The sequence below is a fragment of the Caulobacter sp. GW821-FHT09A05 genome, from assembly GCF_059418465.1.
In genome coordinates this window covers 1-52,480 of record NZ_JBWKPX010000032.1, presented here as the reverse complement: position 1 = coordinate 52,480, position 52,480 = coordinate 1, and the positions used below count along the sequence as shown (strand labels likewise).

Here is a 52,480-nt window from a genome sequence, read left to right as displayed (position 1 = left end):
GGAGTAACCCCCTCCAGCCCAGTCCCGCTCGATCGCCCCCCGCCGCCGCATCGGTCGCTGGCCATGCGCCCTTTCCCTGCGACGAGGTGGGACCAGGATAAGGGCGGTTGGAAGGGGTGAGGACAGATTGGGGTCGAGAAAGTTCAGGGCGTTGATTTTGCTGGTGTTCATCGCGGATACGCCGAGCATAAACCCCCCAAAAACTCCGCTCATCCCGGCGAACGCCGGGACCCAGATGGAATAGCGGTGTGGCTGACGCCACGAGCGCTGAGTTCCTCCAATCAGAGTCTCAGCTTTCGGATCTGGGTCCCGGCATTCGCCGGGATGAGCGGATCAGAAATCGAGGATTTCCCCCTCGCCCGGCCGGACCGCCCCCGGCGGCCAGGCCGCGCCCTGAAATCCATGGTGGCGAGCTTGCTCTGGGGTCTGACCGTGTCAAGCGACGCTCCGCGTCGCCGCGACGCGGTCGCCGGAGGCGATCCTTGACACGGTCAGACCCCAGAGCTCCCATTCCACCAAGGGTTTCAGGACGTGGCGCCATCCGCTGAGATGGCTGACAAAACGAAATTTGCAATCTTCACAGGTTGCCTGACTGCACGTTATGGTTAAGCTACGCTTCTTAGCTCTCTCTGTCGTTTGGCTATAAAATGAAAACAAGATTTGATTGGTATCTTGAGCCGAGCTCTGAGGAGATTAGGCGGGTATGGCACAAAGGCGTTTTGACCTTAGACGCAAATGTCTTACTCGACCTTTATAGATATCATACTCAAACGCGGGAAAACCTTCTTGCTGCAATTGAAGGTTTTGGGAAGAGGGTCTGGATATCTGACCAATCCGCAAGGGAATTCATTCGAAATAGAAAAAATGTCATAGCATCGGCCGAAAGAACATTTCGAGATGCATCGAAAGCTTTGGACGATCTCTACTCTCACATTGGTGGAGCGATAGGAAATTTGCGCGGATATCGTCTCGTTCCAAGATCTGGGTTGGATATTTTGAATGAAAAGATTTTGTCTGCCATATCTGAATCGAAGGAAATGGTAAATGCGGCGCAAGCGAGTCATCCAAATTACCTAAAAACGGATGATACTTTACGTAGGATATTGAAAGTATTTGATGGGCATATTGGGGAGCCATTTGGCGCGGAAGAACACGATGCGGCCGTAGTGGAGGCAAAGCGAAGAATTGTCGAGAAAATTCCTCCTGGCTATATGGATGACGGCAAGGACGCGGAGCGACCATACGGAGATTTTATTCTGTGGAGTCAAATACTTGATTTTTCGAAATCTTCATCTTCGCCAGTTGTATTTGTAACTTCGGAGAAAAAGGAAGACTGGTGGGAAATAAAATCAGGGAAAACCGTAGGGCCACGCATAGAGCTTATGGAAGAAGCTTATAGATATACAGGTCAAAGAGTAATTATATATCAGACGGATTTATTTCTCGAAGTTTCAGCTAATCAGTCCGGAAGAAAGATAGATGCTACCGCTCTCGAAGAAATTCGAGAAATAGGAAATCGACGTACACATCGGAAAATTTCTGATGCTGCGGTTCGGGTACGCCAATATGTTGAGGAGGCGGGTATTCTGGACAACAGTGGAATTCTGGAAATCGAGCTTTTAAGACCTGTACATATGATGACCGGTTCTGGCGCGTTTGATCCACATATGGATGTCATTCCTGAGCTGAGCGTACATATTATAAGTAGCCCTGCTGGTGCGCCGGAGATGCAAGTTAGAGCGGCTACCGGCACTAAATATGACTTCAATGTCCACATGCGCTCGGCAGAAAAGGATGTATACCTTCCTATTGGCCTATATCAGGTGAGATACTCTGCGAATGTATGGTCTACGACGTTGGAGGGTGCTCAGATATTGGGCGAATCAACAGAGTAGGCTAGAGATACATTCTCTTCCGCCCCACCTTTTCATCTGTTTTGGCGAAATGGGGTAGAATCCTTCGTCCCTACTCCGCCCCCTCGTACGCCGCCATCATCGCCACATTCAAAATCTTCGACACCGACGCGCTCAACGGCGCGATCCGCACCGGCTTGCTCAGCCCCAACCGCACCGACCCGATCACCGTCGCCCGGCTCCGCACCTGCCCGGCAGCGCTCAAGGCCGAGTGGATAGCCAGCATGACCATACGCCACGCTCAGGCGCGTAGACCGGCGCTACCCACGCCCCCTATCGATCCAGATCAAACGCCCCGTCGTCTGAGCGCACATCCTTGCCCGCCAGAAATGCTTCGGCGGCGGCTTCCTCGGGCGGCTTGCCGCGGAAGGGGTAGATCGGTCCGTAGCGGACGAAGAGGGCGAACAGGCCCGTGCCGACCGCTTCGAAGCCCGCGAGCGCGGCGCGCGGGCTGGGACCATGGCGGAAGGTCACGGTCCAGATGAGGAACGCGGCGATGCTGACGGCGAACCACGCCAGAGCGACGCCGCCAGCCATCAGGGCGTACCCGGTGCGCCTGAGGCGGTACCGACGGCGGACATCGTCCCGCCAACCCGGTCCTGGCGCGGCGCCGCGCGCGCGTTTCGGCATGACCTAGCCCGCCCCCCTACTCCGCCGCCGCCCCAGCCTCCCCCGCCCCCTCGTACGCCGCCATCATCGCCATGTTCAGGATCTTCGACACCGACGCGCTCAGCGGCGCGATCTGCACCGACTTGGACAGGCCCAGCAGCACAGGCCCGATCACCGTCGCCCCGCCCAGGCTCTGCACCAGCTTCGTCGCGATCGAGGCCGAGTGGATGGCCGGCATGACCAGGATGTTGGCGCTGTCGGTCAGGCGCATGAACGGGTAGTTGGCGCGCTTTTCCGGGTCGAGCGCCAGTTCGGGCGGCATCTCGCCCTCGTATTCGAAGTCGACGTCCATCTCGTCGAGCATGGCCACGGCCTCGCGCACCTTGTCGGAGCGCTCGCCCATCGGGTTGCCGAAGGTGGAATAGCTCATGAAGGCCACGCGCGGCTTGAAGCCCAGGCGCTTGACGGCGCGGGCGGCCTCGCAGGCGATCTCGACCAGTTCGTCGCTGTCGGGCAGCTCGGTGACGTTGGTGTCGGCCACGAACACGGTGCGGCCCTTGGCCAGGACCACCGACATGCCCATGATCCGGCCGCCGGGGGCCGGGTCGACGACGCGCAGCACCTCCTCCAGGGCCTGGTCGAAGCTGCGGGTGACGCCGGTGACCATGCCGTCGGCCTCGCCCAGGGTGACCATCGAGGCGGCGAAGCTGTTGCGGTCCTGGTTGATCAGCCGCTGGACGTCGCGCTTCAGATAGCCCTGGCGCTGCAGGCGCTTGTAGAGCGCGTCGACATAGTCGGGATTGCGGTCGCTGAGGCGGGCGTTGTGGATCTCCAGGTCGACGGTGTCGGGGTCCAGCCCGACGACGCGCATGTTCTCCTGCACCAGGTTCTCGCGGCCGCACAGGATGGCCTTGCCGTAGCCGCCGGTCTGGAAGGCGTAGGCGGCGCGGATCACCGACGGGTCCTCGCCCTCGGCGAACACGATGGTCTTGGGATTGGCCAGCACGGCGCCGCTGATCTTCTGCAGGAAGCCGGCGGTGGGGTCCAGGCGCTGGGCCAGGCTGGCGCGGTAGGCGTCCATGTCGGCGATCGGCCGGCGGGCCACGCCGGTGTCCATGGCCGCCTGGGCCACGAACGGCGGCACGTACCAGATCAGCCGCGGGTCGAAGGCCGACGGGATGATGTACTGCGGGCCGAACTTCAGCTGGCGGCCGTGATAGGCGGCGGCGACCTCGTCGGGCACGTCCTCGCGGGCCAGCATGGCCAGGGCGTTGGCGCAGGCGATCTTCATCTCGTGATTGACCCGCCGGGCCCGCACGTCCAGGGCGCCGCGGAAGATGTAGGGAAAGCCCAGGACGTTGTTGACCTGGTTGGGATAGTCGCTGCGGCCGGTGCCCATGATCGCGTCCTTGCGGACCTTGTGCACCTCTTCCGGGGTGATCTCCGGATCGGGGTTGGCCATGGCGAAGATCACCGGATGGGGGGCCATGCTGGCGATCATCTCGGGCGTGAAGGCGCCCTTGGCGCTGAGGCCCAGCAGCACGTCGGCGCCCTTGACCGCCTCTTCCAGGGTGCGCAGCGGGGTGTCGACCGCGTGGGCGCTCTTCCACTGGTTCATGCCCTCGGTGCGGCCCTGGTAGAGCACGCCCTTGCTATCGACGGCGATCACGTTGTCGGGCTTGACGCCCATGGCCTTGATCAGCTCCAGCGAGGCGATGCCGGCCGCCCCGGGGCCGTTGAGCACCACCTTGACGTCCTCGATCCGCTTGCCGGTGATGTGGCAGGCGTTGATCAGGCCGGCGGCGCAGATGATCGCCGTGCCGTGCTGGTCGTCGTGGAACACCGGGATGTCGAGCAGCTCCTGCAGCTCGGTCTCGATGCGGAAGCATTCGGGGCTCTTGATGTCCTCCAGATTGATGCCGCCGAAGGTGACGCCGATGTTCTTGACCACCGTGATGATCTCGTCGGCGTCCTTGGAGCTGATCTCGATGTCGATGGAGTCGACGTCGCCGAAGCGCTTGAACAGGACGGACTTGCCCTCCATCACCGGCTTGGAGGCCAGGGCCCCCAGGTCGCCGAGGCCCAGGATCGCGGTGCCGTTGCTGATCACCGCCACCAGGTTGCCCTTGGAGGTGTAGTCGTAGGCGGCGTCCGGGTCCTTGGCGATGGCGTGGACCGGCACGGCGACGCCGGGGGAATAGGCCAGGGAAAGGTCGCGCTGGGTGGCCATCGGCTTGGTGGCGACGACGCCGATCTTCCCGGGCGTGGGATAGCGGTGGAAGTTCAGCGCTTCCTCGTCCGTGAAGGTCTTCTTTTCCGCGTCGCTCATGGCGCGTTTCCCCTGTCCTGGCGTCGGCCGTCACACGATGATGGAGGCGCCGATCGATGCGGCGCGCCCTTATGGGCGGCACCGTAGCGGCCGGAGGGAGGCGTCACAACCTCGCGCTGGGGAAGTTTCCGGCCGCAAACGCTTGTTCCGCTTGGGATTAGGCCTGTCCAGCGTTGTCATCCGGCCGCTGTTTTCCTTGACCTGAGGGGGCGGGTCGGGAGACTACCGCCCGCGTAACGCCCGGGAGATCGCCTTGAGCCAGAACGACTTAGCCGCCGCGCCCAGCGCCTCGGAAGGTACCGTTACCATTGCCCTGGCCGGCGCCCTGGGGCGGATGGGCCAGGCCCTGGCCCGGACGCTGGACGGACGGAGCGACGCGGTGGTCGTGGCGCGGTTCGACCGGCCGGGCGCGGCCGGCGAGGGCCTGGTCGAGCGCGACGCGGCGCTGAAGGCGGCCGAGGTGGCCATCGACTTCACGGTCCCCGAGGCGTCCGTGGCCCTGGCCGAGGCGGCCGCCGCCCTTCGCGAACAGGGGCGGCCCGGTCCGGCCCTGGTCATCGGCTCGACCGGCTTTTCCGCCGAGCAGGACGCCCGCATCGCCGCGGCGGCGACCCGTGTGGCGATCGTCAAGTCCGGCAACTATTCGCTGGGCGTCAACATGCTGATGGGCCTGGTCAGGCAGGCCGCCGCCGCCCTGCCCGCCGCCGACTGGGACGTCGAGGTCCACGAGGCCCACCACAGGCGCAAGGTCGACGCCCCGTCCGGCACCGCCCTGATGCTGGGCCAGGCGGCGGCCGACGGGCGCGGCGTGGGCCTGGGCCAGGCAGCCGACCGCGGCCGCGACGGCCTGACCGGTCCGCGCAAAGAGGGGGCCATCGGCTTCTCGGTGGTGCGCGGCGGCGGGATCATCGGCGAGCACAGCGTGATCTTCGCCGGCGAGGAGGAGGTGCTGACCCTGTCGCACTCGGCCACCGACCGGGGCCTGTTCGCGCGAGGGGCGGTCGCCGCCGCCCTGTGGGTCAAGGGCCGGCCACCAGGGCTCTACGACATGCAGGACGTGCTGGGCTTTCGAAACTAAGGCCTAACAATCGCCGCAGCTTGCGGCATTGTGCCCCCTGATGGCCGAGCCCCCACCGCCAGAGCCCCAAAACGACGCCAAGCCGTCCTCCCCGTCGCGGTCCCGCCGCGCGGCGCTGGTCGACGCCGGGCTGGAGGCCATGAGCCTGGCCGCCCTGGCCTTCGTGGCCATCGGCTTCTCCGCCTATGCCGGCCGCCGCGAGATCAGCCGCGAGCTGGCCCTGGCCTGGCTGAACGACCAGGGGATCGAGGCCAGCGTCGACCTGGACGACCTGGACGCCACGGGCTTCGCCGGCGCGATCCGTCTGGGACCGAAGAACGCCCCGGTGTTCTCGGCCGAGCGGATCGAGGTGGCCTACGACCTGGCCTCACCGTGGACGGGCGGCAAATTCGCGCTCAACACCCGGGCCGTGCGGCTGGTGCGGCCGCGGGTCAACGCCCGGCTGGACCAGGACGGCCTGAACTTCGGGACCCTGCAGCCGATGATCGACCGGGCGCTGAAGTCGCCGGCCGAACCGGACACGCCCGGTCCGGCGATCCTGATCGAGGACGCCCGGGTGCTGCTGCGCACCCCCGGCGGCCCGGCCCGCCTGACCGGCGACGCCAGCCTGGACGACGGCAAGCTGCTGCGGTTCGACGGCCGGCTGGCGGCCATGCGCTACGCGACGCAGGACCTGTCGTTCGAGGCCGACGGCGCCGTGCTCAAGGCCCGCAAGCGCGGCGACCGCCTGACCGTCGACGTCCAGCTGGGCCTGAAGACCTTCAGCGCCGGCCAGCTGGACCTGACCGAGGCGCAAGGGACCCTGCAGGCCGACCTGACCTATCCGGACCTGAAGCGGCTTTCGATGGTCGGCCCGGCCGAGGCGCGGCTGGCCCTGACCGCCCGGGGGGCCGAGGTGCAGGCCGCCAGCCTGGGCGGGCTGGAGGCCAACCTGGCGGTGTCGGGCCTGCTGAGCGGCGACTTCGAGCGCGGCGGCCTGACGGGCAAGGCCACCCTCCACGCGCGGGGCGAACGGCTGACGGCCGGCGGGCCCGGAGGGGGCCTGGACAGCCGCGACGTGGTCGCCGACCTGGACCTGTCGAACCTGGCCCTGACCTATGATCCGGACGGGGCGCGCGGCTCGGCCCGCACGCGGCTGGCCGCCAACGCCGACCGGGCGGTGGCCGGCGGGGCGGCCCTGTCGCGCACGGCGCTGGAGGTCCAGTCCTCGAGCCTGACCCTGGTCTCGGACAAGGCGCGAAGCTCGATCAGCGGGCCGCTGACGGTGGCGTTGGGCGGCGGCCGCGCGGCGATGGGCGGGATCGTGCTGTCCAGCCTGGCCGCCGACGGCCGGGGCCGGGTCTCGGCCGGGACCGACGGGCTCGCCCTGGCCCTGGACGCCCGGGCCGACGCCGACGGGGCCATGACCGGGCCGGACGCCGAGCGCGTGGCCCTGGCCCTGCCCAATCCGGACTACGCCAAGGCCGCCGCCCGGGCCCTGTCGCGGTTCACGGTGAGCGCCCCGGCCCTGAAGCTGGGGATCACCGGCGGCCAAACCACCCTGTCCCTGCCTCGCCCCATCGCCCTGACCGCCGCCAGCGGCGCCAAGGTCATGGTGGACGCGCCCGGCGGCCCGCTGGTCGCGGCGCGGAACGGGACGGCCGACGGCCGGGCGGTGGTCGCCCTGGGCGGTGGCGGCCTGCCCGACATCAGCCTGAAGGTCCCCCGCTGGCGGTCGGACGCCTCGGGCCTGGCCAGCGACGTGGTCGTGGCCGGCGCCGTGGACGTGCCGCCGTTCCTCGGCGTGGCGGGAACCCTGGCCGGCCGGGCCCAGCTGGCCGACGGCGGGCTGACGGTGCGCCTGAACAACTGCACGCCGATGACCGCCAAGGCCATCGCCATGGGCGAGCCGCCGATCAGCGACGTGACCTTCCGGCTGTGCCCGGCCGCCCAGCCCCTGGTCGTGGCCCATGACGGGATCTGGCGCGCCTCGGCCCTGATCCGCGACGGGGCGGCCATGGTCAATGTCGCCCAGGCGCGGCTGGAGGGCGTCGAGGCCAGCTTCGTCGGCGGCGGCCGCGGCTTCGACGTGGCCCAGGTCAAGGTCACCGGCGGCCGGGTGGTCGAGGCCTCGACCGAGGCCAAGCGCTTCGAGACGATCGCCGCCACCGGCGAGGTCGACCTGGCCCGCGGCCAGTGGACCGGCGCGCTGGACGGCAGGACCCTGTCCGGCCGCCCGCTGGGTCGGGTGACGATCCGCCACGACGTGGCCAGCGGCCGGGGCCAGGCCGACATCGACGCCTCTGGACTGGTCTTCGCCAAGGGCGGGCTGCAGCCGCTGGAGCTGACGCCCCTGGCGGTGGTCGCCCGCGACGCCGAGGGTCCGGTCGCCTTCACCGGCCAGTTCGCCTGGCATGACGAGGTGATGACCAGCCAGGGTCGGGCCTCGACCCCGGGGCTGGACTTCAAGAGCCCCCTGGGTCCCGCCCGCCGGCTGAAGGGCGAGATCGTCTTCGACAGCCTGGCCCCGCTGACCGCCCCGCCCGGCCAGGTCCTGACCATCGACACCATCGACGCCGTCGTGCCGATCCAGTCGATCCGCGCCAGCTTCGGCCTCGGCGCCGAGGCCATGCATCTCCAGGCCACCACCTTCGAGGCCTCGGAGGGCAAGATCAGCATCGAGCCGTTCGACCTGCCGCTGGACGGCAAGGGGGTGATGAAGGGCGTGGTCAATATCGCCGGCCTGGACCTGGGTCAGCTGGTTTCCGGCTCGTCCCTGGCCGACAAGGTCAAGATCGAGGCGATCGTCGATGGCCGCCTGCCGTTCGAGGCGGGTCCGGCCGGCTTCCGCTTCGTCGACGGCAAGGTCTACGCCACCGGCCCGGGCCGGCTGGCGATCGCCCGCGAGGCTCTGACCGGGGTCGAGGCCGGCCAGGGGACGGTCGATCCGGCCGACCCACTGACCGCGCCCAAGGCCGTGCCGGTCAACGCCATCCAGGACTTCGCCTACCAGGCGATGGAGAACCTGCATTTCGAGACGCTGGAGGCGGGGGTCAACAGCACCGACAAGGGTCGCCTGGGCGTGCTGTTCCACATCAAGGGCGAGCACGACCCCAAGGTCGCCGAAAAGGCCCGGATCGGCCTGATGGAGCTGTTGAACGGCAGCGCCTTCCAGCGCCGCATCCCTCTGCCCGCCAAGACGCCGGTCGACCTGACCCTGGATACGTCGCTGAACTTCGACGAGCTGATCGCGGCGGCCAAGCGCGCCTGGGAAGAGGCCCAGGCCCGCGCGGCGGCGACTCCGCCCGTCCCGGCGCCGCCTACGCCCGCCCCCACGCCTGCGGCGACCCCGCCGCCGCGTTCAGATACGGTTCAGCCTTGAACCCGCAGATTCCCCGAGAACTGGAGACACCCGCCATGAAGCGCGCCCTGATCCTTCCCCTCCTCGCGGTGGGCGCCCTCGCGGCGTGCACCCCGACGGTGCGGGTGAAGGTCGACCCGATCAACATCTACGCCAAGCTGGACGCCAATGTGCGCGTGCAACTGGACAAGGAAGTCCAGTCCGCGATCCAGCAAAACCCCAACCTGTTCTAAGAGGAGGAACCGACATGATCCGCAAGACTATGACGGTCCTGGCCCTGGCCGCCTCGATGGGCGCCGTGAGCTTCGTGGCCCTTCCCGCTCTGGCCCAGTCGGCCGCCGCCAAGGCCGCCGTCGACGCCGGCAAGGCCGCGGGAACCGTGGGCGAACAGGCCGACGGCTTCCTGGGCATCGTTTCGGGCGGCGACGCCGCCACCCGTGCCGCCGTGGCCGAGATCAACGCCGGTCGCGCGGCCGTCTACAAGGACACCGCCGCCAAGACCGGCGTCACCGCCGAGGCCGCCGGCCAGGCCACCGCCAAGCAGCTCTACGCGCGCCTGGCGCCGGGCCAGTACTGGAAGCCGCTGAACGGCGGCTGGACGAAGAAGTAGCGACCACGGACGGGGACATGCGCGTGCGCATGTCCCTTTCGTCGCCGTCGGGGCGCGAAGCCCAGCGACCCGCGCCAAACCGCGACAGGGTCGATTTCACGGACAATCGATAGACGTTCCATCGTGCTCGGCTGTCCGCTGCGCGATTTTTCCGCTACGCCATCCATGAGGGTGGAGAGGGCGACGCATGGGGATCACACGGCGCAGGATCGGTGATCTTCTCGTGGCGCGCGGCCTGGTCTCGGAACGCGACCGGGCCGCGGCCCTGACGCTGCAGCAGGAGATCGGCGGACTTCTGGGGCAGTTGCTGACCCGGATCGGCGCGCTGTCGGAGGGCGACCTGCTGCGGGCCCTGGCCGAACAACTGGACATTCCCGTGCTGCGCGGCGACGAACGGCCGACGGCCGCCGAGATCACGGCGCTGTTCGCCGAGGTCCGCGCGCCCACGGCCTGGTGGATCGATCACAGCGCCGTCGCCTGGCGCACGGGCGAGACGGTGGTCTGCGCCGCGGTCCAGCCGCTGGACCCGGCGCTGCGCGAGCGCCTGGCCCAGGCGATCGAGGGGCCGGTCGCCTATCGGCTGGCCGCGCGCGCCGAGGTCGCCGGCCTGCTGGCCGACCTGGCCCGGGGCGCGCGGGAGACGGTCGAGACCGGCGGCCCGGGCGAGGCGGCCCGGCTGCGCGAACTGGCGCAGGAAACCCCGGTGGTCGAGTTCGTCAACAGTCTGTTCGCCGAGGCCCTGGCGCGCCGGGCCTCGGACGTCCACCTTGAGCCGTTCGAGGATCGCTTCGTCGTCCGGCTGCGGATCGACGGCCTGCTGACGACCGTCCGTACGGGCGCGCGGGCCGATTTCGACGCCGTCTGTTCGCGCATCAAGCTGCTCTCGGGCATGGACATCGGCGAGCGTCGCCTGCCGCAGGACGGGCGCCAGTCGATCCGCGTGGCCGGCCAGGAGCTCGACCTGCGGGTTTCGACCCTGCCGTCGGCCTGGGGCGAGTCGGTGGTGCTGCGCTTGCTGGGCAAGTCGCACCGCCTGCCGCAGCTGGACGAACTGGGCCTGGCCGAGACGCAGGCCAACGATCTGCTGAGCTTGATCGCCAAGCCGAACGGGGTGGTGCTGGTCACCGGTCCGACCGGTTCGGGCAAGACCACGACCATCTACCGTCTGCTCAGCCATCTGAACGACGGGGTGCGCAAGATCGTCACCGTCGAGGATCCGATCGAGTTCGACCTGCCCGGCGTCGTGCAGGTGCGGGCCCGCACCGACATCGGGCTGAGCTTCGCGGCCGGCCTGCGGGCGATCCTCCGGCAGGATCCCGACGTGATCATGGTCGGCGAGATCCGCGATCCCGAAACCGCGCGCATCGCCGTCCAGGCCGCCCTGACCGGGCACCTGGTGATTTCGACGGTCCACACCAACACCGCCTTGGGCGCCGTGACCCGCCTGGCCGACCTGGGCGTCGAGGACTTCCTGCTGGCCGACGTGTTGCGCGGGCTGGTGGGCCAAAGACTGGTGCGCCGCCTTTGTCCCCATTGCGCGCGGTCCAGCACGCCGGCGGAGGCCGCCGTCCACGACCGCGAGGGCGGCGGCGCGGGGCGCGGGGCGTGGCGCGAGCCGGTGGGCTGCGAGGCCTGCGGCGGCTCGGGCTATCTGGGCCGGCTGGGCCTCTACGAGATCGTGCGTTGCGACTCCGCGCTGGAGAGGGGGATCCGGGATCGAGCGCCGCCCGAGGCGCTGGAACGGACGGCCCGGGCCAACGGATTTTGCAGCCTGCCGGAAGACGGCCGCCGCAAGGCGCGCGCCGGCTTGACGACCCTGGCCGAAGTCAGGCGGGGCGTGGGGGCGGCTGACGAGGCGGCGACGGAGCGGGAAGCGTGAGCGCGGCCGAGACGCCGGGCGAGGCCTTCCGGTACCGGGCGGTGAACCGTGAAGGCAGAACGGTCAGCGACGTCGTCCGGGCCGAGGACCCGGGCGCGGCCCTGCGCCTGCTGGCCGCCGACGGCCTGACCGTGACGGAATTGAAGGCCGCGCCGGTCGCGCTCGACGGCGCGGACCGCGACCTGCGCCTGTCCGAGCGTGTGCTGGTGATGCGGCAGCTGGCGATCATGCGCCGGGCCGGCGTGCCGCTGTTGGAGGCGCTGGAGACCGTGGCGGCGGGCCTGCGATCGGGACGGGGACGCGTCCAGTTCGCGGCGGTGGGTCAGGCCCTCAGGCAGGGCGAGCCGTTCGCCGACAGCCTGGCCGCGCAAGCGCCGGGCTTTCCGGGCTACGTCTACGCCATGGTGCGGGTCGGCGAGGCGTCGGGGCGCGGCGCGGAGGTGCTGGCCGACGCCGCCGACCAGATGGCCTATGAAGACCGGCTGCGCCGAGACGTCGTCAACGCCCTGACCTATCCCGCCTTCCTGGCCTTCGCGGGCGCGTCGGCGGTGACGTTCATCTTCGTCGAGATCGTGCCGCGCTTCGCGGTGATGATCGGGCCCGACCGGCCGGGGACGCCCTGGATTTCGAAGGCCGTGCTGGCGGTCGGCGCCTTCGTCAACGCCCATCTGGCGCTGCTGGGCGCGGGACTGGCCATGCTGGCGATCGCCGCCGTCCTGACGGCCGCGCGACCCGAAGGACGGGCGGCGCTGTACCGGGCCGCGCGGGACGCGCCGCTGATCGGCGGGGTGTTGAAGGCGCGGGAGATCAGCCTCTGGGCGCGGCTGCTGGGCCTGGCTCTGGGCAATGGGGTCGCCCTGCTGCCGGCCGCCGCCCTGGCCCGGGCCGGGGCGCCGGCCGGCCCCTTCGCCCAGGGATTGGAGAAGGCGGAGGACGACCTGCGCGCCGGCCAGTCGCTGGACGCCGCCCTGCGACGCCACACCCGCCTCACGGCCATGGACCTGAGCCTGGTGCGCGCCGGCCAGCGGTCGGGAAGCCTGCCGGCCATGTTCGGCTACATGGCCGACGCCCATGACGAGCGCCTGAGGGACGACGTCAAGCGGATCACTGCCCTGATCGAGCCCCTGGCCGTGGCGGTGATCGCCGGCGTTGTCGGCATGGTGGCCCTGGCCTTGGTCATGGCCTTGGCCAGCGTCTACGAGACCGTCTATTGAGTCCCGGCCTCGAGGCGTGGCTTTCCGTGGGCGCCCTGCTGTTGGCGGCGATGGTCTCGGGCCTGGTTCCCGGACGCCTGATGCGCCAGGCGCTCGACGGCGGCTGGACCCGGGGCGACGGCTGGCGGCTGGTCGGGACGGCCTTCGTCGTGGGGCTCCTGGTGTGGACGGGCCTGACCGAGGCGGCCGCCGGACTCGACGGGGCGACGGTCAGGGCCCTGGCCGTCTGCGGCGTGGTGCTGACCGGGGTGCTGGTTCTCGACGCCAAGGCCCTGGTGGTGGCGGACCTGCATGTCGTCGGCCTGCTGCTGCTGGCCCTGGTCGGGCCCCTGGCCCCGCCCTGGCCCATGGCCTTGGCGGGCGCGGCGGTCGGGGGCGGATTGCTCTGGGCCGTGCGCTGGGCTTTTCGCCGGGCGCGCGGCGTCGAGGGTCTGGGCCTGGGCGACGTCAAGCTGATGGCCGCCCTGGGCGCCCTGACCGGGCCCGAGCGCGTGTTGTGGATCATCGTGGCCGGCGCCGTGCTGGGCCTGGTGTGGGGTCTGGTCCGAAACCGCCTTGGCGACGCCCGCCAGGCGGGCGAGGGCGGCGGGGCGGTCGTCGCGCCCCTGGCCGCGGCCGCGGCCCTGCCGGCCCTGGCCGTGCTGTTGCTGGGCGCGCCGCGGTCGTGAGCGCGCGACCCGACAAGACGGGCTTCAGCCTGGTGGAGGCGCTGGTCGCCCTGATCGTGGCCGCCCTGGTGCTGATGGCGATCTTCGAGCTGCAGCGCCAGCTGTCCCGCGACCAGGCCCGCTACGAGCAGGCCCTGGCCGCGGCCGACCGCCGCCGGAACGCCCTGGTTCTGCTGCGCCAGGTCAACCCCACCGACCGGCCGGCCGGGGCGCTGCCGCTGAGCGGCGGCCGCCGGGTGCGCTGGATCGCGACGCCGCTCACGCCCGCAAGGCCCAATCTCGACTATCCGACAGGGCGGGGATCCTACGAGATGCGCCTGTGGCGGCTCGACGTCCGGATCGAGACCGTCCGGGGCGACGCGATCGACACCTTCCAGCTGGATCGGCTGGGCTGGAGGGCTGTCAGCGGCCCGAGTCCGGACGCGCCTTCGACAGGTCCAGCCCGCCCTTGAACGGGGTGAGGGTGTAGGACCAGCCGCGTCCCACCCGGAAGGCCGCGTCCATCTCGCCGCCGTAGCGGCCGGCCCAGCGGTTCATCTCGTCGGCGTCGTGCAGGATGTAGGGCGTGACCAGCATGACGAGCTCGGTCTTGCCGCCGTTCAGGGTGTCGGCGCGGAACGCCGAGCCTAGCACCGGGATGTCCTTGAGGAACGGCACGCCGGTGTTGCCCTTGGTGTAGCTGTCGTCGATCAGGCCGCCCAGCACCGCCGTGGCCCCTTCGGCCAGCGACAGCTGGGTGGTGATGTTGCGGTTCAGGATCAGCGGGCTGCCGATCGCGGCGTTGGGGTTGGCCTGCTGGCTGGAAACCTCCTGGCTGATCTCCAGGTCGACCCGGTCGTCGCCGTAGACGATCGGCCGGATCTGCAGGATCACGCCCGTCTGACGGTACTGGATGGTCTGCAGGATGTCGGTGCTGCCGCCGGTCTGGGTGGAGCTGTTGGCGCGCGAGGTGATGATCGGCACGTCGGTGCCGACCTGGATCCTGGCCTCGCCGCCGCTGCGGGCCACCAGCCGGGGCCGCGACAGGATGTTGACCTTGTTGTTCGAGGCGAAGGCGTTGAACGCCGCGCGCACGTCCGTGCCGACGAAGTTCAGGCTGAGACCGCCGGTCGACAGACCCAGGTTGCCCAGCGTGCCGCCGCTGGTGGTCCCGTTCGAGCCGGAATGGGTGAAGAACCATTCCAGCCCCAGGCGGGTCTCATCCGTCAGCGTCACCTCGGCGATCGTCACCTCGACCAGCACCTCCCGGGCGGGCGTGTCGAGGCTGGCCAGCAAGCCGCGGAGCTGGGTGAACTCGTCGGCCTGCCCCGTGAACAGGATGCGGTTGCCGCCCTGGTCGACGATGATCCGACCGTTCATGAACGCCGCGCCGCTTCCGCTTCCAGCCAGGAGGGCGGCGCTGGGCCTCCCGACGTTGTTCAGGGCCGAGGTCATCGCCGGCGGCGCCCCCGGTGCGCCGGGCGGGGCGGGGTTGAGGACGGCGGCGGGTCCGGCGCTGCTGGTTCCGACCATGGCGGCCAGGGACTGGGCGTCGGTGTTGCGGACCTGGTAGATGAAGGTCGAGGGGCGGTCGCCGACCGCCGTGGGCTGGTCCAGCTTGGCGGCCCAGACCCGCGCCCGCTCCAGCACGGCCGGATCGCGAGCGAAGACCAGGACCGTGTTGGCGCCGCCAAACGGCGCGACGAGCATCGAGCGAGGCGCGCCGGGCGCGTTGGCGCCGGCGGCGAAGCCCTCGCCTTCCAGGCTGTCCGACAGCGATCGCGCCAGGCTTTCGGCCGACCAATAGACGGGCTCGACGCGGAACACGCCGACGCCGGCGAAACGCGGCTGGTCGAGCTGGCGCAGGGTTTCCTGCACGGCCGCCACGTCACGCGCCCCGCCGTTCAGGGTCACCGTGTTGGCGGCCGGATCGGTGGCGAACTGCACGCGCCGGGCCTCGGGCAGAACCGCCTGGGTCAGGGTCATCAGCGCGTCGACGGCGATCGATCGCACCGCCACGAACTGCGTGACCGGCCGGGCCGATTCGGGCGTTTCGGGCATGGATCGCGCGCGAAGGGCCATGGCGGGCGACCCCGTCCCCACCACGGGCCGGGCGTTCACCACGCCCTGGCGTAGCTCCAGCTGCACGCCGTAGGTCTTCAGGGCCGACTCGGTCAGGCGGAAGAAATCCCGGCGGCTCATGCCCGGCGCGCCGCGCAGGGTGACGAGGTCGGTCCGGCTCGCAACCTCCGGCGCCATCACGAAGGGCAGGCCCAGCAGGTCGCCGAGCGCCGTGTTGATCAGTTGCGGCAGGGGTTGGGGCGGCAGCGAGACATTGATCGCCCCGGGCGACACCAGGCTGGCCAGGGCCTCGTCCGTCACCGCCCCGGCCGCCGGGGCGGCCCCAGTAGCGGCCTCAGTGGCGGTCTCGGCCGAAAGCGGCAGGTTCAGGCCGCGCGGCGCGGCGACGGACGTCCCGCCGCCCGCCGCCGCCTGGCGAGCGGCGTCGCCCTGCAGCACCGTCCGCATCGATCCATAGGAGGCGCAAGACGCCAGCAGCACCGAGATCGCCGCGACGCCCAATCCCCGGGCGGCCTTCTCGGTCGTCGTGGTCGACAAGATGTTCAAAGCTCCGCCGCGCTCCCCGCCGCGCCATAGAAGGTCACGCGCCGCATCCGGCGTCCATCCCGCAGGACGGCTTCGCTCGAGGTCAGCGCCTCCAGCCGCCAACGACCCTCGAAAATGTCGCCGGGGCGCACCAGTCGCGTCGCCCGCGCCTCCTGCGACGGATCCAGGACCAGGGCGGCCAGGCCCGCCGGCCCCTGATCGACGATCGCGGCCAGCCGGTGGCGGAAGACGAGTGCGATGTCGGGCGGCGGCGGCGGCGGCGGCGGAGCGGTCGGCGGCTCGGGCGGCGGAAGCGGGTCGCCCTGCGCCTCGACCGGATTGAGATCGGGCCCGACGCTCCCGTGCGGGACAAGATCGACCTCGAAATCGTTCAGGGCCGCGAGCGTGGTTTCGTTGGGGCGGACCAGCAGGCGCGAGGCGGCGTGCGGAAACCGGCTCAGGCCCAGCGGCTCGGCCGGGACGCCGGGCGCGCGGTAGCCCACCAGGAAGGCGGTCAGGACAGCGAACGCCAGGGCCAGCGCGGCGGGGCTGGTCACGAGGGCCGCTCCGTCCCGACATCGACGGGGAACAGCAGCGACAGGCGGTAGCGCGCCGCGTCGGTGTCGCCGATTTCCAGCCGCTGGACGACCATCGCGTGGGGATCGTCGGCCAGGTTGCGCAGCAGGGCGGCGAAGGAAGCGGCGACATAGGGCCCGCTGACATCGGCGCGGACCAGGGGGAGGGCGGGATCGCCCTCCAGGTCCTCGGCGACCTGGATCTCGGGATCGGGAGCGCCGGCCTGGGCCGCGGCCTCGGCGACGGCCTGCTCGAGCCGGATCCGCGCCAGCCAGATGTTGCGGTCGCGGGTGCTCCAGTCGGACACCGACGCCAGCTGAACGCGCTGGGCGCGGTCGAGGCCTCCCCGGGCGGTGTGGCGCAGCTGGCGAGCCAACATCAGGTCGGCCTGGGCCGCGGCGTAGCGTTCGCGCTGGTCCTGGCTCCAGCTCAGGGCGGAGAAGGCCGCCACCGCCAGGGCCAGCAGGGCCGCCAGCGTGGCCAGCAGCCGTTCACGGGCGGTCAGGCGGCCCCAGGCGGTCTGGACGCGGGCAGGCAGATCCGCGCCGGGAAAATCGGTCGGGGCAGCGATTTTGCCCTCTGACCCCAAACGTCAATCTCCCGCCAGAGTGGTCGTACGAGTGTTCCGCTAGAGTGCTCGTATGAGTGTATAGTCTCTCCAGGCCCGCGAGCGAGCCAGAATTGCGTGAACACCGCAGGCCAGGACGAGGGAGCGAACGTGAGGACGATGCAGCGGAAGCCTCGGCGGCGCGGCGCCCCCCACGCCAAGTCCGGATACAGCCTGCTGGAGATCCTGATCGTCCTGACGATCATCGCGCTGATCGCCGCCTTGGTCGGACCCAGGCTGTTCGCCCAGCTGGACCGCTCCAAGGTGACGACCGCCCGGGTGCAGGTCCGGGCCCTGGAAACCGCCTTGGCGACCATGCGGCTGGATCTCGGCCGCGATCCCACCCAGGCCGAGGGGCTGGATCTGCTGGTCAAGGCCGACCGCGGGACGGTGGCCGGATGGTCGGGGCCCTATCTCAGCGGCGGCCTGCCATTGGACCCGTGGGGTCACCCGTACGTCTATCAGGCGCCGGTCGATGACCAGCATCCGGCCAGGGTGATCAGCCTGGGGTCGGACGGGAAGACAGGTGGAGCCGGCAATGCGGCCGATATCCAGAACCAGGCCGGAGTCTAGCGCCCCGGGCCTGCGGTCGCGGGCGGGCTATTCCGTGCTGGAGATGCTGGTGGTGCTGGCGATCATGGCCTTGGCGGCGACGCTGGTCATGCCCAGGGCCACGCTGATGATCGATCGGATGACGGCCCACGCCGTGTTCTTCGATTTCCAGCGACGGGTGCTGGACCTGCGCCGCCAGGCCTATGCCGAACAGACGCCCATAGTGCTGTACGACGACGCGGCGGCGGCTGGGCGCGATCCTCTGGGGCGGTTTCTGGCCCTGCGCGCGCAATGGACCTATCGCCTGCGGCGGCCCGTGCGGATCAGCGAGGGCGGCGCCTGCCAGGCCGACGAGATCGAGATCCTGAAAGCGGACCGGCGGGTGATGCGGTTGGCGCCGGGCGAGGGGCAGTGTCGTTTCATCCGTCTGGATTGAGCGCCGCCTGGGCCGTGTCCGGCCGACCGGTCAGGCGCATGCGCAGGCGGATGGTGCGGTCGGAAGCGTTGGTGACGGGGCGGACGTCGGTGAACATGCCGCTGGCCTCCATGTCGCGGGCGATCCGGTCGACGCCGTTGAGCGCGGAATAGGGCAGGGTCAGGTCCATCCGATCGTCCTGGGCGTCGACCGCCTCGATCCCTACGCCGTACAGCCGCAGAATCCGGGTCGCCACGCCCAGCGCCGCCACGAGATTGGGACGGCTGGACAAGGCCGAGAACGCCGCCAGGCGCCGGGCCGCGGTGTCGGCGCCGGGGACGGTGGGCGGCGCCGACAGCCGTTCCGCGGCGGCGACGCGGGCCAGTTCGCGCGCCTCGAGCCGTAGCTTGAGGCCCTGGCCCAGCCAGAAGGCGGCGGCCGTCAGCAGCAACACGGCCGCGGCGGCCGGCGCGGCTCGCAACACCTGGTCGGGCGACAGGACCGGCCCGCCGGCGCTCCGTCGAGGGAAGGGCGCGCGAACGCCGGCGACGGCGGCCGGCGGATCGGCCGGCGCGTCGGCGTCGGCGGGCTGGACGCGCGTGAAGGCTTGCCAGTCCGCCCGGTTGAACGGCGCGCGTCGCCAGAGCGAGCCGACCAGGCCGCCGTCGCGCCAGAATTGGGCCTCGAAGCCGTCGTCCAGCCGCAGCACGCGCCAGGCGCCGCCCGCCGGCGGCTGGAAGCGTTCCGGAGCCACGGCGGGCGGCGGATGGCCGAATCGTTCGACGAGGGCCGGCTCGACGCGATCGTGATCCCACCACCAGATGGAAAAGCCGCCGCCGCTGCGCTCGACCAGTGAGCCGGCCGAGACGAAGGGGGCCGCCGATCGGGCGTAAAGCCGCGCCGCCGCCCACGCGGCTGCGCCCCGCGCGGCGCCGGGATCGAAGAACCGGTGGGCGCACATCGCCCGGGCCAGCCATACGTCGGGCCGTTCCGGGGCCAGGGCGCCGCCGGCCTCAACCGTCTCGAAGCGGCCGTCCGGGGTCAGCAACACCTGGCGCGGGGTCAGGAAAGAGAGGCGCATCCGTGTGCCGTTCCGCCCTCTGGTCGATTGGCGAGAGAGACAGGGCTGGCGCCTCGATCCAGACCGGACGCTCGCGGTCGCGCGGCGTCAGCCTGATCCGGGCGCGATAGTCCAGGCCCGCCCCAAGAGCGGTGATCTTTAGGGCAAATCGTCCGTTGGGGAAGCCGTAAAGCCGTTCGGCGTCGCCGCTCAGACGGAGGCCGGCGGCCCGGCCCAGATCCTCGAGTCCGGCGAAGGACGCGCTTCGTCGGCGATCCAGCGCCGCGGCGACCTGGTCGTCGGTCAGGCCGTACATCACCTTCAGGGCGGTCGGCGTGGCGGTGTTGACGTTGATCGCGGTCGAGGCGGGGTCGGCCGTCAGGTCGTCGCGCAGCGCGCGCCAGCGCTCGCGCGGCACGGACGCCTTCCAGTCCAGCACGCCCAGGACCTGGTCGACCGTTCGCAGCGGAGCGTTCGGCGGCGGCGGCAGCCGTCGGTCGCGATAGGCCGGGGCCTCGGCGCCGTCGATGCGGGCGAGGTCGTCGATGTCGACGTAGTCGCCGAAGCGGTCGACCAGGGCGGCGCGTCGGTCGATGGGCGCGCCCAGCGCCGCCAGCAGTCGCGCGGTCGCCGGGGCGGGCAGGTTGTCGAGATTGACCAGCCCGGCCTCGTCCTGCAGCGACAGCCGCAGCGGCGAGGCGCTTGGCGTCGAATAGGGCGTTCCGTCGATGCGCAGCCGGGCGTCGACCCGCGGGTCGAGGTCGCGGACGAGCACCGCGTCGGCCGTTGGCGCGCCCACCGCCACGATGTAGGCGGCGTGGGCTTCCAGGCTCAGGGCCTGGGTCTCGAACCGACTGGTTTCGACCGCCCGGCGCGTTTGCTGGACGAGGCTGTCGAGCGCCAGGATGGCGACCAGGAACACCAGGGTGACGATGGCGGTCACGGCCAGCACCGCCGGCAGGGCGAAGCCCTGTTTCCCAGCCGGCGCGCTCATAGTTCGGGCGCCCTGGCCGACGCGTCGCGCGGTGCGGCCGGCGACGGATCGGGTCGACCCGATGTCGCGTGTTCGATCACCTCGATCTTGCCGTCGTCGGCGGCCAGGCGCACGTAGACGCCTTGTTCGCGCGGCGCGCGCGCACGATCCGCCAGGCGAGGCGTCGCGCGCCAGGACTCCCGCCAGCGCACGCCATCTTCGGAATAGCTGAACCGAGCCCGGTGCGGCCTCAGGTCGGCCAGGACGACGGCGGGGCCGTTGTCGATCCGGCAGGTGACCACGTCGCCCCCGACCTCGCCGACCAGGGACACCTCGATCCATGCCGACGGTCCGGATCCCGCGCAGGGGGTGGCGGTCGCCAGGACGGCCGGGCCGCCGAACTGGCGCGGCGTCCCCCTCGCATCGGGGGCGCCAGTCGGGGACTCGGAGCCGGTCGGCGGGATGACGAGCCCCCGGACCACCCCGCGCAGGGCGTCGGTGGAGACCTGGCGGTCGGTCAGATCGAGCGCGCGGCGGCCCAGGCGGAAAGCGATCTCGGTGGAACGAACGCCGACGGAGAAGATCAGCATCAGCGCCGCGCCGGCCACGGCGAGAACCACCAGGGCCTCGATCAGCGAAAAGCCCCGTCGTCGCGCTATGCTCGGCGGCCATCGCCCCATGTCCGCGTCCTCCTGGTACCTTGATAGCGCAAAGCGGCGGCGTCGCGACCCTGTAAGATCGCGCGGACCGACGTAGGCGGCGAAGCGGGGCGAAGCTTCCCCCATCTTGAACCCGCCCTTCCGCATCGCCATCTAGATGTCGCGTCGTCAGGCGCGATGCCGATCCCGGGTCGTGTCGGACGAACGAAGTCGCTTCAGCGAGGACTTCGCGATGACCCGGACGATCCTGTTCGACAGCCCCTTCCTGCTGGGCTTCGAACACACCCGAGACCTGATCGAGCGCGCGGCCAAGGCCGCCGCCGAAAGCTATCCGCCCTACAATGTCGAGCAGGCCGAGGACGGCGGGGTGCGCATCACCCTGGCGGTGGCCGGCTTCTCGCCCGACCAGCTGCAGGTGACCGTCGAGGGCGGCCAGCTGGTGGTGGCCGGGCGGCGCGAGGCCGAGGGCAAGCCCGAGGCCGACAAGGCCTATCTGCATCGCGGCATCGCCGCCCGCGGCTTCCTGCGGACCTTCGTGCTGGCCGACGGCATGGAGGTCACGGCCGCCACGCTCGAGCATGGCCTGCTGCATGTGGACCTGGCCCGTCCGGAGCCCGAACGACTGGTCCGCCGCATCCCGATCCGCTCGGCGGGCTGACCGGCGACAGCCAAACGAGATCCCTGGGCGCGCGGTCTGAACCGAGACGCCGCACGGGGCGTTCCCCTTTCGAAGGAGGTGGTCTTATGACACCCAACCCCGCTACCCCGTTCTTTTCCGCCGAGGCCTTCGCGGCGCTGGGCGCCCCGGACCTGGTCTATGTGCGCCCGATCAAGGCGGCGGAGATCCTGGCCGACGTGCCGGTCGGCGTGACCGACGAGGTCGAGCTGTCTCCCGACCAGACCCTGTACGCGGTGTTCCGCGCCGACGGCGCCCGCCTGGCCGTGCTGACCGACAAGGACGCGGCCGTCGCCGCCGCCCTCGCCCACGAACTGGCGCCGGTGTCGGTGCACTAGGCTGGGGTCCGGGCTCGATCGGCGCTGAATTGTAAGTTGTCATCCCGGCCGAAGGTCCGCGCAGCGGGCCGTAGAGCCGGGACCCAGGGCCGCCGCGGTGCGCCTGCCCCTGGGTCCCGGACAGCCTCTGCGAGGCTTCCGGGATGACAACGATCTGAATCGCCCGGAAATTCTCGCAACCCAAATCCAGGCCAAATCCAGGACGCGTTTCGAGGCAAATCGCGCAGTCTGCGCCAGGGTTCTGCTTCGCATGGCTTCTCCGGAAAGCCGGCGTCACGGTTCTGGGCGGTGCGCTAAGACCGCTCGATCAACGTTCCCTGGCGCGCTAAGGAGTCGCGACCACAGGCGAGGAACGGCGAGCATGAGCACCTGGATCGGACGTCGCACCCTGCTGGGAGCCGCCGGGCTCCTGGCGGTCCCCCTGCCCGTCCTGGCGGCGACGCCCAAGCCCCGCGTGGCGATCCAGACCGACCACGGGACGATCGTCGTCGAGCTGGAGAGCGGCAAGGCCCCGATCACCTCGGCCAACTTCCTGCGCTATGTCGACGCCCGCAAGTATGACGGCGGGACCTTCTATCGCGCGTCGAAGACCAAGGGCGTCAGGGGCGCCGGCTCGATCCAGGGCGGTCCGCCCGACCGGGTGCGCCGCTTCGCCCCCATCGCCCACGAGAGCACCCGCCTGACGGGGATCAGGCACCGGGCCGGGACGATCTCCATGGCCCGCAACGCCCCGGGCACGGCCACCTGCGACTTCTTCATCTGCGCCAGCCCCCAGCCCTATCTGGACGCCCATCCCGGGGCGGCGGGCGACAACCAGGGCTTCGCGGCCTTCGGCGGGGTGGTCCAGGGCCTGGACGTGGTCAAGAAGATCCTGGCCCTGAAGGCGGACGGCCCGGCGCTGTATCCGGCCATGAAGGGCCAGATGCTGAACCCGCCGGTCAGGATCATCGGCATGAGGCGGGCCTGAGCGCCGTGAACCGGACCCTGGCCCTGGTCGCGACCCTGGCGGCCCTCGCCGCGCCGTCGGCCGCCCTGGCGCACGAAAGCCTGCTGGCGCGGGCGGTGTCGTGCGGGATCGACGACGGCGCCGTCGCCACGCTGATGGCCGGTCTGGCCGCCGAGGACGCCGGGATGAAGTCGCCGGCCCAGGCCTTCGCCGCGCCGTCGGGCAATCTCTATCGCCTGGCCGCGCCGGTCAGCGCCTTGGGCGCCTCGACGGACGCGATCTATGTCGCGCCGGGCCGCATCGCCATGGTCTTGTCGGGGCAGGGGCAGGGGCAGGGGCAGGGGCAGGGGCTGGCCGCGGTCGCCGCCCGGCTGCAACTGGAGCCGGCGCCCCACGGACCCGCCGAACGGTCGATCGACGAGAGGCGCACGCTGATCGCCTATCAGCTCCACCAGGGCGAGCTGGACGGCAAGGTCCTGGTCGGCTGCGCCTATGGCGCGCCGGCCGCCCTGGCCTGGCTGGGCGACGACATGGCCGGGTTCTGATCGACGCCCGGCGCGGTCAGGCCGCGGTGGGCTTGCTCTCGTGGGCCTGGGTCAGCATCACGTGCACGGCGTCGGCCGAGCGGGCCTTGCGCAGCTGCTCGCGCAGCTCGGGCTGGCGCATCATCCGCGAGATGCGGGCCAGGGCCCGCAGGTGGCTGGAATCGGCGTCCCGGGGCGCGAACAGCGCCACCAGCAGGTCGACCGGCTTGTCGTCGACGGCGCCGAACGCCACCGGGGTCTCCAGGCGCACGAACACCGCGCGGACCCGGTCGATTTCGGACAGTCGCGCGTGCGGGATCGCCACGCCCTGGCCGACGCCGGTGGACCCGGCGCTCTCGCGCTCCATCAGGCCCTCCAGCGCCTCGCCGGCCTCGACGCCGAACGCGCGGGCGGCGACGTCGGCGATCACCCCGAGAACCTGTCGCTTGTTGGCGGCGCTGACTCTCAGGGTGACCGCGCCGGGCTCCAGTAGATCGCCGATGGTCATGGTCGGAAACTCGCTCGCAGCCGGTCGTCGCGCATCGTCGCCGCCTCGCGCCGAGACGGGGGCCTACCGAAACGCGCCGACCGATCCGAGGTTCGATCAGCTTGCGGCCGGTGCGTACCCGTTCAGCGACTTGGTGCGTTCAGGGTCGATCCAGCCGATATTTCCGTCAGGCCGCCTGTAGACCACCGACAAACCGTCGTGGGCGGCGTTCCTAAACACGATTGCCTGGGACTCGGTCAAGTCCAGTTCCATGACCGCCATGGAAACAGTCATCGTCTTCAGCGAGGCCTGGCTCTCGGCGATGATCATGGCCGACGGCGCGCCGGTCGGGTGGTCGTCCTCGGCCGTCCAGTCGTCGTCGTCGATTTCGTCGCTGTCGGGGGCCCGCAGCACGTACATGGCCGCGTTCTCGGCCTGCTTGGCGTTGGCGGCGATCGAGTGGCTCTTCAGCCGCCGCTTGTAGCGGCGGATGCGCGTCTCGATCTTGGCCAGGGCGGCGTCGAAGGCCGCATGGGCGTCGCCGCCCGATCCATGGCTGATCAGCTGCTGGCCCGAAGCCAGCTTGACCGAACAATCGACCCGGAAGGCGAAGCCCTCCTTGCTGATCACGACATCGGCGTCACCGCCGCGGTCGAAATACTTGCCGATGCTCAGGGCGATTTCGTCGGAGACTCGCGCTCGCAGAGCCTCGCCAACGTCGACATGCTTGCCGGAGATTTGGACTTGCATAGCCTATCAACGCGCCCGTCTGGGTCTGGTGTCAAGCGTCGCAAAAGCGACTTAAAACAGTCCCGGAATCATGTGCAGCAGCCGGTCGACCGCTGCCGCCACCACGCCCGCGCTGAGCACCAGCAGGCCCACGCTGACCGCCGCCATCAGGTAGCCCAGCAGGGCCAGCAGGCCGTCGCGCTGCAGCAGGGCCAGGGCCAGGACGGCCACGGTGGCGCCCGGCGCCAGGTTGCCCAGCGGGATGGGCAGCACCAGCACCAGGGCCAGCAGGGTGCAGACCACCCCGATCAGCCGCTCGCCGATCGGCGCGAACAGGATCCTCAGCCGGGGGCGGGTGACCAGCTCCATCCGCCGGACGATCGGCGTCAGCCTACGGAACAATCCCCGCAGGTCGTCGCGCTTCAGGGGGTGGTCGACCAGCTTGCGCGGCAGCCACGGGATGTCGGAACCCCAGGCGATCTGGGGGGCCAGCAGCAAGATCGGCAGGCTGAGGATCGTCGACGAACCGGGGGGCAGGGGCAGGCAGTTCAGCAGGCCGAACACCAGCAGCATGGCCCCGAAGGCGCGGCTGTCGAACTGCTCCAGCATCTGGCCGACGGTCAGGACGGGACGTTCGTCCTCACCGAATCCTTCGATCACGTCGGACAGTTTCTCGATGGTCATGAGTCGCCTTCAGCCGCCTTCACGAAACGCGGAACACGGCTGTTCGGGAGCATGGCGTCAGGCGGTTTCCTTGATCAAGCGGCGCCGTTCGACCGACGAGGGGATCCGCAGCGCCTCGCGATACTTGGCCACCGTGCGGCGGGCGATGTCGACGCCGCCTTCCTTGAGGATCTCGACGATGCGGTCGTCGGAATGGACGTCGGCCTCGGTGCGCTCGGCCTCGACCAGGCCCTTGATCTTGTGGCGCACGCTGGCGGCCGAATGGGCCTCGCCGCCCTCGGTGGCCTGGATCGCCGAGGTGAAGAAGTACTTCAGCTCGAACACCCCGCGCGGGGTGGCGATGTACTTGTTGGAGGTCACCCGGCTGACGGTCGATTCGTGCATGCCGATGGCGTCGGCGACGGTCTTCAGGTTCAGCGGCCGCAGGTGCTCGACGCCATAGGCCAGGAAGCCGTCCTGCTGGCGGACGATCTCGCTGGAGACCTTCAGGATGGTCTTGGCCCGCTGGTCGAGGCTCTTGACCAGCCAGTTGGCGGTGGCGAAGCTGTCGGAGACGAAGGTCTTTTCCTGGTCGGTCCGCGCGCCCTTGCTGATCCGGGCGTGGTAGCGCTGGTCGACCAGCACCTTGGGCAGGGTGTCGGTGTTCAGCTCCACGTGCCACAGGCCGCCGGGCGTCTCGCGCACATGGACGTCCGGCACCAGGGTCTGGGGCGGGTCCGAGTGGAAGGCCGCGCCGGGGCGAGGGGTCAGGGCGCGGATCTCGGCGACCATCTCGCGCAGGTCCTCGTCGTCGACGCCGCAGGCCTTGCGCAGGGCGTTCATGTCGCGGCGGGCCAGCAGGTCCAGATTGTCCAGCAGGGCGGCCATGCAGGGGTCGTAGCGGTTGACGTCCTTCAGCTGCAGGGCCAGGCATTCGCGCACGTCGCGGGCCATGACGCCGGCCGGCTCGAAGCCTTGCAGCACGGTCAGGACGTCCTCGACGAAGGCCAGGCCGCAGCCCAGGCGCTCGGACACCTCCTCGAGGTCGGCCCGAAGGTAGCCGGTGTCGTCGACCGCGTCGATCAGCACCCCGGCCACCACGGTCTGGGCGGGCGACAGGCCGGCCACGGCCAGCTGTTCGGTCAGGTGCTCGATCAGGGTCGGGGGGCGCGACAGGGCGCCCTCGTAATGGTCGTCGCTTTCGAAATTGCCGCCGCCGCCGGTGCGCGACCAGTCGATCTGGCCGCCGGCCTGCTCGGCGCCGTGGTCGGCCCCGTCGCCGGTGGCGCGTTCGCCGGGCGAGACGTCGTCGGGCGTGGCGTCCATCTGGCCGCTGGCGGCGCTGTCGGACACCGCGTCCAGGCCGAGGTTCTCGGTGGGGCGCTCGGCGATCTCTTCGGGGGCGCGTTCGGTCTCGGCCGGGCCGTCGTCGCGCTGGAGCAGGGGATTGCGCTCGAGCTCGGCCTCGACGAAGGCGTCGAGCTCGAGGTTCGACAGTTGCAGGAGCTTGATCGCCTGCTGAAGCTGCGGCGTGATGACAAGGCCCTGGCCTTGCCGAAGCTCCAATCTGTGGCCGAGAGCCAATGCGCCCTCCTGGGCAAATCAACGAACCTGTTGATCGCCATTGAAGGGCAGTCTGGTTAACGGGGCGCGAACGCCAGCAAAAAGCGGGCCAGTGCGACACTCCGTCCGGAGAGACGGGCGTTTTTCTCTCCGCTGCCGTGTAAGGCTTTGGAAAATTTGGACTTAAGCTGTGCTGGAGCGAGCATGAAACGGCCCGCGCGTCGGGCCGAGGGGCGCGCGGGCCGTTAAATTCTGCCGGGCATGCGGCGCCGGGCGATTAAAAACTCGCCGCCGAACGCCTCAGCGTTCGTCGAAGCTGTCGCCCAGATAGACGCGGCGCACCTCGGGATTGTCGACGATCTCCTGGGGCGAGCCTTCGAACAGCACCTCGCCGGCGTGGATGATCGAGGCCCGGTCGACCATCTGCAGGGTCTCGCGAACATTGTGGTCGGTGATCAGGATGCCGATGCCGCGGTTCTTCAGGTAGCTGACCACTTCGCGGATGTCGGAGATCGCCAGCGGGTCGATGCCGGCGAACGGCTCGTCCAGCAGCATGAACGACGGCTCGCTGGCCAGGGCGCGGGCGATCTCCACCCGCCGCCGCTCGCCGCCCGACAGGGCCACGGCCGGCGACTTGCGGATGTGGGTGATGCGCAGCTCTTCGAGGATCTGCGTCACGTGCTCGCGCGCCCTGCGCTGGTCCTTCTGGCGCATCTCGACCACGGCCATGACGTTCTGTTCGACCGTCATGCCGCGGAAGATCGAGGCTTCCTGCGGCAGGTAGCCCACGCCCATGCGGGCGCGCTGGAACATCGGCTGGCTGGTGATGTCCTCGCCGTCCAGATAGATCGAGCCGTAGTCGGCGGCGACCAGGCCGGTGATCATGTAGAAGCAGGTGGTCTTGCCGGCGCCGTTGGGGCCCAGCAGGCCCGCGACCTCGCCGCGCTTGAGGCGCAGGGAGACGCTCTTGACGACGGGGCGATCGCCGAACGACTTGCCGATGGCGTCGACGAACAGGCCTTCGGAGGCCGCGTCGCGGTTGACGCCCAGGGATTGCATCGAAAACGCCATGAGGTCCTACGGCTTGCCGGCGGGCTTTTTGTCTTTGTCGGAGGGATAGAGCACCGCCCGCACACGCGTCTTGCCGCGACCCGTGGCGTTGGATTCCATCTTCACGTCGTTGGTCTTGGTCTTGATCGTCATGCGGTCGCCGCGCGCCACGTCCTGGCCCTGGACGGCCACGACGTCGCCGGTCACCACGATGGTGTCGTTGTCATAGGTGTAGACGGCGTGGTCGCCGCGCACGGTCTGCTCGGGCGTCACGTAGAAGACGTTGCCGTCGGCCTCGACGCGGTCGACGTCGCCGCAGTCGTTGTTGCCGGTGGGCGAGGAGGTCTTGCCCGGCGTCTTGCGGCGATTGTAGACGGTCATGGTCGCCGCCCGCATGCGGGCCTTGTCCTGCAACACCTCGACCGCGCCGCGGAAGATGGTCTTGCACTGGCTGTTGATGACCTCCTGCTCGTCGGCGGAGATGTCCACCGGCGCGCTGGAATTGTTGCCGCCGGCGGCGGCCGTCTGGGCCATCGCCGCGCCCCCGAAGCCCACCAGGAGGGCCGGGCCGCTCAACAGGCTGAGGGCGATCGCCGTCGGCGCCATCCATCGATTCATCAACCAGGTCCTCATGTCTATTCGGGAGCCGTCCCTTGTTCCGGGACCGCTTGGCCCGTCTTCCGGTCGATCCGAGTCTTGACGCCGCCCCGGAAGATGATGCGGTCGCCCTTGTCATATACGGAGTAGGCGTTGGATTGCACCTGTCCAGTGGGACCTTCGCCTTGCAGCTCGGTTTCGCCGGTGGTGTTGCCGTTGCGGGTGTCGACCATGGCCTCGTCCGAGGCGAAGCGATAGCCGGCCCCGTCGTCCATGCGGACATTGCCGTAAAGCTGCAGCTTCAGGGTGTCTTCGCGATAGACGCCGCGGTCGGCGGTCGAGCGGGTGGGGGCGGGGCTGCCCACGCCCAGGGTCAGGGTCGGGGCGTCCAGGAACACCCGCTTGAGATCGTTCTCGTCGCGCACCGCCGAGCGGGCGGTGATGATGAACGGCCGCCCGTCGCTGGACTGGCCGTAGAAGCGCGGCGTGATCATCCGGATCTGCGTCTTGCCCTCGGACGGCCGGCGGTCGCCGGCGGTGAACGATCGCCAGGCCACCTGGCCGCCGACCGTCGCCAGGATGGCGACCATCGCGATCGGCAGGACCACGCGGGCCAGGCGGACGCGACGCGAGCGACGGCGCCAGCGGCGCAAGTCCCGCCTGTATCCCGCCCGATCCGCCTCCAGGGTGGTCATGCCTCCGGCCTTCAGCTGTGCGCGAAGATGTCGACGTCTTCCCAGCCGGCCAGGTCGAGGGCCGCGCGATGGGGAAGATAGTCGAAGGCGGCCCTCGCCAGGTCCATGCGGCCCTCGCGGACCAGCATGGCGTCCAGGCGCTCGCGCAGGGCATGCAGGTGCAGCACGTCGGAGGCCGCGTAGGCGACCTGTTCGGGCGACAGGGTCTGCGCGCCCCAGTCCGAGCTCTGCTGGACCTTCGACAGCTCGACGCCGACCAGTTCGCGCGTCACGTCCTTCAGGCCGTGGCGGTCGGTATAGGTGCGGGCCAGCTTGCTGGCGATCTTGGTGCAGTACACGGGCGCCGTCATGACGCCCAGATGCAACAGGAACATGGCGATATCGAAGCGGCCGAAGTGAAAAAGCTTCACCACGGTCGGATCGGTCAGCAGGCGCTTGAGGTTGGGCGCGTCGTAGGTCGAGCGGTCCAGGCGCACCACGTGGGCGTCGCCGTCGCCCGCCGACAGCTGGACCACGCACAGCGGGTCGCGGCCCAGGCGCAGGCCCATGGTCTCGGAATCGATGGCGACCGCGGTCGCGCCGGCGAAAGCGCCGTCCGGAAGGTCGCCTTCATGCAGAAAGTTGGCCAAGTCTCTTCGTCTCCGCGCCTCGGTCTCGTCGCACGGGACGTTGCGAATTCCGACACGCCTGAAAATAGGGCGCCGACACTATAGGCCGGATGAACAGGATATCTATCCGCTGGTCACGGCCATCGCCAGCCCTTGGTTGAGCTTGCCGAGCTTTCAATGTCCGGAAATTTTCGGAAGCCGGGCCGAGGCCTGGAAACTTTCGGCGCCACCCCGACCTTCTTTCGAAGGTTGGTAGGGGGTGGTGCCCAGGAGAGGACTCGAACCTCCACGACCTTTCAGTCACTGGCACCTGAAGCCAGCGCGTCTACCAATTCCGCCACCTGGGCCTGCGAAGCAATCCGTGGATCGCCGCGAGGCCGGGACGTTTATGCAAAGGTTTTGACCGCGTCAATCGCTTAGTTGCGCATTTCGTTGCGATTGGGCTCGCGGTCGTCTATCCCCCGGCTCACGGGTTTAGGACGAGGTTGATTATGCAAGGTCTGGTCACGGTGTTCGGCGGCTCCGGCTTCGTCGGCGGCCAGGTCGTACGGGCGCTCGCCAAGGCGGGCCATCGCGTGCGGGTCGCGGTGCGCAATCCCAACCTGGCCTATCGCATGCGAATGCTGGGCGACGTGGGCCAGATCGAGGTGGTGCAGGCCAATGTCCGCAACGTCCCGTCGGTGGCGCGCGCGGTCGACGGCGCCGAGGCGGTGGTCAACCTGGTCGGGGTCCTGTGGGAAAGCGGCCGGCAGACCTTCCAGACCCTGCACGTGATGGGCGCCAAGACGGTCGCCGAGCAGGCCCGGGCCGCCGGCGCCAAGCGCCTGGTCCAGGTCTCGGCCCTCGGCGCGGACCTGGAGTCGTCCTCGAAGTACCAGCGCACCAAGGCCCAGGGCGAGGCGGCCGTCCGCGCGGCCTTCCCGGGCGCGGTGGTGATCCGCCCGTCGGTCATGTTCGGGGCCGAGGACAAGTTCTTCAACAAGTTCGGCCAGATGGCCGCCCTGTTCCCCGCCCTGCCGCTGATCGGCGGCGGCGAGACGAAGTTCCAGCCGGTCTATGTCGGCGACGTGGCCCAGGTGGTGGCCAAGGCCGTCGTCAGCCCGGCCGCCGAGGGCCTGACCTACGAGCTGGGCGGCCCGGCCGTCTACAGCTTCAAGGCGCTGATGGAGCTGATCCTGCGCGAGACCGGCCGCAACCGCGTGCTGGCCCCGATCCCGTTCTTCGCGGCCGGCCTGATCGGCAAGGTCGGCGACCTGTCGCCGATCAACCCGCCGCTGACCTCCGACCAGGTCGAGACGCTGAAGACCGACAATGTCGCCGACAACGGCCTGCCGGGCCTGGCCGAGGCCGGCGTCGTCCCGACCGCGGTCGAGGCCGTGGTCCCGTCCTACCTCTACCGCTACCGGAAGGGCGGCCAGTACGCCGAGGTCCCGGCGGGGGCGTTCTGATTTCCCTTTTCCTTCTCCCCTTGCGGGAGAAGGTGGCGGCGTAGCCGCCGGATGAGGGGTCTCCCAAAAGCAAAAGCCGCGTCCGGTCTTGCGACTGGGCGCGGCTTTGTCGTTCGTCGACCCCTCACCCGACCCGCTACGCGGGCCACCCTCTCCCGCAAGGGGAGAGGGACCAGGATCAGCGCGGCATGTAGATCAGGCCCAGGCCGACCACCCCCACCACGATCCGCCACCAGGCGAACGGGGTGAAGCCGCGCTTGCCGATGAAGGCGATCATGGTCTTGACCACCACCAGGCCCGACAGGAACGAGACCACGAAGCCGACGGCGATCGTGCCGGCGTGGCTGGGGTCGATGTCCTTGTAGCTCTTGAGCAGGTCCAGGGCGAAGGCCCCGACCATGATCGGGATGGCCATGAAGAAGCTGAACTCGGCCGCGGCCTTGCGCTCGACCCCCAGCAGCATGGAGCCGACGATGGTCGAGCCCGAGCGCGACACGCCGGGCAGCAGCGACAGGCACTGGAACAGGCCGATCAGGAAGGCCGTCTTCAGGCTCAGCGCCATGCCGTCCTCCTCGCGCACCGGCAGATCGGAGCGGTCGACCCACAGCAGCAGGAACCCGCCGAGGATCAGCGACACGCAGATCACCTGCGGCAGCCAGGGGTTCTCGAAGAAGTGCTTGATCACCCCATGCAGCAGCAGGCCGGCGGCGAAGGCCGGGATGCAGCCGATGATCACGCTCAGGGCGAAGCGGCGGGCTTCCGGCTTGCTCGGCAGGTCGACCACCACCTGCCACAGGCGCTGGAAATAGACCGCGACCACGGCCAGCACCGCGCCCAGCTGGATCAGGACGATGAACGTGTCCCAGGTCGGGTCGGTCAGGCCCAGGGCGATCTTGGTCAGCAGCAGGTGCCCGGTCGAGGACACGGGAATGAACTCGGTCAGGCCCTCGACCAGGCCCAGCACGATCGCGATCAGCCAATCCGGCATCGTCAGTCCTCTCAAGGGCCGGGCCTCCGGGCGCTCGGCCGTACAAAAGCCCGGCCGGGCCGTGCGCCTGGCGGGTAAACAGCGGGTTTATCCGCGTGGCCGCGCCGCGGAACCGCGGAGACGACCCCGACGGTCCCTCAAGGCCGTCCTGCCCCGATTTCGTGTCGATCGTTCGTCCGCCCGGCCGGGCCCGCCTGAAAAGCGGGCGACGGCGGGCCCGGGGCGCGGGCGCGTCAGATTTCCTGGTTGTACTTGCCGACCCGGTCGCCCAGGCGCGGCTTGACCTCCTGGCGGAACAGGGCCCGCATGTCGTCCTCCGACCGCGTGCTCTCGACCACCACCACGATCTCGGGCTTGTTGGACGAGGCCCGGACCAGCACCCACGAGCCGTCCTCCAGGTGCACGCGCACGCCGTTGACGGTGATCACCTCGGTGATCCTGCGGCCCAGGATCGAGCCGCCGGCGGCGAACAGGTCCTCGTATTCCTTCACCACGTCGGCGACGACGCCGTACTTCACCTCGTCGCCGCAGTGTGGGCTCATGGTCAGGGAGGTGAAGGCCACGGGCAGGGCCTTGCGCATGTCCGACAGCTTCACGCCCGGATTGCGGTCCAGCATGGCCAGGACGGCCGCCGCCGCGGTCAGGCCGCAGTCGTAGCCGTAGCCCAGGTCGCCGTTCATGAAGAAGTGGCCGCTCTTCTCGAAGCCGGCCAGGGCGCCCAGCTCGGCGCTCTTGCGCTTGATGTAGCTGTGGCCGGTCTTCCAGTAGACCACCTTGCAGCCGTGGGCGGCCAGGATCGGGTCGGTGGCGTAGAGGCCGGTCGACTTGACGTCGACCACGAAGGTCGCGCCCGGGTTCAGCGGGGCCAGGTCGCGGGCCAGCATCAGGCCGATCTTGTCGGCGAAGATCTCCTCGCCCTCGTCGTCGACCACGCCGCAGCGGTCGCCGTCGCCGTCGAAGCCGAAGGCCAGGTCGGCGCCATGCTCGCGGACGGCCTTGGCCATCGCGTGCAGCATCTCGGCGTCCTCGGGGTTCGGGTTGTACTTGGGGAAGGTGTAGTCGAGGTCCGTGTCCATGCCGATGACGTCCGAGACGCCCATCCGTTGCAGGCCCTCGACGGCGAAGGCGCCGGCCGTGCCGTTGCCGCAGGCGGCGATCACCTTCAGCGGCCGGGTGATCTGGGCGCGCTTGGCGACGTCGGCGATGTAGCGCTCGGCCTGGCCCGCGACGCGGATCAGCTTGCCGCCGTCGCGCTCGACGAAGGCGCCGGAGAGCACGATCTCCTTCAGCCGGCCCATCTCGTCGGGGCCGAAGGTCAGGGGCTTCTGGGCGCCCATCTTCACCCCGGTCCAGCCGTTCTCGTTATGGCTGGCGGTGACCATGGCCACGCAGGGGACGTCCAGGTCGAACTGGGCGAAATAGGCGGTGGGCGACAGGGCCAGGCCGATGTCGTGCACCTCGCAGCCGGCGGACAGCAGGCCCAGGGTCAGGGCTTGCTTGATCGACAGCGAATAGCCGCGGAAGTCGTGGCCGACCACGATCCGCGACTGGCCCAGCTCGTGGATGTAGGTCCCCAGGCCCAGGCCCAGGGCCTGCACGCCCAGCAGGTTGATCTCCGGCCCGAACAGCCACCGCGCGTCGTACTCCCGGAAGCCCGTGGCCTTGACCAGGGGTTCGTTCTCATAGGCGGCGGTGTTGGGAACGAGATCGGCGCGGGGCTTGGAGAACATCAATCACAATTTCGGTTGTTGAGAGGGCGGGGCGGTGGCGTCGCGGCGGGCGCGGTCCGCGGGACTCGCGCCGTTTCGCCAAGAGCAAGGCTTGGACCGAAGTCCCGGCATGATTATCCGGAGCTTGTGACGATTTGCCAGGTCTCCCGGAGGGCGCGAGCGCGGGGCTCGGCCGGTGCGGCGCGAAGGCGTTGTTGTTAGAGCGGCCGCCCGCGCAAGGCAATGCGGCCGCGCGGGCCGAAGGCGTCATGGTTCCAGTCGGAGTCGCGATTTCAGGACTGTTTCCGACTATAGTCTAGAAAATAGACCAATATAAGGGCCTTCTGCGAGTCTCTCGCAATAACCCCACCTGGCTCACGGATATATTTGTCTACATTTTTGACTTATGCATTCTTCTTGCCACCAAGAATCCGTATGAGGCCCGCGCACGCAAATTTTTCCCCGGAAGCGGGGACGAGGGAAGTCGCATGGCCGAGCGCATGCTGAAATTCACGACCGTCGCCCGCACGACGCCCGAAAAGCGGGCGGCGGGCGAGCGCAATGGCGACTTCCACGAGATCTACGCCGACTTCATCGATGCGAAGGCCTCCGAGCAGGCCTCGCGTTGTTCGCAATGCGGCGTGCCGTTCTGCCAGACCCACTGTCCGCTGCACAACAACATCCCCGACTGGCTGCGGATGACCGCCGAGGGCCGGCTGGAAGAGGCCTACCAGCTGTCGCAGGCGACCAACTCCATGCCGGAGGTCTGCGGTAGAATCTGCCCCCAGGACCGGTTGTGCGAAGGCAATTGCGTCATCGAGCAGTCGGGCCACGGCACCGTGACCATCGGCTCGGTCGAGCGCTACCTGACCGACAGGGCCTGGGAGATGGGCTGGGTGAAGCCGCTGGTCGCCAAGGCCGACCGCGGCCAGTCGGTGGGGATCATCGGCGCCGGCCCGGCCGGCCTGGCCGCCGCCGAGAAGCTGCGCGAGGAAGGCTACGCCGTCACCGTCTACGACCGCCACGACCGGCCCGGCGGCCTGCTGATCTACGGCATTCCCGGCTTCAAGCTGGAAAAGGACGTGGTCGAGCGCCGCACCGGGCGCCTGGCCGACGGCGGGGTCATCTTCAAGCTGGGCTTCGAGGTCGGCCGCGACGCCACCCTGCAACAGCTGCGCGACCAGCATGACGCGGTGCTGATCGCCGTCGGCGTCTATGCCGCGCGCGACCTGGTGGCGCCGGGCGCGGGCTCACAGGGCGTGGTGCCGGCGCTGGACTACCTGATCGCCTCCAACAAGAAGACGCTGGGCGACGATGTCCCGGACTTCGACAGCGGCGTGCTGAACGCCGAGGGCAAGGACGTGGTCGTGGTCGGCGGCGGAGACACCGCCATGGACTGCGTGCGCACAGCCATCCGCCAGGGCGCCACCTCGGTCACCTGCCTCTATCGCCGCGACAAGGCCAACATGCCCGGCTCGCTGCGCGAAGTGGCCAATGCCGAGGAGGAGGGCGTCACCTTCGAATGGCTGGCCGCCCCGCGGGCCGTCATGGGCGAGGCCTCGGGCGTCACCGGCGTGCGGGCCGTCCGCATGCGCCTGGGGGCCCCGGACGCCTCGGGCCGCCAGACCCCGGAAGAGATCGAGGGGGGCGACTTCGATCGTCCGGCCCAGCTGGTGGTCAAGGCCCTGGGCTTCGAGCCCGAGAACCTGCCGGAAGCCTGGTCGGCGCCCGACCTGAAGACCACGCGCTGGGGCACGGTCAAGGCCGATGTCCGCCACCAGATGACCAATCTGGACGGCGTGTTCGCGGCCGGCGACATCGTGCGCGGCGCCTCCCTGGTGGTCTGGGCGATCAAGGACGGCCGCGACGCCGCCGACGCCATGCACCGCTACCTGATGACCAAGGCCTCCGCGATTTCGATCGCGGCCGAGTAAGTGCGGCTGATTTCCTCGTCCTTCGACAAGCTCAGGATGAGGAAATCAGACTGCCAGTGACGCTTCAGTAGCCCTCATCCTGAGCTTGTCGAAGGACGAGGGCGGACCAAAGACACCCTTCTGGGAGGCCGCCATGGCCCAAGACATCGACCTCTATCTGAAGAACCGCCAGGCCCTGATCGACGGCCACGCCTACGACCCCTCGACCGAGCGCGACGCGTGCGGCGTGGGCCTGGTCTGCGCCATCGACGGCCAGCCGCGCCGCGAGGTCGTCGAACTGGCGATCAAGGCCCTCAAGGCCCTGTGGCACCGGGGCGCGGTCGACGCCGACGGCAAGACCGGCGACGGGGCCGGCGTGCTGGTCAGCGTCCCGCAGGACTTCTTCGTCGACCAGGTGCGCCGTACCGGCCACGCCCTGCGCCAGGGTCCGGTCGCCGTCGGCCAGATCTTCCTGCCGCGCACCGACCTGGGCGCCCAGGAGGCCTGCCGCACGATCGTGGAAGCGGAAGCCCTGCGCTTCGGCTTCTACATCTATGGCTGGCGCCAGGTGCCGGTCGACACCTCGGTGATCGGCGAGAAGGCCAACGCCACGCGTCCCGAGATCGAGCAGATCATGCTGGCCGCCCCGGCCGGCCTGGAGGGCGAGGCGCTGGAGCGCGCCCTGTTCCTGTGCCGCAAGCGCATCGAAAAGCGTGTCCACGCCCAGAACATCAGCGACTTCTACATCTGCTCGTTCTCGGCCAAGTCCCTGATCTACAAGGGCATGTTCCTGGCCGAGCACATCGACGAGTTCTATCCCGACCTCAAGGACGAGCGCTTCGCCGCGGCGGTGGCGATCTTCCACCAGCGCTATTCGACCAACACCTTCCCGCAATGGCGCCTGGCCCAGCCGTTCCGGATGCTGGCCCACAATGGTGAGATCAACACCATCAAGGGCAACATCAACTGGATGAAGTCCCACGAGATCAAGATGGCGGCCGACGCCTTCGGCGAGTTCGGGGACGACGTGAAGCCGGTGATCCAGCCGGGCGGGTCGGACTCGGCCAACCTGGACAACACCTTCGAGGTGCTGGTTCGGGCCGGCCGCGACGCGCCGATGGCCAAGACCCTGCTGGTCCCCGAGGCCAACGGCCCGCACATGAAGGCCTCGCACAAGGCCCTCTACAGCTATTGCAACGCGGTGATGGAGCCGTGGGACGGCCCGGCCGCCCTGTGCGCCACCGACGGCCGCTGGGTCGTGGCCGGCAAGGACCGCTCGGGCCTGCGCCCGCTGCGCGTGGCCTATACCGACGACGGCCTGGTGATCATGGGCTCGGAAGCGGGCATGTGCGGCGTCGAGGAAAGCCGCATCACCCGCAAGCTGGCGATCTCGCCGGGCCGGATGATCGCCATCGACCTGGGCGAGGGCAAGCTCTACGGCGAGGACGCCATCATCGACGAGCTGGCCGGCCGCCACCCCTATACCGAGTGGCTGGGCAACATGGTCGATCTCGAAAAGGAGATCGGCCCCGGCCCCGAGCCGCGCAAGTACGGCCGCGAGGAGCTGATCCGCCGCCAGGCGGCCGCCGGTTTCAGCCTCGAGGACCTGGAAATGGTCCTGGCCCCGATGGTCGAGGAGGGCAAGGAAGCCGTCGGCTCGATGGGCGACGACGCGCCGCTGGCCGTGCTGTCGGAAAAGTACCGGCCGCTCAGCCACTTCTTCCGCCAGAACTTCAGCCAGGTGACCAACCCGCCGATCGACCCCCTGCGGGAGACCGGCGTGATGAGTCTGAAGACCCGGTTTAAGAACCTGGGCAACATCCTGGCCCAGGACGCCGCCCAGGCGGACGTCTACGTGCTGGAAAGCCCGGTCCTGACCACCGGCATGTACGAGCGCATCCACGGCCTTCTGGGCCAGAAGAATGTCGCCGTCATCGACTGCACCATGCCGCTGCCCGCCCCGGAAGCCCGTCCGGGCGACGCCCTGCGCGCCAATCTGGACCGCATCCGGGCCGAGGCCGAGGACGCGGTGCTGCGCGGCTGCGGCGCCATCGTCCTGACCGACGAGGGATCGCAGGCCGACCGCGTGGCCCTGCCGATGATCCTGGCCACCGGCGGCGTTCACGCCCACCTGGTCAACAAGGGCCTGCGGTCGTACGTCTCGATCATCGTCCGCTCGGCCGAGTGCCTGGACACCCACTATTTCGCGGTGCTGGTCGGGGTCGGGGCCACGGCGGTCAACGCCTACCTGGCCCAGGAAAGCTTCCAGGACCGCCTGGAGCGCGGCCTGGTCGGCGACAAGTCGCTGCGTGACGTCTGCATCAACTTCAAGACGGCCATCGAGGGCGGCCTGCTGAAGATCATCTCCAAGATGGGCATCAGCGTCATCTCCTCGTACCGCGGCGGCTACAACTTCGAAGCCGTCGGCCTGTCGCGCGCCCTGGCCGCCGAGTTCTTCCCCGGCATGCCCTCGCGCATCTCGGGCATCGGCCTGGCGGGCCTGGAGAGCAAGGCGGTCGAGCTGCACCGCAAGGCCTGGGGCGAGCCGGCCGTGACCCTGCCGGTCGGCGGCCTCTACAAGCTGCGCCGCTCGGGCGAGGCCCACGCCTTCGAGGCGCGGCTGATCCACACCCTGCAGAGCGCCTGCGACACCGGCGATTTCGAGCTGTACCGCCGCTGGTCCAACGGCCTGCGCACCCAGAAGCCGATCCAGCTGCGCGACCTGCTGGACTGGCGCTCGGACCGCAACCCGATCTCGACCGACGACGTCGAGAGCGTCAACGAGATCCGCAAGCGCTTCGTCACGCCGGGCATGAGCCTGGGCGCCCTGGGCCCCGAGGCGCACGGCGTGCTGAACATCGCCATGAACCGGATCGGCGCCAAGTCGGTGTCGGGGGAGGGCGGCGAGGACTCCGCGCGCTACAAGCCCCTGCCGAACGGCGACAACCCCAACAGCGCCATCAAGCAGGTGGCCTCGGGGCGGTTTGGCGTCACCGCCGAATATCTGAACCAGTGCCGCGAGATCGAGATCAAGGTCGCCCAGGGCGCCAAGCCCGGCGAGGGCGGCCAGCTGCCCGGCTTCAAGGTCACCGAGATGATCGCGCGGCTCCGCCACGCCACGCCCGGCGTGATGCTGATCAGCCCGCCGCCGCACCACGACATCTATTCGATCGAGGACCTGGCCCAGCTCATCTATGACCTCAAGCAGATCAACCCGATCGCCCGGGTCACGGTGAAGCTGGTGGCCGCCACCGGCATCGGCGCCATTGCGGCCGGCGTCGCCAAGGCCAAGGCCGACGTCATCCTGGTGGCCGGCAATGTCGGCGGCACCGGCGCGTCCTCGCAGACCTCGGTCAAGTACGCCGGCGGCCCGTGGGAGATGGGCCTGTCGGAAGCCAACCAGGTGCTGACCTTGAACAACCTGCGCCACTCGGTGGTGCTGCGCACGGACGGCGGCATCCGCACCGGCCGCGACGTGGTGATCGCCGCCATGCTGGGGGCCGAGGAGTTCGGCATCGGCACCGCGTCCCTGGTGGCCATGGGCTGCATCATGGTCCGCCAGTGCCATTCCAACACCTGCCCGGTGGGGGTCTGCACCCAGGACGAGGCCCTGCGCGCCAAGTTCACCGGCACGCCGGAAAAGGTCATCAACCTGTTCAGCTTCGTGGCCGAGGAAGTCCGCGAGATCCTGGCGGGCCTGGGCTTCCGATCCTTGCAGGAGATCGTCGGCCGCACCGACCTGCTGGCCCAGGTCAGCCGCGGCGGCGAGCACCTGGACGACCTGGACCTGAACCCGCTGCTGGTCCGCGCCGATCCCGGCCAGAACAAGCCGTACTGCACCGTCGAGGGCGGCCGCAACGCCGTGCCCGACACCCTGGACGCCCAGATCGTCCGCGACGCGGCGCCCCTGCTGGAGCGCGGCGAGAAGATGCAGCTGACCTACACGGTCCGCAGCACCGCCCGGTCGATCGGCTCGCGCACCTCCAGCCACATCGTGCGCAAGTTCGGCATGAAGGGCCTGCCCGCCGGCCACCTGACCGTCCAGCTCAAGGGCTCGGCCGGCCAGAGCCTGGGGGCCTTCGCGGTCCAGGGCCTGCGCATCGAGCTGACCGGCGAGGCCAACGACTATGTCGGCAAGGGCCTGTCGGGGGCGACGATCGTGATCAAGCCGGCCCGCGGCCTGGCCGCGCCGGAGACCAACACCCTGATCGGCAACACCGTGCTGTTCGGGGCCACCTCGGGTCGGATGTTCGCGGCCGGCCAGGCCGGCGAGCGCTTCGCGGTCCGCAACTCCGGCGCCACCACGGTGGTCGAGGGCTGCGGGGCCAACGGCTGCGAGTACATGACCGGCGGCCAGGTGGTGATCCTGGGCCCGACGGGCGGCAACTTCGGAGCCGGCATGACCGGCGGCATGGCCTTCGTCCTGGACCAGCACGGCCGGTTCGAGAACCTGGTCAATCCGGAGAGCATCCTGGTCCAGCGCCTGGCCTCGCCCTACTGGGAAGGCGTGCTGCGCTCGCTGGTGGCCGAACACGCCCGCGAGACGGACTCGGCCTTCGCCGAGAGCCTGCTGCGCGACTGGGACCGGGTGCGCGATCTGTTCTGGCAGGTCTGCCCCAAGGAGATGGTCTCGCGTCTGCCCCAGCCCCTGGCGGCGGAAGAGGCGGTTCACGAGCGGGCCTAGCGTCACCGCTCGGATGAGTTAGCATGAGCGTCTCAACCGGGGCGGCTCATGCTTTCTTCCCTTATGGTGCTAGCCACGATGGCGGTGGTCCAGGCTGGTCCGACGCCGGCCTGGCAGGACGATCCTCGCGATCCGCGGATGATCGGCCCGTGGCGCCTGTCCTGCCGCCGCGACGGTAATCTCTCCGGCTGGAACCCTGTCGAGGCCTGCGGCGCCAACGCCGAAGTCGGCAAGGTTCGACTGATCATCGCCCGGTCCGCGACCGAGGCGCGCACCGATTTCGTCGTCGACGGCTGTTTCTCGCGAGCGGGCCTGGTGGATATCCCGCTTGCGGCCTTGGACAGGCCGGGCCCGGCCCGTGTCCGGATCGTCCGGAACGCCCTGCGACGGACCATAAGGGCGTCGGTCGATCATTGCTCGGCCGGTTCGGCGCTCGAGGCCTTCGTCATCAGCGACGGAGACATCGCGGCGATCCTGGAGGGCAGCGACGGCCTCAAGGACCTCAACCGACCGGGCGCCTAACCCGCCGTCGCCGGCTTGGGCCCGATGTACCGCGCCCTTGGCCGGATCAGCTTGCCCGTCTGCAGCTGCTCGATCGCGTGGGCGTGCCAGCCGGCCATGCGGCCGACCGCGAACAGGCTGAACGGCGCATCGACGGGCAGGGATAGGGTCCGGGCCATGGCCACCAGGGCGAAGTCGATGTTCGGCGCTTGGCCGGTGGCGGCCTCGGTCTCCGCGCGCAGTTGCGCCATCGCGGCCGGGACCTTGAAGGCGTCCAGCAGGGCCGCCGCGCGCGGGTCGCCGTCCGGATAGAGCGGGTGGCCGAAGCCGGGCATGGCCGAGCCCTGGGCCAGGCGTTCGGCCACCGCCCGGGCCGGCCCGCGCCGCTCCGCCTCGTCGACGAACGTCTCCACCCGCGCCGCCATGCCCCCATGCAGGGGCCCCGACAGCGCCGTCAGCCCGGCCAGGGACGCCGCCGCCAGCGAGGCCCCGGTCGAGGCGGCGACCCGCACCGCGAAGGTCGAGGCGTTCAGCTCGTGGTCGGCCAGCAGCACCAGGGCCCGGCGGATCAGGTCGGCGCCGGCGGCGTCCAGAGCCCAGGCGTCGGCCAGTCGCCGATGGATCGGCCCGTCGCCAATCGACCCGGCCACGGCGTCGGCGGCGGCCTCCAGCAGGCCGGCCGCCTCCATGGCCAGGGCCAGGGGCGCGCGGCCCCGGGCCGGCGGATCGGTTCCCGCGCGGGCCGCCAGGGTGGAGAACAGCCGGGCGCGCGGCGTCTCGCCCTTCTTCGGCTTCTTCGGCTCCGGCCCGGTCAATGGCGCGCCGTGGCCGCCGCGCAGCAGGCGGGCGACCTGCTCCAGGCTGTGCATGCGGGCCAACTCCGCGGCGTCCTGGCCGCGATAATAGAGGCGACCCTCGAGGATCGTGGTGATCGCCGAGGGCAGCACCGGTTCACCCCAGGCGATGGCCTCCGCCGCCACGTCGGCGGCTCGCCGTCCGCGCGCCTTCTTCGCCGCCAGCGCCGCGACGTCGGAGGCGCGGTACAGGCTGCGGCGCGGATCGTCGGGGTGGGCGGTCGCGCCCACCCGGCCCCGACTGACATAGGCGTACAGCGTCTGGGCCCGCACGCCGAGCGCCGCCATCGCCTGTTCCGCGTCGATCCATTCGGCCATTCACATTGATTATATTGATCAAGATTGACGATCAAGTCCTGGAGGCGTGGATTGGCGGCCGAAAGGAGACCTGATCCATGTCACAAGGTCTTTCCGCCCCGGCCGCCGAAGGCCTGGAGGGCGTTGTCGCCGCCCGCACCGTGCTGTCCGACGTCGACGGCCTGGCCGGCCGCCTGACCATCCGGGGCTACGCCGTCGAGGACCTGGCCCACCGCGCCGGGTTCGAGGACGTCGCCCACCTGCTGCTGGACGGCTTCTTCGACGGCATGCCGTCGGACCTGGCCCCGGCCCTGGGCGCGGCCCGGGTCCGCGCCTTCGCCGAGCTCGCCGCCCTGGACGAGGGCCTGGCCGGGCGCGATCCCGTCGAGGCCGTCCGCGCCCTGATCGCCCGCCTGCCGGACGGCGACGGCCTCGACACGGCCCTGCTGCTGATCGCCGCCCCGGCGGTCTTCACGCCCGCCGTGCTGCGCGTCGCGGCCGGCCGGTCGCCGGTCGCCCCGGATCCCGCCCTGTCGCACGCCGCCGACATGTTGCGGATGGCGCGCGGCGTTCCGGCCACGGACGGCGAGGCCCGAGCGCTGGACGCCTATCTGGTCACGGTCTGCGATCACGGCCTGAACGCCTCGACCTTCGCCGCGCGAGTGGTGGCCTCCACCCGCGCCGGCCTGACCTCGGCGGTGCTGGCCGGGATCTCGGCCCTCAAGGGCCCGCTGCACGGCGGCGCGCCGGGCCCGGTGATCGAGATGCTGGACGCCATCGGGACGCCCGACAACGCCCAGGCCTGGCTCCTGGCGGCCCTGGCGCGCGGCGATCGGCTGATGGGCTTCGGGCACCGCATCTACCGGGTCCGCGACCCCCGCGCCGACGCCCTGAAAGCCGCGATCCGCCAGCTGGCCCAGACCTCGAACACCGTGCCCGGCCGCCTGGCCTTCGCCGAGGCGGTGGAGCAGGCCGCCCTGCGGATCCTGCGTGACCACAAGCCCGACCGGCCGCTGGAGACCAATGTCGAGTTCTACACCGCCCTGCTGCTGGAGGCCCTGGGCCTGCCGCCGGCCAGTTTCACCTGCGTGTTCGCCATGGGCCGCACGGCCGGCTGGATCGCCCACGCGCGGGAACAGCTGGCCACCGGCAAGCTGGTGCGCCCGCAGTCGGTCTATGTGGGGCCGAGGACCAAGGCGGCGGCCTAGCGGGCTCGCGGCTTGAGGTGGGGACACACACTCATTCCACAGCGTGGGCCAGTCTTGCGCGGCCTTGCCATGAGTGTGTGTCCCCGTCTTTGCCCTTGCGAACCTCTCGCGCGAGTCGTTCTCGCTGGGGCCGCATCGCGGCGCTTGCTACACAGGCGGCATGTCCGCCCCCGCCTTGACCCCCGCAGAGTCCCTGGTGCTCACCCGTCGCGTGACCACCTTGTCGGTGGGCGTGGCGGCGATCCTGATCGTGATCAAGGGCGCCGCCTGGCTGATGGGACATTCGGTGGCCATGCTGGCCTCGCTGGCCGACAGCGGCCTGGACCTGATCGCCTCGCTGATCACCTTCTACGCCGTGCGCTACGCCGCCGAGCCGCCCGACGCGGAACACCGCTTCGGCCACGGCAAGGCCGAGGCCTTCGCCAGCCTGACCCAGGGCGGACTGGTGTTCGCCTCCGCGGCCCTGATCGGCCAGGAGGCCGTCCGCGCCTTCGCCCGCGCCGAGCCGCCCGAGCATGGCGCCCTGGGCGTCGGCGTCATGGCCGCCTCGATCGTCCTGACCCTGATGCTGATCCGGGCCCAGACCGAGGTGACCCGGCGGACGCGCTCGGTGGCGGTGTCGGGCGATCGCGCCCACTACGCCGCCGACCTGGCCTCGAACGCCGTGTCGCTGGTCGGCGTCGGCGCGGCCAGCCTGCTGCACCTGGCCTGGGTGGACGCCGCCGCCGGCCTGGCCGTGGCCCTGTGGCTGCTGTGGGGCGCGATCGGCGTGTTCCGCGAGGCGGCCCACCAGCTGATGGATCACGAACTGCCTCTGGAGGACCGCGAGAAGATCATCACCCTGCTGACCGCCGATCCGCGCGTGCTCGGCGTCCACCAGGTGCGCACGCGGGCCTCGGGACCCTACATGCACGTCCAGGCCCACATGGACCTGGATCCGACCCTGGTCCTGAGCGTCGCCCACGCGGTGATGGTGGCGGCCGAGAACCGCGTCCTGGAGGCCTTTCCGGCCGCCGACATCCTGCTTCACCCCGATCCGCGCGGCGTGGCCGAGCCGCATGGCGGGGCGTTCGGCGAGGTCCCGCCGCGCTGAGCGCGCATCGCCGGGCTTGCCGACCGCGTCCGGCGGGGCCAAATGGCGCTTTCCGCAGAGACGACGAGCGACCCACCCGATGGACGACACCCTGGCCAAGCTGCCGCGAGCCTTCGCGGGCGCCACCGTGCTGGTGCTGGGCGACGTGATGCTGGACCGCTTCGTCTACGGGGCCGTCGACCGCATCTCGCCCGAGGCGCCGGTGCCGGTGATCGCCGTCGAGCGCGAGACGGTGATGCTGGGCGGGGCCGGCAACGTGGCCCGCAACGTCGCGGCCCTGGGCGGCCGGGCGGTGCTGGTGGGCGTGGTCGGCGACGACGACGCCGGCCGGGTGCTGACCGGCCTGATCGACCGCGAGGCCAGCCTCGACTCGGCCCTGATCGTCGACGCCCGCCGCCGCACCACCGAGAAGACCCGCTACATCTCCGGCTCGCACCAGATGCTGCGCGCCGACCGCGAGGACCGGGGCGAGGCCGACGGCCAGGCCCTGCTGGCGGCGTTCAACGCCCACCTGCGCGAGGTCGACGTGGTGGTGCTGTCCGACTACGCCAAGGGCGTGCTGACCCCGCTGGTGCTGAAGGCCGCCATCGCCGCCGCCAACGCGGCCGGCAAGCCGGTGATCGTCGACCCCAAGAGCCGCGACCTCTCGCGTTACGACGGCGCCACCCTGATCAAGCCGAACCGTCGCGAGGCCGCCGAGGCCACGGGCGTGACCGGAGCCGGCGACGAGGCCGCCGCCGAGGCCGCCGGCGCTATCCTGGCCACGGCCCCCAACCTGTCGGCCGCCCTGATCACCCGCGGCGGGGCGGGCATGACCCTGGCCGCGCGCGGCGAGGCCCCGGTCCACCTGCCCGCCACCGCCCTGGAGGTGTTCGACGTCTCCGGGGCCGGCGACACCGTGGCCGCCACCCTGGCGCTGGCGCTGGCGCGCGGCGCCAGTCCGCTGGACGCGGCGCGCCTGGCCAACCTGGCGGCCGGCCTGGTGGTGGCCAAGCTGGGCACCGACGTGGTCACCGCCGACGAACTGGTCGGCCTGGCCCACGGCGAGCACGCCGACCCGGTCGCCGACAAGATCGCCGACCTCGACGGGGCCCTGGCCGTCGTCGCCGGCTGGCGGGCGCGCGGCCTGAAGGTCGGCTTCACCAACGGCTGCTTCGACCTGCTGCATCCGGGCCACGTCTCGCTGCTGGCCCAGGCCCGGGCCGCCTGCGACCGGCTGATCGTCGGCCTCAACACCGACGCCTCGGTCCAGCGCCTGAAGGGGCCAACCCGGCCCGTGCAGAAGGAAGGCGGCCGCGCCACGGTGCTGGCCTCGCTGTCGGCCGTGGACCTGGTGGTGCTGTTCGACGAGCCGACGCCGCTGACCCTGATCCAGGCCTTCCGTCCCGACGTCCTGGTCAAGGGCGCGGACTATACGGTCGAGACGGTGGTCGGCTCGGACGTGGTGCTGGGCTATGGCGGCAAGGTGCTGCTGGCCCAGCTGAAGCCCGGCCAGAGCACCACCAATCTGATCGGCCGGATGAACGCCCCGGCCGACGCCGAGCGCTGAGCCGGGGCCTCAAGCCGGGGTCCGAGAGGGAATGCCCGCATTTTGACCATGAACCCCGGCGATAAGCGGCGTTCAGCAAGCTGTTGTTAAGCAAAGCGGCGCATCGATCGAACGATGCAGCCTGAATGCGCGTGGGCATGAGCGTCGAACGAACCCTTCACCATTTTCCTCTGGACCCGGCCTCCCGCCAGGTGCGCCTCGCCCTGGGCGAGAAGCGTCTGCCGTTCGTCGAGGTGCAGGTGCGCTACTGGGAAGGTCCGGCCGAGTTCCTCAAGCTCAACCCGTCGGGCGTGCCGCCGGTGCTGGTCGAGACCCGCCACCAGCGCACCACGGTGGTGGCCGAGGCCCGCGCGATCCTCGAGCACATCGAGGAGCAGGAGCCCGAGCCCGCCCTGCTGGGCCGCGAACCGGGCGAGCGGGCCGAGGCGCGCCGCCTGCTGCAATGGTTCGACCGCAAGTTCGACAACGAGGTCAACGGCTTCCTGCTGCACGAGAAGATGGAAAAGCGTCTGCTGCGGCTGGGCGCGCCGGACCTGTCGTCCCTGCGCCGGGGCCGCGACGCCCTGCGCGCCCACATGGACTACATCGAGGGCCTGCTGAACACCCGCGACTGGCTGGCCGGCCGGCGGATGAGCCTGGCCGACTTCGCCGCCGCCGCCCACCTGTCGGTGATCGACTATTTCGGCGACGTGCCGTGGAAGGACTTCCCGGCGACCAAGACCTGGTACATGAAGCTGAAGTCCAGGCCCGCCTTCCGACCCATCCTGGCCGATCGCTGGCCGGGCCTGGCGCCGGTCGCGCACTATGACGATCTCGACTTCTGACCCTCCGAACCGGGCGCTGAGGGACGAAATCCGCGCCGAGGCCCTGCGGCTTGGCTTCGACGCCTGCGGTTTCGCCAGCGCCAGCGACGCCTGGCCCAACGGCGGTTGGCTGCGCGACTTCGTGGCCGAGGGCTTCCACGGGGCCATGGGCTGGATGGAGGAGACGCTGGACCGGCGCTCGCACCCCACGGCCATGTGGACCGACGCGAAGACGGCGGTGGTGCTGGGCGTCAACTACGGTCCCGAGCACGACCCGCTGCTGGCCCTGCAGGATCCGTCACGCGCGGCCATCAGCGTCTACGCCCAGGGCGACGACTATCACGAGGTGATCAAGAAGCGGCTCAAGGCCCTGGCCCGCTGGATGCACGGCCGGTTCGGCGGCGAGGTGAAGGTGTTCGTCGACACCGCCCCGCTGATGGAAAAGCCCCTGGCCCAACGGGCCGGCCTGGGCTGGCAGGGCAAGCACACCAACCTGGTCTCGCGCCAGTTCGGCTCGTGGCTGTTCCTGGGCAGCGTGCTGACCACCCTGGACCTGCCCGCCGACCCGCCCGAGCGCGACCATTGCGGCTCGTGCCGCGCCTGTCTTGACATCTGCCCGACCCGGGCCTTTCCGGCGCCGTACCAGCTGGATGCGCGGCGCTGCATCTCCTACCTGACCATCGAGCTGTCGGGGCCGATCCCGGTCGAGTTCCGGGAAGCCCTGGGCAACCGCATCTACGGCTGCGACGACTGCCTGGCCGCCTGCCCGTGGAACAAGTTCGCCAGCCTGTCCAGCGAGATGGCCTTCCACGCCCGCGAGACCCTGAAGGGCCCGTCGCTGGCCGAACTGGCCGGGCTGGACGATCCGGCGTTTCGGGCCCTGTTCAGCAAGAGCCCGGTCAAGCGCATCGGCCGCGACCGCTTCGTGCGCAACGTGCTCTACGCGATCGGCAACAGCGGCGACGCCGGGCTGATGGCGGTGGTCGAGCCGTTGCTGGCCGATCCCTCGCCGACGGTGCGCGGCGCGGCGGTCTGGGCGGCGGGACGGCTGCTGGACGCGACGGCCTTCGCGCGGCTGGCCGGGGCGGTGGCGGAGGAGGATCCGGCGGTGCGGGCGGAGTGGGAGAGGGCGTGATCGGCGGGGAATGAAGGGCGGCTCAATCCTCGCGGCTCGGCCCCTCCGAGGCGACGGCCGGGCCCAGGGCGTCGCGCATCCGCGCGGCGACGACCGATGGGGCGAGGCGGCGCTGGATCATGGCCCTGGCCTCGACGCCCAGGTGGGCGCGGCGCTCGGGGTCGTCGATCAGCTCGGCCAGGGCCTGGCCCGCGGCCTGGGTGTCGGCCTCGGCCCACAGGCCGCCGCTATAGATGCCCTGCCTGTCCTCCACGGCGCGCAGATCGTAGGGGATGAGGACGGCGGAAGCGTCGTCCATGAAGTCGAGGTTCCCGGACCAGGCGGTGGCGACCACGGCCTTGCCGGCCGCCATGGCCTCGGCGGGCAGCAGGCCGAACCCCTCGGAGCGGTGCAGCGACAGCAGGATGTCGCTGCTGGCCAGCAGCTGGTCGCGCTCGATGGCGCTGAGCGCCTCCGTCATCAGCCTCACGTCGGCGGCGTCGCCGATCGCCTCTCGGAGCTGGCGCAGCGCCTCGGGGGCGGCGTCGCCCCCGACCGTCTTGAACACCAGGGTGGCCGGCCGTCGCGCGCGGGCCTTGGCGCGCCGAAAGGTGTCCAGAGCCGCCAGCGGGTTCTTGCGGGCGATGGTCGAGCGGAAGTCGAAGGCGCACAGGACGATCGTCTCGTCGCCGAACCCGAACCGGTCGCGGGCCGGAGCCATGTCGTTCAACGGAACGGCGATGGGCATGACGCGCACCTTCACCCGCCGCGGTGCGGCGCGGCGGATGGCGTCGGCGGTGAATTCCGACAAGGCCCAGACCTCGTCCACATAACGGAAGGCCGGCTTCCACAACGCGGGGATCTCGGAAAGCTCCCAGGCCCAGCAGCCGATGATATACTTATCCTCGAACGTCGCCGATCCCGTCGTGCCGATCAGGCGGATCAGCTCCGGCGGGTTCATCTGGGCGATCAGGACGCCGGGGCCCGGCGCCGGCGGGTTGGTGTCGCCGGCCGGCAGGCGTCGCGCATGGCCCATCAGCTCGGAAATATCCCAGGCCCGGGCCGCCACGCCGGCCTCGCGCAGGGCCAGAGTCGCCGAACGGACCGCCTCGCCGAGGCCGAGGACCGCGCCATGGAACCCGGCGATGGTGATCGGCGCGACGCGCGGCGGCCGGGCGCGACGGCGCCAGCCGTAGAGGTGGTAGGCCCGGAGGGCGGGCAAACGCGTCGAGATCGCCTGGCTGAACGCCGGCGCATGGCGCCAAGCCAGGTCGCGGAGATATTTCATCACGATCACTGTACCTGAGAGAGGTCGGGCTGTGTTAGCCAGTTCCCCCGCTTGGCTTCAATAGAACAGTCGTGTCCATGGGTTCGCCGCCGCTCGTCAGCGTCATCGTCGTCTCGTATCAGAGCGGTCCGACGCTGGCGCGCTGCCTGGAGGCGCTGCGGGTCCAGACCTTCACCGATTTCGAGGTCCTGCTGGTCGACAACGCCTCGACTGACGGCGCGCCCCAGGCCGCGGCGGCGGCCGACCCGTCGATCCGCTTGCTGGAGCCGGGCGTCAATCTCGGCTTCGCGGCGGGCAACAACTTGGCGGCGCGCGAGGCGAAGGGACGCTGGCTGACGCTGCTCAACCCCGACGCCTACGCCCGGCCCGACTGGCTGGAGGCCCTGGTCGCGGGCGCGGCGCGCCACCCGGACGTCCGCTGCTTCACCTCGCTGCAGATGGTGGCCGACGCGCCCGGCCTGATGGACGGGGCGGGCGACGTGATGACCTCGGCCGGCATCCCGTTCCGGGGCGGCTATCGTCGTCGCCTGCCGGCCGACCTGCCCGAGGGCGAGGTGTTCTCGGCCTGCGGGGCGGCGACGCTGATCGATCGCGACCTGTTCCTGCAGCTGGGCGGCTTCGACGAGCGGTTCTTCTGCTATTGCGAGGACGTCGACCTGGGCTATCGCCTGCGGCTGGCCGGCGAGCCGACCCTGCTGCTGCCGGGGGCGGTGGTCGAGCACGTGGGTTCGGCCAGCACCGGGGTGCGCTCGGACTTCGCCATCTTCCACGGCTCGCGCAATCGCGTGTGGACCTTCATCAAGAACACCCCGCCGCTCCTGCTGTGGCTGACCGCGCCCCTGCACGTGGCGGTGACGGCCGGCCTGCTGCTGCTGCACTGGCGACGGGGCGACGCCGCGCCGGTGGTGCGCGGGATCCGGGCCGCCTTCCAGCGCCAGGCGCTGGATCCGATCCTGGCCTCTCGGCGCGCGCTGCAGGCGGGCCGCAGGGCCGGCTCCTGGGACATCCTGCGGGCCATGGCGATCGACCCGGTGGCGTTCTTCGGCCGGCGGATCGTCATCCGCCGCCACCGATCGCCGGCCGTCACGCCTGGGAAAGATCCTCGACCAGCCGGCGCATGAAGGCCGCGCCGCGCTCCATCTGGCTGACCTCGACATATTCGTCGGGCTGGTGGGCCTGGTCGATCGAGCCGGGGCCGCAGATCACGGTCGAGAAGCCCGCGCCCTGGAACTGGCCGGCCTCGGCGGCGTAGGGCACGACGCGGGGCGGGCCGTTGTCGCCGGCGATGCGGCGGGCGAAGGTCTCGGCCGCCCCGTCGACCTCGGGGGCGAAGGCCGGGGTCATCGAGCGGGTCTCGACCACCACGCCGCCTTCGGGAGCCTTGGCCTTGATCCCGGCGTCCAGCCGGCCGGCCAGGGCGAAGAAGTCGGCCAGGATCGCCTTGGGCTCCAGGCCGGCGGGGACGCGCAGGTCGAAGATGAACACGCACTCCCGGGCCAGGATGTTGACCGCCGTGCCGCCATTGACCTGGCCGACGGTCAGGGTCGCGCCCTTGGGGGTGAACGGCGAGGCGGGATCGGCCTCGCGCTCCAGCCGCTCGGACAGCTCGACCAGGTGGCTCATCAGCTTGATGGCGACCATGTTGGCCGAGACGCCCAGGTGGGTCAGGCTGGAATGGGCCTCGCGGCCGGTGACCGTGACGCGGAAGCTGGCGATGCCCTTGTGGCCGCGCACCGCGACCATGTCGGTGGGCTCGCCGACCACCACCAGGGCCGGGCGGGGCAGTTCGCCGGCGATCACCGCGATCATGTCCGGCGCGCCCAGACAGCCGATCTCCTCGTCATAGGAGAAGGCCAGGTGGACGGGGCGGTTGAGGGGCACCCTGGCCAGGTCCGGGGCCGCTGCGAGGGCCAGGGCCAGGAAGCCCTTCATGTCGCAGGTTCCCCGGCCATAGAGCCGGCCGTCGCGCGGGGTCAGGACGAACGGGTCGCTGGACCAGGGCTGGCCGTCGACCGGCACCACGTCGGTATGGCCCGACAGCACGATCCCGCCCGGGATCGCCGGGCCGATGCTGGCCAGCAGGTTGCTCTTGGTCCCGTCGGCGTTGGGCACCCGCCGCGAGGTGATTCCCAGATCGGACAGATAGGCCTCGACCCATTCGATCAGGGCGAGGTTGGACCGGCGCGAGGTGGTGTCGAAGGCCACCAGGGTGGCGAGAATGTCGATGGCGCGGGCGGCCAGGACTTCGGACGAGGCGATTTGCTGGGAACGAACCATGGCCCGACCCTAGCGCGGCGGCTGGCGCGCGCCTACCAGGGCGTGGCCCTGACGGCCTGCTTGGCGTTCTATGCCTGGGCGGCAAGCGGAGACCCGCCATGATCGACCTCTACACCTGGACCACGCCCAACGGCCGCAAGATTCCGATCGCCCTGGAGGAGCTGGGGCTGGACTACCAGGTCCACCCGGTCGATATCGGCCAGAACCAGCAGTTCGCGCCCGACTTCCTGCGCGTCTCGCCCAACAACAAGATCCCGGCCATCGTCGACCACGACGCGCCGGAGGGACCGCAATCGGTGTTCGAGAGCGGGGCGATCCTGGTCTATCTGGCCGAGAAGACCGGCAAGCTGCTGGCGGCCTCGGGTCCGGCGCGGGTGGCGGCGCTGGAGTGGACCTTCTGGCAGGTCGGCGGACTGGGGCCGATGGCCGGCCAGCTGGGCTATTTCGCCCTGCGCGCCCCCGAGGCCGTCGAGCTGGCCATCGACCGCTTCGCCGACGAGGTGCGCCGGTTGCTGGGGGTGATGGAGGGGCGTCTGGAAAAGGTCCGCTACCTGGCCGGCGACGACTATTCGATCGCCGACATCGCCAGCTACGCCTGGACCCTGGCGGCGCTGGAGACGCTGGAGAAGGTCCAGCCGGACCGGCCGCCCCTGCCGGCTGTGCGGGCCTGGCTGGAGCGGGTCGGCGAGCGCGCGGCCGTGCGGCGCGGCATGGCCGTGCCGAAGGTGTAGAGGACCTAGCAGGCTGTTGAAGAAGTCCGTAGCGGTGCGGGACTGGGCATGATTCACTCTCTCAAGCGAGGCTTGAGGG

The 52,480-nt window shown here is 70.1% G+C and carries 48 protein-coding genes, 1 tRNA gene and 1 pseudogene; 27 read left to right on the top strand and 23 right to left on the bottom strand.

Going from position 1 to position 52,480, the window contains the following annotated elements; genetic code table 11:
* Nucleotides 1-91: pseudogene (locus tag AC07NX_RS22325) on the top strand (hypothetical protein); the annotation flags it as partial.
* 556 nt (nt 92-647) lie between these two features.
* Nucleotides 648-1,895, top strand: a complete 1,248-nt coding sequence (locus tag AC07NX_RS22320; protein WP_494644822.1) for a PIN domain-containing protein — start codon at nt 648-650, stop codon at nt 1,893-1,895.
* Nucleotides 1,896-1,965: 70 nt separating this feature from the next.
* Here AC07NX_RS22320 and AC07NX_RS22315 read toward each other — a convergent pair whose 3' ends face one another.
* The 3 genes from AC07NX_RS22315 to AC07NX_RS22305 form a co-directional block, all read right to left on the bottom strand.
* Nucleotides 1,966-2,139 carry a hypothetical protein gene (locus AC07NX_RS22315; protein ID WP_494644821.1) on the bottom strand — a complete coding sequence of 58 codons (174 nt, stop codon included), beginning with the start codon at nt 2,137-2,139 and terminating at the stop codon, nt 1,966-1,968.
* A gap of 47 nt (nt 2,140-2,186) precedes the next feature.
* Nucleotides 2,187-2,450 (bottom strand): hypothetical protein, encoded by a 264-nt coding sequence (locus AC07NX_RS22310; protein ID WP_494644819.1) that lies wholly within the window; start codon nt 2,448-2,450, stop codon nt 2,187-2,189.
* Between the two features lie 109 nt (nt 2,451-2,559).
* Nucleotides 2,560-4,851 carry an NADP-dependent malic enzyme gene (locus tag AC07NX_RS22305; protein ID WP_494644817.1) on the bottom strand — a complete coding sequence of 764 codons (2,292 nt, stop codon included), beginning with the start codon at nt 4,849-4,851 and terminating at the stop codon, nt 2,560-2,562.
* A 253-nt stretch (nt 4,852-5,104) separates the two neighbouring features.
* Between AC07NX_RS22305 and dapB the strand changes: the two genes are divergently transcribed.
* The 8 genes from dapB to AC07NX_RS22265 all read left to right on the top strand — a co-directional run bounded on the left by dapB (nt 5,105) and on the right by AC07NX_RS22265 (nt 14,092).
* Nucleotides 5,105-5,929 (top strand): 4-hydroxy-tetrahydrodipicolinate reductase, encoded by an 825-nt coding sequence (gene dapB / locus AC07NX_RS22300; RefSeq protein ID WP_494644815.1) that lies wholly within the window; start codon nt 5,105-5,107, stop codon nt 5,927-5,929.
* Between the two features lie 40 nt (nt 5,930-5,969).
* On the top strand, nt 5,970-9,290 hold the full coding sequence (locus tag AC07NX_RS22295; protein WP_494644813.1) for an intermembrane phospholipid transport protein YdbH family protein: 3,321 nt from the start codon (nt 5,970-5,972) through the stop codon (nt 9,288-9,290).
* A 35-nt stretch (nt 9,291-9,325) separates the two neighbouring features.
* Complete coding sequence (locus tag AC07NX_RS22290; protein ID WP_081684574.1) at nt 9,326-9,502, top strand: YnbE family lipoprotein; 177 nt, start codon at nt 9,326-9,328, stop codon at nt 9,500-9,502.
* A gap of 14 nt (nt 9,503-9,516) precedes the next feature.
* Entirely contained in the window at nt 9,517-9,879 is a 363-nt protein-coding gene (locus tag AC07NX_RS22285; protein ID WP_494644811.1) for a YdbL family probable chaperone protein, read from the top strand.
* 187 nt (nt 9,880-10,066) lie between these two features.
* Nucleotides 10,067-11,758: a GspE/PulE family protein gene (locus tag AC07NX_RS22280; protein ID WP_494644809.1), complete on the top strand. Its 1,692-nt coding sequence runs from the start codon at nt 10,067-10,069 to the stop codon at nt 11,756-11,758.
* On the top strand, nt 11,755-12,972 hold the full coding sequence (locus AC07NX_RS22275) for a type II secretion system F family protein (protein WP_494644807.1): 1,218 nt from the start codon (nt 11,755-11,757) through the stop codon (nt 12,970-12,972). The genes AC07NX_RS22280 and AC07NX_RS22275 overlap by 4 nt, the downstream gene beginning before the upstream one ends.
* The gene (locus AC07NX_RS22270) at nt 12,969-13,640 is read left to right on the top strand and encodes a prepilin peptidase (protein WP_494644805.1); all 672 of its coding nucleotides are present in this window, start codon (nt 12,969-12,971) and stop codon (nt 13,638-13,640) included. The genes AC07NX_RS22275 and AC07NX_RS22270 overlap by 4 nt, the downstream gene beginning before the upstream one ends.
* Nucleotides 13,637-14,092 carry a type IV pilus modification PilV family protein gene (locus AC07NX_RS22265; RefSeq protein ID WP_494644803.1) on the top strand — a complete coding sequence of 152 codons (456 nt, stop codon included), beginning with the start codon at nt 13,637-13,639 and terminating at the stop codon, nt 14,090-14,092. Before AC07NX_RS22270 ends, AC07NX_RS22265 begins: the two co-directional genes overlap by 4 nt.
* On the opposite strand, the gene AC07NX_RS22260 is transcribed toward AC07NX_RS22265, so the two are convergent.
* The 3 genes from AC07NX_RS22260 to AC07NX_RS22250 are packed head-to-tail and all read right to left on the bottom strand — an operon-like array spanning nt 14,043 to nt 17,391.
* Nucleotides 14,043-16,238 (bottom strand): secretin GspD/PilQ domain-containing protein, encoded by a 2,196-nt coding sequence (locus tag AC07NX_RS22260; RefSeq protein ID WP_494644801.1) that lies wholly within the window; start codon nt 16,236-16,238, stop codon nt 14,043-14,045. The two genes, AC07NX_RS22265 and AC07NX_RS22260, sit on opposite strands and share 50 nt — an antisense overlap.
* A gap of 5 nt (nt 16,239-16,243) precedes the next feature.
* Entirely contained in the window at nt 16,244-16,783 is a 540-nt protein-coding gene (locus AC07NX_RS22255) for a hypothetical protein (protein WP_494644799.1), read from the bottom strand.
* Nucleotides 16,780-17,391, bottom strand: coding sequence for a hypothetical protein (locus AC07NX_RS22250; protein ID WP_494644797.1), 612 nt, complete (start codon nt 17,389-17,391; stop codon nt 16,780-16,782). The genes AC07NX_RS22255 and AC07NX_RS22250 overlap by 4 nt, the downstream gene beginning before the upstream one ends.
* 138 nt (nt 17,392-17,529) lie before the next feature.
* Between AC07NX_RS22250 and gspG the strand changes: the two genes are divergently transcribed.
* Both gspG and AC07NX_RS22240 read left to right on the top strand, forming a co-directional pair.
* Nucleotides 17,530-17,982 carry a type II secretion system major pseudopilin GspG gene (gene gspG / locus AC07NX_RS22245; protein WP_494644796.1) on the top strand — a complete coding sequence of 151 codons (453 nt, stop codon included), beginning with the start codon at nt 17,530-17,532 and terminating at the stop codon, nt 17,980-17,982.
* A complete protein-coding gene (locus tag AC07NX_RS22240; protein WP_494644794.1) occupies nt 17,948-18,397 on the top strand; it encodes a pilus assembly FimT family protein in 450 nt (149 codons plus the stop codon). Before gspG ends, AC07NX_RS22240 begins: the two co-directional genes overlap by 35 nt.
* Here the strand turns inward: AC07NX_RS22240 and AC07NX_RS22235 are convergent.
* Genes AC07NX_RS22235 through AC07NX_RS22225 form a run of 3 tightly spaced genes read right to left on the bottom strand, consistent with a single transcriptional unit; the run spans nt 18,381 to nt 21,089 of the window.
* On the bottom strand, nt 18,381-19,457 hold the full coding sequence (locus tag AC07NX_RS22235) for a hypothetical protein (RefSeq protein ID WP_494644792.1): 1,077 nt from the start codon (nt 19,455-19,457) through the stop codon (nt 18,381-18,383). The genes AC07NX_RS22240 and AC07NX_RS22235 overlap by 17 nt on opposite strands.
* The gene (locus tag AC07NX_RS22230; RefSeq protein ID WP_494644790.1) at nt 19,390-20,430 is read right to left on the bottom strand and encodes a type II secretion system minor pseudopilin; all 1,041 of its coding nucleotides are present in this window, start codon (nt 20,428-20,430) and stop codon (nt 19,390-19,392) included. Before AC07NX_RS22230 ends, AC07NX_RS22235 begins: the two co-directional genes overlap by 68 nt.
* Entirely contained in the window at nt 20,427-21,089 is a 663-nt protein-coding gene (locus tag AC07NX_RS22225) for a type II secretion system protein (protein ID WP_494644788.1), read from the bottom strand. The genes AC07NX_RS22230 and AC07NX_RS22225 overlap by 4 nt, the downstream gene beginning before the upstream one ends.
* 211 nt (nt 21,090-21,300) lie before the next feature.
* Here AC07NX_RS22225 and AC07NX_RS22220 point away from each other — a divergent pair, with 211 nt between their 5' ends.
* The 4 genes from AC07NX_RS22220 (at nt 21,301) to AC07NX_RS22205 (ending at nt 23,573) form a co-directional block, all read left to right on the top strand.
* On the top strand, nt 21,301-21,726 hold the full coding sequence (locus AC07NX_RS22220) for an Hsp20 family protein (RefSeq protein WP_035081724.1): 426 nt from the start codon (nt 21,301-21,303) through the stop codon (nt 21,724-21,726).
* Between the two features lie 86 nt (nt 21,727-21,812).
* Entirely contained in the window at nt 21,813-22,082 is a 270-nt protein-coding gene (locus AC07NX_RS22215) for a DUF1150 family protein (protein WP_028041338.1), read from the top strand.
* Nucleotides 22,083-22,443: 361 nt separating this feature from the next.
* A complete protein-coding gene (locus AC07NX_RS22210; protein WP_494644786.1) occupies nt 22,444-23,049 on the top strand; it encodes a peptidylprolyl isomerase in 606 nt (201 codons plus the stop codon).
* A gap of 5 nt (nt 23,050-23,054) precedes the next feature.
* Nucleotides 23,055-23,573, top strand: a complete 519-nt coding sequence (locus AC07NX_RS22205) for a hypothetical protein (RefSeq protein ID WP_494644784.1) — start codon at nt 23,055-23,057, stop codon at nt 23,571-23,573.
* Nucleotides 23,574-23,589: 16 nt separating this feature from the next.
* Here the strand turns inward: AC07NX_RS22205 and ptsN are convergent, their stop codons facing one another.
* The 9 genes from ptsN to AC07NX_RS22160 form a co-directional block, all read right to left on the bottom strand.
* Nucleotides 23,590-24,060 carry a PTS IIA-like nitrogen regulatory protein PtsN gene (ptsN, locus tag AC07NX_RS22200; RefSeq protein WP_494644782.1) on the bottom strand — a complete coding sequence of 157 codons (471 nt, stop codon included), beginning with the start codon at nt 24,058-24,060 and terminating at the stop codon, nt 23,590-23,592.
* 96 nt (nt 24,061-24,156) lie between these two features.
* The gene (hpf, locus tag AC07NX_RS22195) at nt 24,157-24,789 is read right to left on the bottom strand and encodes a ribosome hibernation-promoting factor, HPF/YfiA family (RefSeq protein ID WP_035080972.1); all 633 of its coding nucleotides are present in this window, start codon (nt 24,787-24,789) and stop codon (nt 24,157-24,159) included.
* 51 nt (nt 24,790-24,840) lie between these two features.
* Nucleotides 24,841-25,452 carry an exopolysaccharide biosynthesis protein gene (locus tag AC07NX_RS22190; protein ID WP_494644779.1) on the bottom strand — a complete coding sequence of 204 codons (612 nt, stop codon included), beginning with the start codon at nt 25,450-25,452 and terminating at the stop codon, nt 24,841-24,843.
* 57 nt (nt 25,453-25,509) lie between these two features.
* The gene (gene rpoN / locus AC07NX_RS22185) at nt 25,510-27,015 is read right to left on the bottom strand and encodes an RNA polymerase factor sigma-54 (RefSeq protein WP_494644777.1); all 1,506 of its coding nucleotides are present in this window, start codon (nt 27,013-27,015) and stop codon (nt 25,510-25,512) included.
* A gap of 279 nt (nt 27,016-27,294) precedes the next feature.
* Nucleotides 27,295-28,053 carry an LPS export ABC transporter ATP-binding protein gene (gene lptB, locus AC07NX_RS22180; protein WP_494644824.1) on the bottom strand — a complete coding sequence of 253 codons (759 nt, stop codon included), beginning with the start codon at nt 28,051-28,053 and terminating at the stop codon, nt 27,295-27,297.
* A gap of 18 nt (nt 28,054-28,071) precedes the next feature.
* Nucleotides 28,072-28,662 carry an LptA/OstA family protein gene (locus AC07NX_RS22175; RefSeq protein ID WP_494644775.1) on the bottom strand — a complete coding sequence of 197 codons (591 nt, stop codon included), beginning with the start codon at nt 28,660-28,662 and terminating at the stop codon, nt 28,072-28,074.
* A gap of 17 nt (nt 28,663-28,679) precedes the next feature.
* Nucleotides 28,680-29,336: an LPS export ABC transporter periplasmic protein LptC gene (gene lptC, locus AC07NX_RS22170; RefSeq protein ID WP_494644773.1), complete on the bottom strand. Its 657-nt coding sequence runs from the start codon at nt 29,334-29,336 to the stop codon at nt 28,680-28,682.
* An 11-nt stretch (nt 29,337-29,347) separates the two neighbouring features.
* Complete coding sequence (locus AC07NX_RS22165; RefSeq protein WP_494644771.1) at nt 29,348-29,965, bottom strand: ribonuclease D; 618 nt, start codon at nt 29,963-29,965, stop codon at nt 29,348-29,350.
* 239 nt (nt 29,966-30,204) lie between these two features.
* Nucleotides 30,205-30,291: transfer RNA gene (locus AC07NX_RS22160), tRNA-Leu, on the bottom strand.
* A gap of 144 nt (nt 30,292-30,435) precedes the next feature.
* On the opposite strand from AC07NX_RS22160, the gene AC07NX_RS22155 reads away from it, so the two are divergent.
* Nucleotides 30,436-31,392 carry a complex I NDUFA9 subunit family protein gene (locus AC07NX_RS22155; RefSeq protein ID WP_494644770.1) on the top strand — a complete coding sequence of 319 codons (957 nt, stop codon included), beginning with the start codon at nt 30,436-30,438 and terminating at the stop codon, nt 31,390-31,392.
* Nucleotides 31,393-31,570: 178 nt separating this feature from the next.
* Here AC07NX_RS22155 and AC07NX_RS22150 read toward each other — a convergent pair whose 3' ends face one another.
* Together AC07NX_RS22150 and AC07NX_RS22145 are read right to left on the bottom strand one after the other, a co-directional pair.
* Nucleotides 31,571-32,380 carry an undecaprenyl-diphosphate phosphatase gene (locus AC07NX_RS22150; RefSeq protein ID WP_494644768.1) on the bottom strand — a complete coding sequence of 270 codons (810 nt, stop codon included), beginning with the start codon at nt 32,378-32,380 and terminating at the stop codon, nt 31,571-31,573.
* 233 nt (nt 32,381-32,613) lie between these two features.
* A complete protein-coding gene (locus AC07NX_RS22145; protein WP_494644767.1) occupies nt 32,614-34,110 on the bottom strand; it encodes a phosphomannomutase/phosphoglucomutase in 1,497 nt (498 codons plus the stop codon).
* Between the two features lie 467 nt (nt 34,111-34,577).
* Here AC07NX_RS22145 and AC07NX_RS22140 point away from each other — a divergent pair, with 467 nt between their 5' ends.
* From AC07NX_RS22140 to AC07NX_RS22130, 3 genes are all read left to right on the top strand, one after another.
* Nucleotides 34,578-36,023: an NAD(P)-dependent oxidoreductase gene (locus tag AC07NX_RS22140; RefSeq protein WP_494644765.1), complete on the top strand. Its 1,446-nt coding sequence runs from the start codon at nt 34,578-34,580 to the stop codon at nt 36,021-36,023.
* Between the two features lie 133 nt (nt 36,024-36,156).
* On the top strand, nt 36,157-40,686 hold the full coding sequence (gltB, locus tag AC07NX_RS22135) for a glutamate synthase large subunit (RefSeq protein WP_494644764.1): 4,530 nt from the start codon (nt 36,157-36,159) through the stop codon (nt 40,684-40,686).
* 48 nt (nt 40,687-40,734) lie between these two features.
* Nucleotides 40,735-41,208 carry a hypothetical protein gene (locus AC07NX_RS22130; RefSeq protein ID WP_494644763.1) on the top strand — a complete coding sequence of 158 codons (474 nt, stop codon included), beginning with the start codon at nt 40,735-40,737 and terminating at the stop codon, nt 41,206-41,208.
* Here the strand turns inward: AC07NX_RS22130 and AC07NX_RS22125 are convergent.
* On the bottom strand, nt 41,205-42,359 hold the full coding sequence (locus AC07NX_RS22125; RefSeq protein WP_494644762.1) for a citrate/2-methylcitrate synthase: 1,155 nt from the start codon (nt 42,357-42,359) through the stop codon (nt 41,205-41,207). The two genes, AC07NX_RS22130 and AC07NX_RS22125, sit on opposite strands and share 4 nt — an antisense overlap.
* A gap of 77 nt (nt 42,360-42,436) precedes the next feature.
* Between AC07NX_RS22125 and AC07NX_RS22120 the strand changes: the two genes are divergently transcribed.
* The 5 genes from AC07NX_RS22120 to queG all read left to right on the top strand — a co-directional run bounded on the left by AC07NX_RS22120 (nt 42,437) and on the right by queG (nt 48,126).
* Nucleotides 42,437-43,546, top strand: a complete 1,110-nt coding sequence (locus AC07NX_RS22120; RefSeq protein ID WP_494644760.1) for a citrate synthase/methylcitrate synthase — start codon at nt 42,437-42,439, stop codon at nt 43,544-43,546.
* Nucleotides 43,547-43,706: 160 nt separating this feature from the next.
* On the top strand, nt 43,707-44,639 hold the full coding sequence (locus tag AC07NX_RS22115) for a cation diffusion facilitator family transporter (protein ID WP_494644759.1): 933 nt from the start codon (nt 43,707-43,709) through the stop codon (nt 44,637-44,639).
* Between the two features lie 79 nt (nt 44,640-44,718).
* Entirely contained in the window at nt 44,719-46,188 is a 1,470-nt protein-coding gene (gene rfaE1 / locus AC07NX_RS22110; protein ID WP_494644758.1) for a D-glycero-beta-D-manno-heptose-7-phosphate kinase, read from the top strand.
* A gap of 137 nt (nt 46,189-46,325) precedes the next feature.
* Nucleotides 46,326-47,012: an FtsZ-binding protein FzlA gene (gene fzlA / locus AC07NX_RS22105; protein WP_494644756.1), complete on the top strand. Its 687-nt coding sequence runs from the start codon at nt 46,326-46,328 to the stop codon at nt 47,010-47,012.
* The gene (queG, locus tag AC07NX_RS22100; protein ID WP_494644755.1) at nt 46,993-48,126 is read left to right on the top strand and encodes a tRNA epoxyqueuosine(34) reductase QueG; all 1,134 of its coding nucleotides are present in this window, start codon (nt 46,993-46,995) and stop codon (nt 48,124-48,126) included. Before fzlA ends, queG begins: the two co-directional genes overlap by 20 nt.
* 22 nt (nt 48,127-48,148) lie before the next feature.
* Here the strand turns inward: queG and AC07NX_RS22095 are convergent, their stop codons facing one another.
* A complete protein-coding gene (locus tag AC07NX_RS22095; RefSeq protein WP_494644754.1) occupies nt 48,149-49,393 on the bottom strand; it encodes a glycosyltransferase family 4 protein in 1,245 nt (414 codons plus the stop codon).
* Between the two features lie 77 nt (nt 49,394-49,470).
* Between AC07NX_RS22095 and AC07NX_RS22090 the strand changes: the two genes are divergently transcribed.
* Nucleotides 49,471-50,514 (top strand): glycosyltransferase family 2 protein, encoded by a 1,044-nt coding sequence (locus tag AC07NX_RS22090; RefSeq protein ID WP_494644752.1) that lies wholly within the window; start codon nt 49,471-49,473, stop codon nt 50,512-50,514.
* Here AC07NX_RS22090 and argE read toward each other — a convergent pair.
* Nucleotides 50,477-51,670, bottom strand: a complete 1,194-nt coding sequence (gene argE / locus AC07NX_RS22085) for an acetylornithine deacetylase (protein WP_494644750.1) — start codon at nt 51,668-51,670, stop codon at nt 50,477-50,479. The two genes, AC07NX_RS22090 and argE, sit on opposite strands and share 38 nt — an antisense overlap.
* 98 nt (nt 51,671-51,768) lie before the next feature.
* Between argE and AC07NX_RS22080 the strand changes: the two genes are divergently transcribed.
* Nucleotides 51,769-52,401: a glutathione S-transferase N-terminal domain-containing protein gene (locus tag AC07NX_RS22080; RefSeq protein WP_494644748.1), complete on the top strand. Its 633-nt coding sequence runs from the start codon at nt 51,769-51,771 to the stop codon at nt 52,399-52,401.
* The last annotated feature ends 79 nt before the right edge of the window (nt 52,402-52,480 follow it).

Coding starts and splice junctions, on each gene's coding strand:
- AC07NX_RS22320 (WP_494644822.1), top strand. CDS start 648: ATGAAAACAAGATTTGATTGGTATCTTGAGCCGAGCTCTGAGGAGATT.
- AC07NX_RS22315 (WP_494644821.1), bottom strand. CDS start 2,139: ATGCTGGCTATCCACTCGGCCTTGAGCGCTGCCGGGCAGGTGCGGAGC.
- AC07NX_RS22310 (WP_494644819.1), bottom strand. CDS start 2,450: ATGGCTGGCGGCGTCGCTCTGGCGTGGTTCGCCGTCAGCATCGCCGCG.
- AC07NX_RS22305 (WP_494644817.1), bottom strand. CDS start 4,851: ATGAGCGACGCGGAAAAGAAGACCTTCACGGACGAGGAAGCGCTGAAC.
- AC07NX_RS22295 (WP_494644813.1), top strand. CDS start 5,970: ATGGCCGAGCCCCCACCGCCAGAGCCCCAAAACGACGCCAAGCCGTCC.
- AC07NX_RS22290 (WP_081684574.1), top strand. CDS start 9,326: ATGAAGCGCGCCCTGATCCTTCCCCTCCTCGCGGTGGGCGCCCTCGCG.
- AC07NX_RS22285 (WP_494644811.1), top strand. CDS start 9,517: ATGATCCGCAAGACTATGACGGTCCTGGCCCTGGCCGCCTCGATGGGC.
- AC07NX_RS22280 (WP_494644809.1), top strand. CDS start 10,067: ATGGGGATCACACGGCGCAGGATCGGTGATCTTCTCGTGGCGCGCGGC.
- gspG (WP_494644796.1), top strand. CDS start 17,530: ATGCAGCGGAAGCCTCGGCGGCGCGGCGCCCCCCACGCCAAGTCCGGA.
- AC07NX_RS22240 (WP_494644794.1), top strand. CDS start 17,948: ATGCGGCCGATATCCAGAACCAGGCCGGAGTCTAGCGCCCCGGGCCTG.
- AC07NX_RS22235 (WP_494644792.1), bottom strand. CDS start 19,457: ATGCGCCTCTCTTTCCTGACCCCGCGCCAGGTGTTGCTGACCCCGGAC.
- AC07NX_RS22230 (WP_494644790.1), bottom strand. CDS start 20,430: ATGAGCGCGCCGGCTGGGAAACAGGGCTTCGCCCTGCCGGCGGTGCTG.
- AC07NX_RS22225 (WP_494644788.1), bottom strand. CDS start 21,089: ATGGGGCGATGGCCGCCGAGCATAGCGCGACGACGGGGCTTTTCGCTG.
- AC07NX_RS22220 (WP_035081724.1), top strand. CDS start 21,301: ATGACCCGGACGATCCTGTTCGACAGCCCCTTCCTGCTGGGCTTCGAA.
- AC07NX_RS22215 (WP_028041338.1), top strand. CDS start 21,813: ATGACACCCAACCCCGCTACCCCGTTCTTTTCCGCCGAGGCCTTCGCG.
- AC07NX_RS22210 (WP_494644786.1), top strand. CDS start 22,444: ATGAGCACCTGGATCGGACGTCGCACCCTGCTGGGAGCCGCCGGGCTC.
- ptsN (WP_494644782.1), bottom strand. CDS start 24,060: ATGACCATCGGCGATCTACTGGAGCCCGGCGCGGTCACCCTGAGAGTC.
- hpf (WP_035080972.1), bottom strand. CDS start 24,789: ATGCAAGTCCAAATCTCCGGCAAGCATGTCGACGTTGGCGAGGCTCTG.
- AC07NX_RS22190 (WP_494644779.1), bottom strand. CDS start 25,452: ATGACCATCGAGAAACTGTCCGACGTGATCGAAGGATTCGGTGAGGAC.
- lptB (WP_494644824.1), bottom strand. CDS start 28,053: ATGCAATCCCTGGGCGTCAACCGCGACGCGGCCTCCGAAGGCCTGTTC.
- AC07NX_RS22175 (WP_494644775.1), bottom strand. CDS start 28,662: ATGAATCGATGGATGGCGCCGACGGCGATCGCCCTCAGCCTGTTGAGC.
- lptC (WP_494644773.1), bottom strand. CDS start 29,336: ATGACCACCCTGGAGGCGGATCGGGCGGGATACAGGCGGGACTTGCGC.
- AC07NX_RS22155 (WP_494644770.1), top strand. CDS start 30,436: ATGCAAGGTCTGGTCACGGTGTTCGGCGGCTCCGGCTTCGTCGGCGGC.
- AC07NX_RS22150 (WP_494644768.1), bottom strand. CDS start 32,380: ATGCCGGATTGGCTGATCGCGATCGTGCTGGGCCTGGTCGAGGGCCTG.
- AC07NX_RS22145 (WP_494644767.1), bottom strand. CDS start 34,110: ATGTTCTCCAAGCCCCGCGCCGATCTCGTTCCCAACACCGCCGCCTAT.
- AC07NX_RS22140 (WP_494644765.1), top strand. CDS start 34,578: ATGGCCGAGCGCATGCTGAAATTCACGACCGTCGCCCGCACGACGCCC.
- gltB (WP_494644764.1), top strand. CDS start 36,157: ATGGCCCAAGACATCGACCTCTATCTGAAGAACCGCCAGGCCCTGATC.
- AC07NX_RS22130 (WP_494644763.1), top strand. CDS start 40,735: ATGCTTTCTTCCCTTATGGTGCTAGCCACGATGGCGGTGGTCCAGGCT.
- AC07NX_RS22125 (WP_494644762.1), bottom strand. CDS start 42,359: ATGGCCGAATGGATCGACGCGGAACAGGCGATGGCGGCGCTCGGCGTG.
- AC07NX_RS22120 (WP_494644760.1), top strand. CDS start 42,437: ATGTCACAAGGTCTTTCCGCCCCGGCCGCCGAAGGCCTGGAGGGCGTT.
- AC07NX_RS22115 (WP_494644759.1), top strand. CDS start 43,707: ATGTCCGCCCCCGCCTTGACCCCCGCAGAGTCCCTGGTGCTCACCCGT.
- rfaE1 (WP_494644758.1), top strand. CDS start 44,719: ATGGACGACACCCTGGCCAAGCTGCCGCGAGCCTTCGCGGGCGCCACC.
- fzlA (WP_494644756.1), top strand. CDS start 46,326: ATGAGCGTCGAACGAACCCTTCACCATTTTCCTCTGGACCCGGCCTCC.
- queG (WP_494644755.1), top strand. CDS start 46,993: ATGACGATCTCGACTTCTGACCCTCCGAACCGGGCGCTGAGGGACGAA.
- AC07NX_RS22095 (WP_494644754.1), bottom strand. CDS start 49,393: ATGAAATATCTCCGCGACCTGGCTTGGCGCCATGCGCCGGCGTTCAGC.
- AC07NX_RS22090 (WP_494644752.1), top strand. CDS start 49,471: ATGGGTTCGCCGCCGCTCGTCAGCGTCATCGTCGTCTCGTATCAGAGC.
- argE (WP_494644750.1), bottom strand. CDS start 51,670: ATGGTTCGTTCCCAGCAAATCGCCTCGTCCGAAGTCCTGGCCGCCCGC.
- AC07NX_RS22080 (WP_494644748.1), top strand. CDS start 51,769: ATGATCGACCTCTACACCTGGACCACGCCCAACGGCCGCAAGATTCCG.